We start from the raw sequence: 54278 nt of genomic DNA, 5'->3' as shown, positions 1-54278 counted from the left end.
AAGCGCGAAGTGTCCCTATCTATCAATAAACTAACTGGTCGAGCGAATACGCTAACCAGTGATCAGACTCGTCTAAAACAGGCGGTCGAAAAAGAGCGCGCATTGTTAATCTCTTTGCTGCAAGAGCAGTACCGTAAAGGTCGTCAGCCAAGACTGAAAATGATTTTGAGTGGTACAGAGCCACAGACGGTTGATCGCATGCTGCGCTACTACGATCACCTCAGCGATGTTTTAAAAACGCGAGTGACTAGCTACCAAAGGCTATTAAGTGACTTTGATCAGAATCGCGCAGACCTCAGTGCGACAGAGTCGCAACTAGTGTATGAAAAGCAGGCGCTAGTTGAGCAGGAAAATCGCTTAAAACAAGCCTACCAGCAGCGCTTAAAAACCTTGGATGAAATCAAGCGAGACATTGGCAGCGAGAAAAATCAGTTGGTCAAACTTGAGCAAGATCGCAAACAGCTTGAGTCTCTCCTCGTTGAGATAGAGCAGTCGCTGAAAGATAACTTCGTCGATATCGATACGCCGCAGATTGCCAAACGCAAAGGGAAGTTAGATTGGCCGGTGTCGGGTAAGTTGGCTCTTAAATATGGCAGTAAAAAGAGCACGCTATCGACCGATGGTATCTTCATCAGTTCCGATCCAGGTAAGGCTGTTAGAGTGATCCATCCAGGTCGTGTTGTCTTTTCTGAATGGTTAAGAGGCTATGGGCTTTTGATCATAGTGGACCATGGGGATGACTACCTCAGCCTCTATGGTCACAATCAGAGTCTGTTGCGTAACACAGGTGATTGGGTGCAAGCGGGCGAGACCATATCACTCACCGGTAGCAGTGGTGGCTATGATCAGACTGGCCTCTACTTCTCATTACGTCATAATGGTAAGAGTTTTAACCCGGTTCCCTGGCTAAATAAAAAGAGATAATTCGAATCAGTGATAGGTGGTTTTATGTTGTTCCGTTCCGTTAGCTTTCTGCTCCTTTCAAGCCTCTTATCATTGAACGTCTTTGCCTACCCGATAGAACAGACCAGTGAAGAGTCCTCCGAGAATCAGTTGCCACTCGATGAGCTGCGCCGTTTTGCGGAGGTATTTAGCAGTATCAAAAAGAGTTACGTCGAACCGGTTACTGATCAGCAGTTATTAGAAGATGCCATTGCCGGCATGGTACGTGGCTTAGATCCGCACTCGGACTACTTGATTAAAGAGGCGTTCGATAACCTGCAAGAACACACGAACGGCGAGTTCGGTGGATTGGGCATCGAAGTCGGTATGAAGGATGGCTTTGTACATGTCATTACGCCGCTGGACGATACCCCTGCTCAAGAGGCCGGTATCAAAGCGGGTGACCTCATCACTAAATTGGGTGATACGCCGGTTCAAGGTATGTCTCTCAGTGACGCAGTGAAATTGATGCGCGGCAAAATTGGTGAGTCGATTCGCATCACCATCATGCGTGAAGGCGTCGATGCCCCCTTTGAAGTTGAGTTGGTTCGTGCAGCAATCAAGATTCGAAGCGTCAGAAGTCGCCTGTTAGAGCCTGGCTTTGGGTATGTGCGTATCAGCGAGTTTCAAGCCAATACAGGTCAGGATCTGTTAGATGCTCTGGCTAAGCTGCAAAAAGATGAGGCGCTTAAAGGGCTTGTCTTGGATCTGCGAAATAACCCTGGTGGCGTGCTTCAGGCGGCTGTTGCGGTGTCGGATGCATTTTTGGATGAAGGTCTGATTGTCTATACAGAGGGGCGTATTGCTCGATCTGAGTTGGAGTTTAATGCCACGGATGATGTGGCGATCGGTAATGTGCCGTTAATCGTGCTGATTAATGGCGGGTCCGCTTCAGCATCAGAGATCGTCGCAGGGGCTCTACAGGATCAAAAACGCGCGGTAATTATGGGTACTCAGAGTTTTGGTAAAGGCTCTGTACAAACGGTTGTTCCGCTGTCAGAAGATCGTGCCGTTAAGATTACGACGGCACGCTACTTTACGCCCAATGGACGATCTATTCAGGCGCAAGGGATTAGCCCTGATGTGGTAGTCGAAGACCTTCGGCTGGATCGCAAAGCCCCTAATCTAGATCAGGTGCGCGAAGTGGATTTGGCTGGACACCTTGAGAACGAGTCAGAAGAGACGGTTAAATCCTCGGTGCAGTCCGATTTAGCGGGTGATGACTTCCAGCTCTATCAAGCGCTGACCATGCTCAAAGCGTTGAACATCCTTAATCGATGATTGATCAGCGATGAAGGTTCGAAACTTAGGTTGTTCAGGAGGCTTGGCAGAGGGGCTGTTCACCACCAGCTTTCTATTGGATGAGCGCACACTCTTAGATGGTGGCACTGGGGTTGGTCGGCTTAGCTTAGCGCAGATGAACCAGATCGAAACGGTGCTGCTGACCCATGCCCATATGGATCACATAGCGGGTGTCGCCATGATGCTCGCCTCTCTTTCCGAGCATCGAAAAAAGCCAGTTATCTTAGCGGCACCTAAAGAGGTGTTAGAGGCGGTTAAGGCGCACATATTGAACTGGGTGATCTGGCCAGACTTTTCAAAAATACCCAACGAGCAGACACCGGTTCTTGAATATCTAGAGCTAGAACCTTTTCAAACATTGGAGTTAAACGGCTATCAGGTGATGCCGATCCCGCTTTCGCATACGGTGCCGAGTTATGCCTACCGGATCAGCAGAGGGGAGGGTGCTTTCTGCTTTTTTGGTGATACCGGACCAACCGAGCTGGTGTGGCAAGCCCTGAATCAGCAGCCGGTCTCAGATATCTTCATAGAGCTCTCCTACCGAAATGACTCTGCCGAACTGGCTGGAATCAGTAAGCACTACACATCGGTTACTTTGGCAGAGGATTTGGCCAAGTTAGACGAGCCCAGCAAGGTGCATATCATGCACCTAAAACCGGGAGTGGAAGATCAAATCATTGCAGAGTTTTCTGAATGCTCTAAATCACTGCATCACTGCTTCGATCTCTGCCATGAGATCGAAGCCTTCAACATTTAACGCGTTTCATCGACCTTGCCGGTGCCACTGATGGGCCAACCTGCTACCGCTTGTGCAATGAGCAGCAAGACAAGCGTGAGCATCGGCAGAGTCCAAGCTTGTTGCCAGTCGTAAAGAGCGCCGATCAAACTCGGAGCAATGCTAGCGAGCAGATAACCGACCCCTTGGACCATGGCTGACAGAGCGGTTGCTTGGCGCATATCATGCGATTTCATCGCGATCAGAGCCAGCGCAAGTGAGAGCGAAGCCCCACCATAGGTACCTAAACAAGCGACCCACAAGTAGCGACCTTCAATGGGCGCTAGCCATATTCCAAAAACGCCCACCAATCCGATTAAGGTGATGATCGCGACAATGCTGCGTTGCGTCGGCAACTTAGCCGCTATCATAGGAGTTAACAGTGCAGCCGGTATACCGATCATGGTGAAGATGGCGGTCATCAATCCCGCTTCTGCATCACTTAACCCTGCATCCATAAAGATGCGTGGCAGCCAGGTAGCCAATACATAGAACTGAATAGACTGCAGTCCCATGAAAGAGGCCAAAGACCAAGCTCGTGGTAAACGCCAAACGCTGCTGCTGACGCTGGTCGGTGCAGCGGGTTTAAACTTAACCCGCAACATCGGCAGCCAGACCAATAGAGCAATAATCGGCAGAATAGCCCAAACGATCATAGGCACATGCCAGTCATCAAAGGCATCTCGCATCGGTATCGCGGAGTAGAAGCTAAACGCGGCCCCTGTGGTTAGCACCAGTGTATAGACACCGGTCAGTGAGCTCGCGTTCTCTGGGAAGAGTCCCTTAACCAGTGATGGAATCAGTACATTCAAAATGGCGATGCCGGCTCCTAGTGCTAGTGTGCCAGAGACCATCATCCCATAGTCGCCAAAGAGGCGCGCCGCTGCTCCTATGCCAAGAGTCAGCAGAGCAAGTGCCACGACTTTCATCGGTGCTAAACGGTTAGCAACCCAGGGCACGACCAGAGAGAATGAGGCAAAACAGAGCAGTGGCAGTGTCATCAAGAAGCCGAACGCAGCTGCTGAAATCCCCAGGTCCGACCGAATATCCTCGACCAGCGGGCCGATAACGACTAGGCCGCCGCGAAGGTTGGCTGCGGCCAGCATCAAGGCAAAGATCGCCGCAAAAAAACTGAGGCGATCTTTGAAGTAGTTATTACCCATCAGTTCGATGGGCTTCTGAACAGACCGATTGACATGCGGGACCACTGTTCTGGCCAGAACTCCGTGGGGCGTTTCTTGAAGTCCGTTCTAACGTACTGGCGAATGCGACCTTCAGCCGTTGCCAAAATCAAGTTGGCGGTAGAGCCGGCTGGCAGCTGGGTACGAATACCCTCTTTCAATTCGGCTTCGCGTAAGGTCTGCTTGATTTGCGTCTCGATACGCTCGAACAGTTGATTAATTTGACCGCGCAGACGCTCATTTTCGCCCGAAAGAGCATCACCACCAAGCAGTCGGCACATCCCTGGATTGCGCTCTGAAAAGGCGAGTAGCAGGGTAATGATCTGCTCAACCTGACGAACAGCGCTGACATCGGATTGTGTGATGGTCTTAATGCGTGTGAATAGGGCCTGTTCGATAAATTCGATTAGCCCTTCAAACATGCGCGCTTTACTTGGGAAGTGGCGGTAGAGTGCCGCTTCTGATACCCCAACATCTTTTGCAAGGGCCGCCGTGGTAATACGTTGTCCTGGATTGACCTCCAGCATCTGGGCGAGTGCTTGGAGAATTTGGTCGCGTCGTGAAATTTTGGTCTCGCTCATGCTTCCACCTTCAACGATTTGTTAGAGATCAGGGTGCCGACACCTTCGTCAGTGAAGATCTCCAGCATGCAGGAGTGCTCGACACGACCGTCGATGATGTGCGCTGAAGTCACGCCTGATTTTACCGCACTCAATGCACAGTCGATTTTAGGCAACATGCCGCCGTAGATCGTGCCGTCGGCAATCAGAGCATCGACCTGTTGGGTTGAGAGGCCTGTTAACACCTCGCCCTCTTTGTCCATCAATCCCGCAATGTTGGTCAGTAGGATCAGCTTCTCTGCCTGAAGAACTTCTGCAATTTTACCCGCGACTAGGTCCGCGTTGATGTTGTATGAGGCACCGTCTGTACCAACCCCAATAGGGGCGATGACTGGGATGATGTCCGAATCTACTAGCATCTCTAGAACGCTGACGTTAACACGCTCAACTTCACCGACGTGGCCGATATCGATGATCTCGGGTGCTTCCATCTCTGGCGTCTTGTGTTTTACTTTCAACTTGCGTGCACGAAGCAGGTCGCCATCTTTACCGGTCAGGCCGATCGCTTTACCGCCAGCGGAGTTGATGAGGCCGACAATCTCTTTGTTGACCATGCCGCCCAGCACCATCTCAACCACGTCCATGGTTGCCGTATCGGTGACACGCATACCATTAATGAAGTGAGATTCGATCTTCAATTTGTCGAGTAGATCACCAATCTGTGGGCCGCCCCCGTGCACAACAATGGGATTTAGTCCAATCAATTTCAGCATAACGATGTCGCGTGCAAAGCTGGCTTTTAGCTTCTCATCGGTCATGGCGTTGCCGCCGTATTTAACGACGATGGTTTTACCGACGAAGCGTTGAATATAGGGAAGCGCTTCAGAAAGGACGGTGGCGGTCGAGATCGCTTGTTGGCGTGTTAATGGCATGGTGAAAAAACCTCTAAATCAAATGTAAAAATTAGTGACGACCCGAAGAGCCAAAGCCGCCTTCGCCGCGATCCGTCTCAGTAAACTCTTCGACAAATTCAAAATCAGCTTGAACCACAGGAACCAAAACTAACTGTGCGATGCGCTCGCCTGGCTCAACTGTGAAAGTGGTTTGACCACGGTTCCAGCACGAGACAAATAGCTGGCCCTGGTAGTCAGAATCGATCAAGCCAACCAGGTTGCCAAGCACGATGCCATGCTTATGCCCCAGGCCAGAACGTGGAAGAATCATTGCGCAGAGGCTAGGGTCTTCAATAAAGATCGACATGCCGGTTGGAATCAGTTCGGTTTGGCCTGGCTCTAGAGTCAGCGGCGCTTCAACACAGGCACGAAGATCCAGACCCGCTGATCCAGTGGTGGCGTAAGTTGGCATGGGAATCGAGTCACCTAGGCGCTTATCTAGGATTTTTACTTGTAGCTTTTGCATATCAATCCATCAATTGTGAAATGTGTGAAATGAGTTGTTCGGCCAATTCGCTCTTACCGGCTTTGGGAAGAGGGAGTTCGCCGTTAGGTCCAACCAGAATGACTTCATTCTGATCAGCATTAAATCCAATATCGGCTTGCGAGACGTCGTTAGCAATCACCAGATCCAGCCCTTTGCGAACCAGTTTGCTGCGAGCGTACTCAACGAGATTTTCAGTCTCAGCAGCGAAACCGATCATTAGTGGGCGCTCAGGTTGCCCGGCAATGGTAGCGATGATGTCTGGATTCTTGGTTAATAGAATCTCCATCACCTCTTCGGCCCCTTTCTTGATCTTCTGCTCTGCGACCAGTTGCGGACGGTAATCGGCCACAGCAGCGGCGCCAATGAAGATGTCAGCTTGTTCTGAAGCAACCAAAGCGGCTTCAAGCATCTGCTCTGCTGACTCGACATCAACTCGTCGAACCCCTTTAGGCGTTGGCAGTGATACAGGCCCTGCGATCAAGGTGACATTGGCACCCGCTTTAGCGGCTGCTGAAGCCAGTTCGAATCCCATTTTGCCTGAGCTGTGATTCGAGATGAAACGAACAGGGTCGATCGCTTCACGGGTAGGACCAGCGGTAATCACAACGCTCTTCTCATTGAGCGGACCGTTCGCAATTAGATTGGCGCAACTGGCTAGGATATCAGTGGGCTCAATCATGCGACCAGGCCCAGTGTCACCACAGGCCTGTTCACCCGAACCAGGTCCAAAGATATTGACGCCTTGAGATAGCAACGTCTCTAAGTTCTGCTGGGTGCGAGGGTCACGCCACATAGCCTGGTTCATGGCTGGCGCTAACGCGATAGGCGCGTCCGTCGCTAGACAGAGGGTTGTCAGCAAGTCGTTTGCCATGCCGCCTGCAAATCGAGCCATAAAGTCAGCCGTCGCTGGCGCTACGATGATGAGATCCGCCCAACGGGCCAGCTCAATATGCCCCATGCCCTGTTCAGCTTCCGGATCGAGCAGAGACTGATGCACAGGGTTGCCCGATAGCGCTTGTAGGGTCAGCGGGGTGATGAACTCAGCACCTGCATCCGTTAAAACAACGCGTACCTCCGCGCCGACTCCTTTGAATAGACGCGTCAATTCAGCTGCTTTATACGCTGCAATACCGCCAGTGATACCGATCAAAATGTGGCGGTTAGTAAGTCTATGCATACCTCGAAAGCCTTATAAACAGTGACAATGTTTAAATTGAATTATCTTCTATACTGGGATCAGAGTATAGCGAAATATCGTTCATCACAGGGAGGTGATATGAAAATTTTGGATTGGCCAAGTTCAGAGAGGCCGCGTGAGAGACTATTGCAACAGGGCGCATCGGCGCTGAGTGATGCTGAACTCCTGGCCGTTTTTGTAGGGCAGGGGTTACCGGGCTGCAATGCCGTCGATCTTGGCCGTCAATGGTTGGATCAAGCGGGTAGCTTAAATGCACTGCTCAATAGAGAGTGTGAAAGCTTTATCGATTTGGCCGGCGCCGGCCTTGCTCGGTACGTTCTGCTTCAGGCAGCTCTGGAGCTGGGGAAACGCTACCTAGCCAGTGAAATAGCACAACGTTCGGTGATCGAGAGTCCGGAATCGGTTAAGGCCTATCTTAGCCATGAGCTGGCCGGCGCCAGCCGAGAGCACTTCGGCTGTCTGTTTCTGGATGCACAGCATCGAGTGATTAAATGGCAGGTGCTCTTTTCTGGTACGTTAAATGCGGCTGCGGTCTACCCCAGAGTTATTGTTGAAGCGGCGCTGTCGCTCAACGCCTCAGCCATTATCCTCGCCCATAACCACCCCTCAGGCGTCTGCGAGCCCTCGATGGCCGATCAAACCATTACCCAAAGAATCTCAGAAGCGCTAGCTCTGATCGACATCAAAGTGCTCGATCATCTGATCATAGCGGGCAGCCAATCGATGAGCTTTGCAGAGCGGGGGCTGCTATAGGTCACGGTTTGCCTACGGCAATTCGTTCCTACAGGGTGGGGGTTGCGATGATGCGTCGCGGTTTGCCTGTGGCAATTTGTTCCTACGGGGTGTGGGATGTGATGATGTGTCACGGTTTACCTGCGGCAATTCGTTCCTACAGGGTGGGGGTTGCGATGATGTGTCGCGGTTTGCTTGTGGCAATTTGTTCCTACGGGGTGGGGGTTGCGATGATGTGTCGCGGTTTGCCTGCGGCAATTCGTTCCTACAGGGTGGCGTTGTAGGAGCGAATTTGAGCGAAGCGAAAAACCGCGAAAATAAAAAACCGCGCATAAAATCGCAAAACACAAACAAATACCGCAAACATAAATTACATAACTCAAGGATGAGTCATGATTAAAAAACCAGGTTACAGTTCGTTAAGAAAAGGCCGTGTTTCGATTCCAGGGCAGATTTATCATCTAACCACGGTGACGCTGGGGCGCCAGTGCTTTTTTGAAGATTTTCATGTGGCTCGATCTCTAGTTAAATGCCTGCACAGTCAACAGATTGAGAGTCTGGCCTATGTCATAATGCCCGATCATTTCCATTGGCTAATTCAACTCAATGAACACTCAGGTTCAATTTCACATGTGATGAGAAAAGTTAAGCTGAGTTTGGTTAAAGGTCAGGGTATCAGCTGGGAAAAAGGCTTTTATGATCGAGCGATTAGGCGATCGGATGATATTGAGAGTATTGCTAGATACATTGTGATGAACCCAGTAAGAGCGGGTTTGGTAACAACAGTCAGAGAATATCCGCATTGGGATGCCATATGGCTTGATTAGACGTGTCACGGTTTGCCTACGGCAATTTGTTTCTTCGGGGTGTGGGTTACGATGATGTGTCACGGTTTGCCTGCGGCAATTCGTTCCTACAGGGTGGAGGTTTCGATTGGGTGTCACGGTTTACCTGCGGCAATTCGTTCCTACGGGGTGTGGGTTACGATGATGTGTCACGGTTTACCTGCGGTAATACGTTCCTACGGGGTGTGGGTTACGATCATTTGTCACGGTTTACCTGTGGCAATTCGTTCCTACGGGGTGTGGGTTACGATGATTTGTCACGGTTTACCTGCGGTAATTCGTTCTTGCGGGGTGGGGGTTGCGATCATGTGTCACGGTTTACCTGCGGTAATTCGTTCTTACGGGGTGGCGTTGTAGGAGCGAATTTGAGCGAAGCGAAAAACCGCGAAATCTAAAAACCGCGAACAAAACCGCAAAACCACGATCTCACATCACTCCTAAGATTGAACAAAAAACAGACAAAAAGGTGGCGTTTGGGGTGGTTCTTCTGTAATATCACGCGCCTCTGTCTCATTGGTACGGGATTTCTGTCTCGTTTTCGGACGCTCCGCCTGAGATTGCCAAGGTTTTCGTTATGAAAGTGGCATTCAATAAATATCTGACAGAGTAAAAGAAAACACTATTAACTGAGGTTTTAAAATGTCTCGAGTATGTATGGTTACTGGCAAATCCCCAGTAACAGGAAACAACGTTTCCCACTCACAACGTAAAACACGTCGTCGCTTCCTACCAAACCTGCACTGGCACCGTTTTTGGGTAGAGAGCGAAAACAAATTCGTTCGTCTACGCGTATCTTCTAAAGGTATGCGCATCATCGACAAGAAAGGCATCGACGCTGTTCTTGTTGACGTTCGTAAAAATGGCAACAAAGTCTAAGCATAAGGAGCTAAGTCATGGCTAAAGGCGCACGCGAAAAGATCCGACTAGTCTCTTCTGCAGGTACTGGTCACTTCTACACTACAGATAAGAACAAGCGTAACACTCCGGACAAATTCGAATTCAAGAAATACGATCCGGTTGTTCGTAAGCACGTTATCTACAAGGAAGCTAAGATCAAGTAATTGATACAGCATCCCAAAGATACCCGCATTCGGTTACACTGATGCGGGTATTTTTTTGCCCAGCGTTTACCCATTTAAGGATGTTCGCATGACTAAGTCATGGATGAGTGTTGTACCTTTTGCATTTGTTCTGCTTTGGAGCACCGGCTTTATCGGTGCTCGATACGGTTTGCCCTATATTGAACCGTTTAACTACCTATTTATCCGTATGCTGTTCACGTTGGCGGTCTTCTTTTTATTGATTCAGATCTTCCGTGGACGTTGGCCGAGCTGGGATGTCGCTAAACATCAGTTGGTTACGGGATCGTTGATTCATGCAGGCTATTTGGGTGGCGTATTTGCAGCCATCAAGTTGGATATGCCGGCCGGTGTAACGGCGATTATTGTCGGTCTGCAGCCGCTACTGACCGCCTTTATCTCACAGATATGGCTCAAGTCGAAGTTGAGCCCTATGGGTTGGGTTGGGTTGTGGCTTGGCTTGATCGGCGTCGTGACAGTGCTCTGGTCAGGTGTGGCGGATGAGGAGATTACCCTTACGGCGGGAGCGATCACGGCCGCCTTGGTGGCACTCTTTGCGATCTCTATTGGCACCCTCTATCAGAAACGTTTTGGTGGGGGGGCGGATCTTCTTACTGGATCGTTCATTCAATACGTGATGACGGCGATTATCATGGGCGCTTTAACCTTCGCTTTTGAGACTCAAGAGGTGGTTTGGCACATTGAGTTAATTGGCGCGTTGACCTGGTTGGTGCTTGGTCTGTCGCTCTCTGCTATTTTGCTATTGATGTTGATGATTCGTGAAGGTGAGTCAGCCAAAGTAGCCAGCTATTTCTATCTTGTTCCGCCCGCAACAGCGCTAGAAGCTTGGTATCTGTTTGATGAGCGTCTGTCGATGCTAACCTTGGTGGGTGTGGCTGTGACGGTGCTAGGTGTCTTTTTAACCCAACGTGCGGCTAAGGTGAGTTAAGTGCCAGAGTTACCCGAAGTAGAGACAACACGACGAGGCATAGAGCCGCACATTGATCAGCAGCGTGTGGCCGATTTTGTGGTGCGTGAGCCTCGTTTGCGTTGGTCTGTGCCTAGTGAAATTCCTAAAAACATCGTTGAAAAAAAGGTTAATAGCGTCGAACGTCGAGGAAAATATATCCTGATACGTTTTGATGAGGGCGATCTCATGGTGCACTTGGGTATGTCAGGTAGCTTGAGAGTTCTTCCCAAAGGAACAGAACCGGCCAAACATGATCATGTGGATCTCGTGATGGAAAATGGCTTGTTGGTGCGCCTAACCGATCCTCGCCGTTTCGGTTCTGTGCTCTGGCAACCCAAAGGTGAGACGCACAAGTTATTGGAGAAGCTAGGCCCAGAGCCTCTGTCCGATGCATTTAACGTGGATTATCTGTTTAAGGCGTCACGTAATCGCTCTCTAGCCATCAAGCAGTTCATCATGACCTCTGAAGTCGTCGTCGGTGTTGGCAACATTTATGCTAATGAGTCTCTCTTTAGAGCGGGTATCGATCCGCGTAAGCCGGCGGGTAAGGTGTCAAAACAGCGTTATGAGCGTTTGGTCGGCGAGATTAAGAGCGTGCTTGAGTACGCCATCACGCGCGGTGGTACTACCTTAAGGGATTTCCTCTCCAGTGACGGCAAGCCAGGTTATTTTGCGCAAGAGCTCTCGGTCTACGGTCGAGGCGGTGAGGCCTGTAAATCCTGTGGCTCGACGCTTAAAGAGATTCGTCAGGGTCAACGGGCGACGGTATTTTGTCCTAGGTGTCAGCGTTAATGAGCTTTAGGCAGGCGTTCCCCGTTGAGACGGTAGAGCAGAAGGCTCGTCGTCAGGGGTTGGGTATTTCGGATGCGCTGACACATCGTGAAGTGTGGCGATTGGATGCCAGCATTAATGTCGAGATCTACCCTGTCTCGCACAGCGCCCCCAATATTCTGTTTCTCGCAGGGATCGGCACCTATGTCGAGCTCTATGCTGAATTAGCTGTAGCCCTTAATCAGCAGGGTTTTAATGTGATTGCGGTCGATCCTCCGGGACACGGCTACTCTGCAGGTAATCGCGGTCGATATACTGTTGAACAGTTCCAGCATCACCTTTCCCATGTGCTGAATGCCCTTGAATCCCGCTTTACCGGTCCATGGTCCGTCTATGGTTACTCGATAGGGGCTGTCACGGCGGTTGCGTTGGCTGAGCTAGATCAGCGCATTCAATCGGTGCTCTGTACCACGCTGCTGTTAGGGCAAGAGCCTCCCGATATGATGTATGCCTTGGGTTGGAGCTGGACTCGCTTCAGCGCTCTGTGGTTTCCCAATATGCGCCTGCCACTTAAGAGCTTTATCGATTTTGAGTCGCTTCTGGGTGATCACCCCGCAGGGCCCTACATCAATGACGATCCATTGATTATCTTTGACTACCCTCTGGCAACGCTTGCTTCACTGTTTACCCATCAAGCTGGGATTGCTGATTCGGTGTTCCCATTTACATTGATCAATCTGCAAGGTGATCATGATGAGGTGTTATCCAAAGAGTATGCGCTACGTGTGGCTAATAGGATTAAGCAGCCGATGCATTTGGAGTTCATTGAAGGGGCTGGGCATATGATGCCCTGGGATGATCCCGAGGATCTGGCGCATCGCATCGCATTGCTGTTGGGCAAATAGCAGGCAAAAAAATAGGGCGGCCACTCCATGGCACGCCCTGTTGGAAGACTTTCCTTGCAACCTAGTCGCGTCCTGCGATGTCCCTGTGTTGCTTTACTTCCATTGAAACCAATCCTTGGTCTCACCGGGTCAATCCATGACCTCAGTTATTCCGTGGTGCGTACTTTAGGGATTGAGATAGGGTTTGTATATAGTCATAACAGCTAAAAAGAGGTTATTTAGATATTATTTAGTTATATGTAAATAACCAAAGCCATTTTTGTGTCGATTTGTTGGTCGGCGGGTTAGTCTTGCCGCCATCTTGAGCGTTATACTTGTTAAAAATCATCTACTAATGAGGTGTCTCGTGGCATTCGATCCTAGCCAACGCATTTTTCCACTCACTCGCATGCGTCGTATGCGTGCTAGCACTTTCTCTCGTGATTTGATGCGTGAGAACCAGCTGACAGCCCAAGATCTGATCTACCCAATGTTTGTGATTGAGGGCGAAGGTGAGCGTGAAACGGTCCCCTCTATGCCGGGTGTTGAGCGACTCAGCATTGATCTGCTTGTTGATGCCTGTCAGGAAGCTTATGAACTAGGTATTCCTGCCGTGGCTCTATTCCCAGTCACACCTGCATCCGCTAAGTCTGAAATGGCCGAAGAGGCATTCAATCCAGAGGGTTTGGCACAGCGTGCCGTGCGAGCGATCAAAGCAAAATTACCAGAACTGGGTGTGATTACTGACGTTGCGTTGGATCCATTTACTACCCATGGACAGGACGGCATCATCGATGAAGAGGGTTACGTACTCAATGACATCACTGTTGATGTATTGGTGAAGCAGGCGCTCTCACACGCTGAAGCGGGCGCTGATGTGGTGGCCCCGAGTGATATGATGGATGGCCGTATTCAGGCGATCCGTGAAGCGCTAGAGGCCGGTGGTCATGTCAATACTCGCATCCTTGCCTACTCTGCCAAGTATGCAAGTGCTTACTACGGTCCTTTCCGTGACGCAGTAGGCTCTGCCGGTAATCTTGGCAAAGGCAATAAATACAGCTACCAGATGGACCCTGCTAACAGCGATGAAGCCCTGCACGAGGTTGCTCTCGATCTAGCTGAGGGTGCTGATATGGTGATGGTAAAACCGGGTATGCCCTATCTTGATATCGTGCGCCGTGTGAAAACTGAGCTACGTGTGCCTACCTATGCTTACCAAGTGAGCGGCGAATATGCGATGCACATGGCGGCGTTTCAAAATGGCTGGTTGGATGAGGAGTCGGTGATGATGGAGTCACTGCTGGCATTCAAACGAGCAGGTGCCGATGGCATCTTGACCTACTTTGCCGTTAAAGCGGCACGCCTGCTTAAATCGAAGGCTTAACCGCTGTTAAGTGATCTGCCTCTGTTGCGATTTGAAATCATCCAGCAGAGGCGCAAATCCGGCTTTGTAGTCCTGGTATCGACAGACAAAGCCACTCTCCCTCATCGCTCTGTTAGCGATGCGTTTATTCCCGCCACGCTGTATCGGCTCCTGATGATGGGCTGCCACGCCCAGTTGCTCTGCAAGCCACTTGGTAATCTCATGAATCGGTGCTGGGTGACCGTCGCTGGCTAAATAGAGTTCTTTCAGTGGTTGTTGGTCGATCGCTTTGCCAATTAAGTGCACAACAAAATCGGCCAAGTCGTCACTGTGTATACGATTGCTAAAATGAGTCGGCGTCTCTAACGCAATGGTTCCACTGAGGATGCGTTTTAGAAGGTGGGTACGGCCAGGGCCGTATATGCCGCTGCTGCGGATCAGGGTGCAAGCTGATCGCTGTTTAAACTGTGATTCGCCTTCCAAAAGTAGAACGGAGTGCGCCGTGTTAGGTTCAGCAGCGCTGAATTCATCAATCCACTCACCACGGTTTTGAGCATAGACGCCGGTTGAGCTAACCACAAAAGAGCGTATCGGTGCAGTTGGCAGTGCTTTTAATATGGCAGCCGGGGCATCGACGTATATCTGTCGGTAGTGCTCAATATCGCGTGATTTTGCGGCGGCCGAGAAGATGACGTAATCGACTTCTGGAAGGGGCGGGAGATTTTCAATTTCATAAAAGTCGCACGCTATTGGTTGTACGCCTTCCGATAGCTGGTCTATATTACGTCTAAGACCATAGACCTTATGTTGTTGACTGATGAGCTTGGTTGCAATGGTATTGCCCAAGTCACCACAGCCAATGATTAGAAAACGTTTCGACACGGTAGTGTTCTCCCTTTAGTCGTTAAAGATTACCAGAGGATCGAAAATGACGCTTACAGAACTTCGCTACATCGTCACGCTAGCTCGTGAACAGCACTTCGGCCATGCCGCCGAAAAATGCTTTGTCAGTCAGCCGACGCTCTCTATCGCCGTTAAAAAGCTGGAAGATGAGCTCGGTGTCGCGTTGTTTGAACGCAGTAAAAACGCCGTACGCGTGACGCCCATAGGTGACAAAGTAGTGCGTCAAGCACAGCGCGTATTAGAGCAGGCTGAAGCGATTAAAGAGCTCTCCCGTGAAGGTAAAGATCAGCTGGCTACCCCGTTACGTGTGGGTGCGATTTACACCATCGGTCCCTACCTTTTCCCTCGTCTAATTCCCGAAGTTCAGCAGATTGCACCGCAAATGCCTCTCTACATCGAGGAGAATTTGACCGAAGTTCTTCGAAGCAAAATACGCACTGGTGAGTTGGATGCGATCATCATCGCGTTGCCTTTCCATGAGCCCGATGTGCTGACTCGGGCGGTTTATGATGAGACCTTCAGTTTAATTACTCCAAAAGGGCATGAGCTGAGCAAAGCGGGCTCAGTGGACTCTCAGAAGTTGAACGAGCTGGATATGCTGCTGCTAGGTGAGGGGCACTGTTTCAGGGATCAGGTACTAGAGGCATGCCCAAGCTTGAATCAGTCGTTCCATGATCAACACAGAGTCACTGAAGGCAGTTCACTAGAGACCATTCGTATGATGGTCGCCTCTGGCTTAGGAACCAGCGTGTTACCAGAGTCGGCTTTAGCGAACCACCCCTCCAATGCGTTGGTTGATATTGTGCCGTTCAATGATCCCAAACCGATGCGATCGGTTGCTGTTGCTTGGCGTGCCAGCTTCCCTCGTCCACAGGCGATTGATGTGTTGGTTGATGCCATCGCTAAGTGCCGAGCGTTGGATAGTTAACTGGCCGTGTCTTCTCAGGTAGCCCATCGAAAGGTCACTGAGCTAAAGGGTGTTGGCGCTGCGCTAGCGTCCAAACTTTGCAAGCTAGGTATTCATAACTTTCAGGATCTGCTGTTTCACTTGCCGTTGCGCTACCAAGATCGAACGCGCATCACTGCGATAGGAGCGATGCGCCCCGGTGATGAGGTGGTGGTTGAGGCGCGTGTAATCGCGTGTGACATCGTGATGGGGCGCCGCCGAAGCCTGGTCTGCCGTATTCAGGATGGCACTGGTACCCTAACTCTGCGTTTTTTCCACTTCAGCGCTGCGCAAAAGAGCGGCTTGATCAATGCGGATATTCGCTGTTTTGGCGAGGTGCGCCCTGGTGCAAATGGTTTAGAACTGATTCATCCCGAGTACAAGCTGATGAAGGGCGATGGCTTTGATCAGTTGGAAGAGACGCTGACCCCAATCTATCCATTGACTGAAGGTTTGACTCAACCGCGCCTTAGAAGCCTGGTAGGGCAGGCACTCTCCGCTTTGGGTTCTGAACCCTTAGATGAGTTGCTGCCGGACTCTGAGCTAGCGCGCAACCATTACCCCTCACTAACCGATGCCGTGCGCTTTCTTCACCAGCCTCCTGTTGGTGTGGATTTGGAGTCGCTACTTGAAGGGCAGCATCCAGCGCAGAGACGCTTAGCTTTCGAAGAGTTATTGGCACATAACCTATCGCTTCGCGTGGTACGTCATCAGATGCAGACGCAAGGTGCGCCAGCGCTGAAATCGACGGGTCGACTCACGCTGCCGTTTCTAGATCGGCTGCCTTTTTCACTTACAGAGGCTCAGCTTCGTGTGGCACGAGAGGTGGCCCGTGATATGGGGCGCCCTTTGCCGATGTTGCGGTTGGTGCAGGGTGATGTGGGCTCAGGTAAGACCATGATTGCTGTATTGGCCGCGTTACAAGCGGTTGAAAACGGCAAACAAGCGGCGGTTATGGCTCCGACAGAAATTCTGGCCGAACAGCATCTAATCAACTTTAAAAGTTGGCTGGAGCCGCTTGGGATTAAGGTCTCGTGGTTGGCGGGTAAGGTAAAAGGTAAAGCACGGGAAGCGGCATTAGCTGAGATCAGTGGTGGTGAGGCTCAGGTGGTTGTCGGAACCCACGCCCTGTTTCAAGATGAGGTCGCCTTCCATGATCTGGCGATGGTTGTGATTGATGAGCAGCATCGATTTGGCGTCGATCAGAGGCTAAGTTTGCGTGAAAAGGGGCGAAATGACGGTAAAATACCTCATCAGCTCATAATGACCGCTACCCCCATCCCTCGTACACTAGCAATGAGTGCTTACGCTGACCTGGACTGCTCCATCATCGATGAGCTACCACCGGGCCGAACGCCAGTGCAAACGGTCGTGATTGATGACAGTCGTCGCGATCGAGTGGTTGAGCGCGTTGAACAGAACTGCAAACAGGGCCTGCAGGCCTATTGGGTCTGTACGCTGGTAGAGGAGTCCGAAGCGCTGCAGTGTCAGGCAGCCGAAACGACTGCCGAAGAGCTGCGCGAGGCTCTGCCCGATCTTAGAATTGGTCTGGTGCATGGTCGTCTGAAACCGGCCGAAAAAGCGGATGTGATGGCGCAATTCAAAGCGCATGAGTTGGATCTTTTGGTGGCTACGACGGTGATTGAGGTCGGCGTAGACGTTCCGAATTCGAGTTTAATGATCATCGAGAACCCCGAACGACTGGGATTATCACAGTTGCATCAGTTACGCGGCCGTGTAGGTCGAGGGTCGCGAGAGAGTTTTTGTGTTTTGATGTATCATGCGCCTCTTTCGCAGCAGGGTCGCGACCGTTTGGCAATCATGCGTGAGACCAGTGACGGTTTCCGTATTGCAGAGCGTGATCTTGAGTTGCGAGGCCCGGGTGAGGTGTTAGGCACCCGCCAGACAGGCATGATGAGTTTCAGAATCGCCGATCTGCAACGTGACGCTGACATGCTCGACAGTGTCCAGCAGACAGCAGAGCGCATAGAGACATCAACAGAATTAACCCGTCAGCTGTGTGATCGATGGATCCTCAATGCTGATCAATACGCACAGGTTTAAGATGCAACCAACAGAGAGACAGCTTCAAATAGTACGCCAGCAGATCGGTCGCGAGCCTCGCGGTATCGAGGCGATAGCGGCACAAACCCCTAGTGGTGTGCCATTGGTGTTACAGATGCGAAGCCTGATCGATGATAAGCCTTTCCCAACCCTCTATTGGCTGAGCAGTAAGGATTTAAGTGTTGAGATCAGTCGTGTCGAGATGACGGGCTGGATTAAGCGTTTTGAGGAGGAGCTGCAAGAGGATGCAGAGCTTCGTGATACCTACATGGCGCAGCAGAAACACTACATGGAGCACCGCTGGGAACTGATGCGTCCGGAGGACAGACAGCGAATCGAAACTCTTGGGTTCACTAAGATGTTCAACGAGGTAGGCATTGGCGGTATTGCTAACTGGGACAAAGTTCGTTGTCTGCACATGAACTACGCCTACCACTTGGTGGAGCCCAATGTGGTTGGCCAGCGTCTTGATCAAGAGTTTCAGATGAACGAGCTGGCGCCGGAGTTTTAGGTTAATCAGGCACAAAAAAACGCGACCCAAGGTCGCGTTTTTTTGTCTTTGAGTTCGATTAGCCAACCAGCTTCTCGTACTTGATCATCAGTTGCTCTTCAGTTTCAACGTGATCAGGATCTTTTGGAATACAGTCAACCGGACAAACCTCAACACACTGTGGCGTGTCGTAGTGGCCTACACACTCAGTACATTTACTTGGCTCGATCTCGTAGATCTCATCCCCTGGGCTGATCGCCTCGTTAGGACATTCTGGTTCACACACATCACAGTTGATGCATTCGTCGGTAATCATTAGTGCCATCGTGTCTACCTCACTCTAGGCTCAAATCTAAACTAGTTAGAAAAATGTCGTTTCAATGCCGCATCGACAGCCGGATGAACAAACTCTGTCACGTCTCCACCTAATGACGCGATTTCGCGAATCAGCGTCGATGAGATGTACGACAAGTGTTCAGCCGGTGTTAAAAACAGGCTCTCAGCTTGTGGAGCCAACTTTCGGTTCATATTGGCAAGCTGAAACTCATATTCAAAATCTGAAACCGCTCGCAAACCTCGTAAAATGACGTCGCATTGATGATCTTTCAAAAGATCGATCAGTAGGCTGTTAAAGCCAACCACTTCTACGTTGTCGAGGTGTGCCAAGGATTCGCGTGCAAGTTCTACTCGAACATCCAAATCCAGCAGGGGACGTTTTTTTGGGCTCTCTGCCACAGCTACTACAATCTGACCAAACAGTTTGGAGGCTCTCTCCACCAAATCTACATGGCCGTTCGTAATAGGATCAAACGTTCCTGGGTAAGCTACCCTTTTCATCCCAGCTACTCCTAATAGCGGTAATATTCTCGCGGATGGTAACGGAATTGCGTCAAGGCGACAAATTATAGGAGAAACTTTTAATAATTAATAGATATATTAAATTATTTATCTATAACTAAAATTAATTTCTTTTATACAAGCGGTAGCTGACGTCACCTGCCTGTTTGTCGCGATACAGTTGCCAGTTATCTGGAACTAATAGGGTACTTAGCGATCTCTCAGTCTCTATATATATCATCGATCCATCTGCAAGAACTTGATTTTCCTCAAGTAGCTGACAGATGCCTGAAACTAAGTCTTTGTTGAAGGGGGGGTCTAAGAAGACCAGGTCGTATCGAAATTCACGGCTCGCTTGCTGCAGGAGCCATTGAGTAGCGTCTGTTTCGAGCACTTCAGCGTTTTGTGCCTTCAGCTCTTGCAGATTGTGTTTAAGTGAATTGCAGACCAAGCGCGATGCATCAATCAGTGTGGCGTGAGCTGCACCGCGCGACAGCGCTTCAAACGCCAGCGCACCGCTGCCGCTAAACAGATCCAGGCATTTGGCTGCTGGTGTGTAAGCTTGTAACCAGTTGAATAGCGTTTCTCGAACCCGATCCGGTGTTGGGCGAAGTCCTTCACTCTCTGGAAAGCTCAGTTTTCGTGAGCGCCAATCTCCGCCGATGATGCGAACGAACGAGTCATTTGCTCGATTATGAGGGGCGGGTTTGCTGTTTCTGTTGCGTCTAGGGCTCATTGAAAAAGGTCTCTGCCAAAGCAGTTTTAGGTAAACAGAAATTTTAACCTCAGCTTAGGCTAATAGATAGGCTTTCACAGCGTCTGATGTGGTAGAATTCTGGACTTATATTTTGACTGTTTAGTTCCCTCTGATTAGGACTGTTTAGACTATGGAATCTCTCTACAACTGGATGCTTGATAACGGCTATGATCCAGCCATTATCCCTTACGTTGCGGCCGCTTTTGCCGTCGTCATTTTGATTGTGATGATGCGTTATCTGAAAGGGGATAAAACTGAGGCTATTCAGGATTCTGCTTCAGAAAAAAGCGTTGAAGAGAGCGTTACAGAGGCCCCAGTTGAAACACCATCGGTTGACGAAGCGCCCGTTGAAGAGCCGCCTGTTGCTGAAGACGCAGTCGAAGAGGTAGTTGAGCCAGCAGCTGCAGAAGAGACGGTTGAGCCAGAAGCTGTTGAGACCGAAGTGGAGGTTGAACAGACTCCTGCAGAGCCAGAGCCAGAGCCAGAGCCAGAGCCAGAGCCAGAGCCAGAGCCAGAGCCAGAGCCAGAGCCAGAGCCAGAGCCAGAGCCAGAGCCAGAGCCAGAGCCAACAAAAAGCTTCTTCGATCGTGTTAAATCCGGTCTAAGTCGCACGAAAGCCGGCCTGACTGAGCAGATTACAACCCTCTTCGCCGGTAACCCTGAGATCGATGAAGATCTTATGGAAGAGATCGAGACCTTGTTGCTGATGGCCGATATTGGCGTTGAGGCAACGACAGAGATTATCGAACGTTTAACCGATCGTGTAGAGCGTAAACAGCTCTCGGATGGCGACGCTCTGCAGGCGGCTCTGAAACAGGAGCTGGCCGAGCTATTAGAACCCGTTGATCAACCGCTTGAATTACAGAGTGACAAATCCCCAATGGTGATTCTGATGGTGGGTGTTAACGGTGTCGGTAAAACAACGACCATCGGTAAACTGGCCAAGAAGTATCAGGGTGAAGGTAAGTCGGTGATGTTAGCGGCGGGTGATACCTTCCGTGCCGCGGCGGTTGAACAGCTTCAGGTTTGGGGTGAGCGAAATAACGTCCCAGTGGTTGCTCAACATACCGGTGCAGACTCAGCCTCTGTTCTATTTGATGCGCTTGAGTCAGCTAAAGCGAAAAACGTTGATGTATTGATTGCAGATACAGCGGGTCGTTTGCAGAACAAAGATAACCTGATGCAAGAGTTACAGAAGGTTGTTCGTGTGATGCAGAAGTTAGATCCTTCGGCGCCACATGAAGTGATGTTGGTACTCGACGCGGGTACGGGTCAGAACGCCATCAGCCAGGCTAAAGAGTTCAAAGAGGCGGTGGGCGTGACGGGCATTACCCTAACGAAACTCGATGGCACAGCGAAGGGCGGTATTATCTTTGCCATCGCCAAACAGTTTGGTCTGCCTATTCGATTCATCGGTGTCGGTGAGCAAGCTGATGACCTACGTCCTTTTGAAGCGAAAGCTTTTGTTGAGGCGTTGTTCGACTAACTCCTATGGCGGCTATTCAATTCACTAACGTCAGTAAGCGCTATGACTCTGGTCAAGAGGCCCTAAGGTCTGTCGACTTTACATTGGAGTCGGGCGAGATGGCCTTTTTGACAGGCCACTCGGGAGCAGGGAAGAGTACCCTGTTAAAACTGCTGACGCGCGTTGAGCAACCTAGCCGTGGTGATGTGTGGGTCGGTGATCAAAATCTATCTGAATTGTCTCGCAGCGAGATTCCGCAATATCGCCGAACCCTGGGTGTGGTCTACCAGAATCATCGTCTGTTAGAAGATCGCACTGTTTACCAGAACATTGCACTTCCACTGCGTATCGCAGGCTATAACGAAGAGGATATTGGTCGTCGCGTACGCGCGGCACTCGATCGAGTAGGACTGTTGGAGTCAGAGCAGAAGCTCCCACAGGCGTTATCGAGTGGCGAGCAGCAGCGTATCGGTATTGCGCGTGCCATTGTTCATAAGCCTAGGGTGCTGATTGCCGACGAGCCGACCGGTAACCTCGACCCTAGACTCTCTCTCGACATCATGAGTCTATTCGAGCAGTTCAACCGCATTGGAACGACCGTCTTGATCGCGACCCATGATGTGGCGTTGATCAAGCGAATGCGTCATAGAGTGCTGATTTTAGATAAGGGGCGACTGCGTCATGTCCAGTAGTGAGACTCGATCACGCGGCGCCTCTGATATCAGCGTCAGCCGTTGGCAACGCGTTAAACACTGGGCGGTACAGCACCGTCTAGAGAGTGCCGATGCCGTTAAGCGTCTTCTACATAATCGACTGTCGACGCTGGTGACACTGCTGCTATTGGCGGTTGTACTCGCTGTGCCAACCTTTATGTATTCGCTGTTGGGTAATTTGAAACAGCTGACACCGGGTACTGACTTTGAGCCTCAGCTTGCACTCTATTTAAGCCCAGAACTCAAAGCCGACGAGTTAGATCGATTCAGCCGTTCACTCCTGCTGCGTGATGATCTACTTTCGGTTGAATTGATCAGTAGCGATGTAGGTGCCAGCGAGTTTAAAAGCCACTCTGAACTGGGTGAGCTGATCAACCTATTGGATGAGAATCCACTCCCAGCGGTTGTGCTCGCGACGCCGCGTGATCAAGATCCTGCGACCATGAAAGCACTGCGTGAAAGCATGGCAGCCTTGCCAGAGGTGGATGTCGCCGAGTTAGACGTAGAGTGGTTAGAGCGTCTCGAAGTGATTTTAGGCTCATTCTCCAGCATCAGTTTTGTGCTGGCGCTGTTATTGGGTATGACCGTGCTTCTGGTGATCGCTAACACCATTCGTACCATGATCAGCAGTCGCCAAGAGGAGATTGAGGTCAGTTTGTTGATAGGCGCTACCGCTGCTTGGGTGAGACGCCCATTCCTCTATGCAGGACTGCTGTACGGACACTTTGGTGCACTGTTGAGCCTAGTATTGGTTTACTTCTCACTGGCACTTGTCGAAGCGCCATTGGCTGAGTTAACAGAGCTCTATATTGGTCGTTTTGATCTTCAGGGACCTGATTTGTCATTAATCATGGCGCTGTTAGTGGGCGGGACTATACTAGGATGGATAGGGGCATTCATTGCTGTATCCAGACAGATGGGGCAGTTAAATCAAGGCTCTGATTGATCGGATTTAGCCGGATTTGCGTTTATCTGTCACTCTGGTATCTTTTTGGGTCCAGTGTTGGTAAATATTAGTAATTCCTAATGAACTTTTTTGTCAAAACTGGGTCTAACTAGACAGTTAAAACGATTTAAAACAGTGTAAAAAACGAAAGTTTTTGAGGTTTAAAGAGAAATGGGCACTAGCTTGCAATTAGTTGAACATCTGACTCCGGGGCGCGATCTTGACGCTTACGTTCAGAATGTCAGCACTATCCCTATCCTCACTCCAGAGGAAGAACGGGAGCTTGCCGAGCGTCTGCATTTTGAGCAAGACCTTGATGCGGCTCGCCAGTTGGTTATGTCACATCTGCGCTTTGTTGTGCACATTGCGCGCAGCTACAAAGGCTACGGCCTTCCTCTCGGTGATTTGATCCAAGAGGGTAACGTTGGTTTGATGAAAGCGGTTAAACGTTTTGATCCAACCGTCGGTGTTCGTCTGGTGAGCTTTGCTGTTCACTGGATCAAAGCCGAAATGCATGAATTCATTCTTCGCAATTGGCGTATTGTTAAAGTTGCGACGACCAAAGCTCAGCGTAAGCTGTTCTTTAACCTACGCTCACAGAAGAAGAGCCTAGGTTGGATGAACAACGATGAAGTTGAAGCGATCGCAGAAGATCTAGGCGTTGATGCTGCAGTAGTGCGTCAGATGGAGGGTCGCATGGCCGCCACTGACATGGCCTTTGATGCGCCTGCTGCTGATGATTCTGAAGAGAGTGCGCCTGTTGCACCGGCACTGTTCTTGGAAGACAAGTCTGCCGATCCAGCCGAGCTACTTGAAGAGCAGGATTGGGAAGATAATTCTAACCGCCAGTTAGCCGCAGCGATGGGCCAGTTGGACGAGCGCAGTCGAGATATCTTGGCACAGCGTTGGTTGCTTGATGAAAAAGCAACGCTGCACGAGTTGGCCGCTAAGTATGAGGTCTCTGCAGAGCGTATCCGTCAGCTTGAAAAGAACGCGATGAAGAAAATTAAAAACGCTTTAGTCGTTATCTAACGGATGAAAGTGTTGTGAAAAAGCCGCATTAGCGGCTTTTTTTGTGTATGCTTGCGGCCCAAATGAGGTGATGATGCACGCGAAACGTTTTTTGATGATTGGTGCGCTTTTAGCGATGTTTTCGGTGATTTTTGGCGCTTTTGGTGCCCATTTACTGAAAAGCACCCTGTCAGCTGCTCGCTTTGAAACCTTCAGCACCGCTGTGGATTACCAGTTTTGGCAGGCTCTAGGTTTGATGGTGGTCGGTATTACCGGTTTTAAACTCAATAGTAAAAGCTGGCGCCTTGCTGGGTATTCGCTGTTGGCAGGGACGTTGATCTTCAGTGGCAGCCTCTATCTGCTAATCGCAACTGATACTGGTTGGTTAGGAGCGATCACCCCCATCGGTGGTATATTAATGATTATTGGCTGGGCACTGTTTGCCTGGTCGTTACGAACCTTACGGATAGAACAATGAGTGACACAGAACAGCAGCGCCCACACCGTACGATTAGAAGTTTTGTCGTACGCGCTGGACGCATGACAGAAGGGCAAGAGCGTGCAATGAAAGAGAACTGGCCTCTGTATGGGCTAGAACTTGAAGATGGCATGGTCGACTTTAAAACTCTGTTTGGCGATGATCGCCCCGTCACTCTAGAGATCGGTTTTGGTATGGGCGCGTCGCTGGTAGAGATGGCGAGCCGCTCACCTGAGAAGGGCTTTATTGGAATCGAAGTGCATCCTCCCGGTGTTGGTCGTTTGTTAGCTGATGCACGTGCCGAAGGGGTCGACAATATTCGCGTCTATTGTGAAGATGCGATCGAGGTACTGGCACAGTGCATACCGGATGGCTCTTTGGCGGGTGTGCAGCTCTTCTTCCCAGACCCTTGGCATAAGAAGAAACACAACAAACGCCGCATCGTACAGCCTGAATTTGCTCAAACCATTCGTCAAAAGCTGGCGATTGGCGGTGTCTTCCATATGGCGACTGACTGGGAGCCCTACTCAGAGCATATGATGGAAGTGATGAGTGCGGCAGAGGGTTATCAAAACCAGATGGGCGAAGGTCAGTATTCGCCACAGCCAGACTTCCGCCCTGTGACTAAGTTCCAAAAACGGGGTGAAAAGTTAGGCCACGGTGTTTGGGATCTGATGTTCGAGCGCGTCAATTAAGATGGACAATCAACCGAATAATCCACTGCACGGCGTTAAGTTAGCTGATGTTGTCGAGCGTCTTGTGGATCATTACGGCTGGGATGAGTTGGGCGAGCGGATCGATATTAACTGTTTTCAGATCGATCCATCCGTTAAGTCATCCCTAAAATTTTTACGCAAACAGCAGTGGGCTCGCGATAAAGTAGAGCAACTCTACATCGATACCTTCTGCTGAATAGAGAGAGTTAATTATGAAATTGTTAGTCCGTAATTTGGATCGTTCGACCACAGAAGCTGAGCTTAAAGAGCTGTTTGAAGGTTTTGGTAGCGTTCAGTACTGCACCTTGGTGATGGACGAGAAAACGGGCACATCGAAGGGCTTTGGGTTTGTTGAAATGCCTAAACCAGGTGAAGCGAAGGCGGCGGTTAAAAACCTAAACCACACACTGGTTGGCCGTAATATGATTCGTGTAAAAAAAGCGGAAGAGAGAGCGGACTGATCGCTCGAGTCACTTCTCAACTTAATTAAGGAGCCGATATGACAGCAATACTACTCTCAATACTCTCTTCGTTGATCGGTGTGTGGGTGTTGGTATGGTTAATCGGCAATCTGCTGTTTAAGAAAAAGAGCTCGCCGCAAAAAGAGCTCTTCTCGCTACCATTAGCTTGGATGCTGGCCTCAATTGCTGGGGGTTACGCCATTGCTAACGGCGGTCCGCCACGCTTTGATGTGTCTCTACTTCAGTACGGTATTGGCGCCTTTCTGTTGCTGATCTACTACGTCTCTGCCAGCTTTGCGAAAAAGCGCAGTAAAGATTCCGAGTAGTCATTGGGTGATCCAATGGGTTAAAGCTCACTTATAGATGTTAACTCTTTAAGCTGAGATCGCCCATGTTACCCAGTCAAAATGTACAGTGTCCCTATTGTTGGGAGATGATCGAGATTGTCTACGAGCCCGATGAGGCAGAGATGTTTGTCTGTGACTGTACGGTCTGTTGCCACCCCATCCACTTTTCTGTCTCAGTGGATGGGTATGGCGATTATTACATTACACCGCACTCAGAAGATGATTTCTGATCAGTCTTATTCGCGGCCTTTGTAAGACCGCTCCAACAGTGCGCCGACAGAGCTCCAACACTGGGTTGGAGCCTTATCGAGGATGAGGCGATAGATCAGTACTGGTTGATATCCTGATCACTCTTTTTATTGAACAGTGCGCGCAGAGCAATCAGCGTGATCACTGAGATAATACCGACGATCAGTAGCTCATCGATTACGCCAGAATCCAATAGGGTCGGGATCAGATTCAACTTAATCAATAGGCCCGTTAGGATTGACCCGATACCGAAGCTGATAGAGATGTAAGCGAGGTTCAACACCATCTCAATGATGATGAGCCCCAATCCAAGAATCAGCCAGCCGTTTCCGTTTGTAAAAAAATCCATCATTTACTCTTTAATCCGTCGCCAACGGTCTGTGCTAATAGCTCTAATGAGCCAATTGCTTTAGTGATGTCTGTCGGCATGATCACTGTTTTGCTGTTATCAGCTGCTGCAACCTCAGACAGTGCTGCAACCTGTTTCTGTAGAATATCGAAGTTGATCGCCGATTGCCCGCCGTTATTAATAGCATCGGCTATCATGCGCGTCTGCTCGGCGGTCGCTTCGGCTTTCACTTTTATCGCATAGGCATCTGCATCGGCCGCGACTCTTACCGCTTCAGCTTGCTTTTGTGCTTCGTAGAGTTGTGCCTCTGCATTCAGCTCCACAGAGCGTTTTTGGCCTTCTGCCTGCGCAACCTGTGCCCGACGCTGACGTTCTGCATTGAGTTGCTGACGTTGCGCCTCTTTGGTCTGCTCATCCACTTGAACATCGGTGATCTCAGTACGAGTAATCTCAATTCCCCAGACTTCAGCTGCTTTTTGCAGATTGGTCAGGATCTCTTCGTTCATCTGAGCGCGTGATGATTGCAGCTCATCAAGGTCCAGCTTGCCCGCTGCAGAGCGAACAATCGACTCGGCTGTCGTCTGAATGGCTTGATCGATGTTCTGAATACGGTAGACCGAGCGGGCCGCATCGGTAATACGGTAGAAGTTGGTCGCCTCTAGGATCACTTCAACGTTATCTTTGGTAATGACGCTGATCTCAAAGGCCGGTAGCTGGCGTTCAAGTATAGAGATGCGGTGACGCACTTGGTCGATCATAGGGACAATAAAGTTGATCCCTGCGTTCAGGGTTTTGGAGAACTTACCAAAACGTTCAACGACAAATACCTGTGACTGTGGAACAACCTTAACGGCAGACCAGGCGAGTACGAGGAAGAAGATTGCAAAAGCTAAGGTGACGATCATGCCGCCACTAAGGAATTCACCGTTCATTGATCACTCCAAATTGATACTGTTTTACTTAGCATAGTACATAGATTCAGATTAATCTTTGATGGAAAGCTTTAAGATTCGTTTTGGTGCCTGAGTGCATTTATCGCGGCCTTTTTAAGACCGCTCCAACAGAGCGCCAATAGTTCTCCAGCACTGGATTGGAGCCTTATCGAAGATGAGGCGATTGCTCTCTATTGTTGCTGTAGAGACCACATACCAGCATAAACGCCCTGTTGGGCAAGGAGTTCTGTGTGAGTACCCTGTTCCACCACTTCGCCTTTGCGCATCACTAGGATGTTATCGGCATCGATAATCGTCGACAGACGGTGCGCGATCACCAAACTCGTATGGTTTTTCGAGAGTGATGTAAAGGCGTTAAGGATCGCCTGCTCATTGTCGCTATCCAACGCTGAGGTCGCTTCATCAAAGAGCAAAATGGGTGGGCGTTTCAGAATCACGCGGGCAATCGCAATGCGTTGTTTTTCACCGCCAGAGACTTTTAGGCCACGTTCGCCAACCAGGGTATCCACCCCCTCAGGGAGTGCTGCAATGAAGTCATTGAGGTTGGCCAGCTCAATCGCTTTGAGCACCTCTTCTCGGCTTGAACCTGGGCGTCCATAAGCCACGTTGTTATAGATCGTATCGTTAAACAGGACGGTATCCTGCGGAACCACGCCAATCGCTTGTCGTAATGAATGCTGTGTCACTTGGTCGATCGGCTGGCCATCAATGCAGATCTGCCCCGACTGAACATCATAAAATCGAAACAGCAGTCGCGCTAAGGTCGATTTTCCCGACCCACTTGGCCCGACGATGGCGACCTTTTTGCCCGCTTCTACTTTGAAGCTGACACCCTTTAATATTTGACGGTCGGGGTGGTAAGCAAAGTTGACGGAGTCAAAGCAAATGGCGCCCCCCTGAGCTTTTAAATCGCTTGCTTCGGGTCGGTCGACAATCTTAGGCTGCTTCTTCAATAACCCAAACATATTCTCTATGTCGGTCAGAGCTTTACGCACCTCACGGTAGACCATGCCAAGGAAGTTAAGTGGCATGAATAGCTGCAAGATGTAGGCATTAATCATGACTAACGAACCCAAGGTCATGGCTCCGCTCGCAACATCCTCTGCAGCCAACCAGAGCATTAAAATGATCCCAAGTGAGATGATGAATGCCTGACCGCTGTTCAGAATCATCAACGTCATACGAGTCTTCAAACGAGCCGTTTCCCAGCTGGCTAGGTTTTTATCGTACTGGCTGGCCTCATACTCCTCATTGCCAAAGTATTTCACGGTCTCATAGTTGAGCAGGCTATCAATGGCTCGGGTATTGGCTTGAGAGTCGAGTTGATTGGTTTCGCGCACGTAGCGGTTGCGCCATTCGGTAGTGAGTATGGTGAAGTAGATGTAGATGCCGACGCAGACCACAACCACCAATGCGTACCAGACACTGAAGTTGAACAACAAAATGGCCGCAACGAGGCTGATCTCAATCAGCGTTGGTACGATGTTAAAGACCATCATCCGCATTAAAAAGCTGAAGCCATTACTGCCACGGTCAATGTCCCTAGAGATACCACCTGTTTGCCGAGAGAGATGGAAGTCCAGTTCTAATGAGTGGAGGTGGCGAAAGACTTTGAGCACCATCCGGCGCATCGCTCGCTCTGTGACTCGGCTAAACACCGCATCGCGAGCTTCCGCAAAGAAGACCGAGCCAAAACGGAGCATCCCATAGGCTACGACCATCGCAACAGGTACTGTAATCAATGGATTCAGCGAGGCATCTAGACCATCAACGATCTGCTTCAAAGCCAGCGGCATAGCAACCACTGCAAGCTTGGCGGAGATCAACATCAGAAACGCGACCGCCATGCGACGGCGATACTCCCACAAGTAAGGCCAGATCATTTTAATAACCGACCAAGCCTCGCCCATGCCGACAGTGTTACTGCTATTGGAGTCGCTCTTGTAGTGCCGGCCGCCGCCGTGTCGTGACATATAGGGTCTCTGATCAGTAGTTGATGCTAACTTTGCCAGCAGCAGTGATCGCCCTCTCGATGGCCGTTTCTACACTGTCAGCCTGACAGAGAGCCACGCCTAATCGGCGACCTCCTGCGATTTCGGGTTTTCCGAATAGACGCAGTTGAGTGTCGTGATCACTGAGAGCCTCTTTAACCCCATCAAATTGAATGTTCGTAGAGTGCCCATCACCCAATATGACCGCCGATGCCGACGCGCCAAGTTGGCGAATGTTACCGATAGGGAAGCCGAGAATCGCACGGGCATGCAACGCAAATTCAGAGAGGTTTTGAGAAATCAGTGTGACCAATCCTGTATCGTGTGGTCGCGGTGAGACTTCGCTGAAGTAGACCTCATCGCCTTTAATAAACAGCTCGACACCGTAAATGCCAAAACCCGCTAGGTTCTCGACCACTTTGCGAGCGGTCTCTTGTGAGCGTTGTAGAGCAAGCTCCGACATCACCTGTGGCTGCCAAGATTCACGGTAGTCACCTCCCTCTTGGCGGTGACCAATTGGTGCACAGAAGTGGATGCCATCGACGGCATTGACCGTCAGAAGAGTGATTTCGTAATCAAAATCGACAAACCCTTCAACGATGACACGGCCTTTACCAGCACGGCCACCCTCTTGAGCGTATTGCCATGCAGGTGCAACATCCGCTTCAGAACGAACCAGCGACTGCCCTTTACCGGATGAACTCATGATCGGTTTCACGACACAGGGAATGCCAATCTCTTTGATAGCGTCTTGATAGTCGGCCTCAGTATCTGCGAAGCGATAAGCTGAAGTCGGTACCCCCAGTGTTTCAGCCGCTAGGCGACGAATTCCTTCACGATCCATTGTCAGACGCGCGGCACGTGCGGTAGGGACTACCTTGAATCCTTCGCTTTCAAGCTCAAGCAGTGTCTCGGTTGCTAAGGCTTCGATCTCGGGCACGATGTAGTCCGGTTTTTCGCTCTCAACGACGGCACGCAGTGCATCACCATCCAGCATATTGATGACATGACTTCGGTGAGCGACATGCATAGCAGGTGCGTTGGCGTAACGATCGACGGCAATTACCTCTAAACCCATTCGCTGAAGTTCGATGACAACCTCTTTACCGAGTTCGCCAGAACCCAGCATCATGACACGTGTTGCGCTGTTACAAAGGGCGGTACCAAGCATTGTTGACTCCTAAAATTATTACTTCATATTACCATGCTAACTGTTTTAACGTTTAAGCCTCATTTCGCCTCATTTCGCCTCATTGTGCATAAATGCTGGCTCAAGCATGATTTCAGCGTTTTGTTGTTGTGATAAGGCATAGTCTAAAAAGGTTTGTGCCACTACAGACAGTTCACGCCCTTTAAAATAGCCTAAGTACCAATCTGCCTCTACGGGAAGGTGCTCTACTTGTATTTCGCGTAATCCTAGTGCTCCGCCCAGAATTAAGCTATGCCTTGGCAATATGGATACTCCCAATCCTGACATAATAAAGTGCTTAATCGCCTCGTTGCTCGCAACGGTCATACGAATGTTTGGCTTTATGCCAAGTTGTTTAAAATGCTCATCAATCGCTAGCTGTGTCCCTGAGCCTAGTTCTCTTGCGATAAAAGGCTCTTTCGCGAACTCATCAATAGTCATTTTTTTATGACTAGGGAAAGAATGGTGCTGATCAACGACTGGCACAAGATAGTTTGGGGCAAAGCGGTGGAGTATTAAGTCTGGTTCATCCGGCTGATGACTGAAAATAAAGAAATCACTTTCACCCTCAGACAGTGTCTGAATCATCTGTCCTCTATTACCGATTTTAAAATCCACACTAATCCCAGGATACTCTTTTACAAAATCACCAATTAAGTGCGGTGCTAAATATTTAGCTGTTGTTACAGCAGCCAAGCGCAGTGTGCCCGTTTTCATATCTTGAAGGTTGGAGATGCGCATATCTAGACGTTCAAGACTATCAATGATCTCTCTCGCTGACTTTATGGTTTCATGCCCAGCTTCGGTAAATACAATTCGCTTCCCTACAACAGAATATAATGCAGTTCCGACGGAGTCTGATAGCTTATTGAGCTGCATCGAAAGAGTTGGTTGCGATAGATGTAGGACATTTGCAGCGGCCGTTATAGAGCCATGTTTGTAGACTGATAAAAGAATCTCCAGTTGTCGTATGGTTCCAATATGAGAGTGCGGACGTTTCATGTTTAAAGCTCAAAGAATAGATATTAATCTATGCATTTAATAGAAAACATTTAATTTTATCTATCTAATTTTTCAAGCAATCTACCTCTATCTGTTAAATAAGGAGGTGCATATGTGGAAATATGACGAAAGCGATCAAAATGATCAGGTTGCTGCGGATTGGCCAAAAGAGCCAATTCCTCTTCCACCACAACCACAGGTTAGAGATCAATCATAGAAGCAAAAAATAGCTCTGCTCATGCAGAGCTATTTTTCTACTGGAAACAGTCGGTTGGCATTTCCATAAGCTAGCTTTCTGCTGAGTGAAACCAATTCGCCTTATCAGCCTCGGCTGTATAAATCGATGCGAAAGGAATTATGCGGCCGGGTATACGCTTTGCCAGTTTTAGCGTCTCGTTATTGTTGCGGCTGGTAATTAGGATGCGATCAATCTTGTTTCTATTGAGTCGCTCGATAATGTCTTCTATGGTCAATTGCTCTAGGTAGGTTGAATCTAGGTGCGAATGAGCATCAATCATGGGACGCTCGTCAGCTTGGGCGCCACAACTTAACATTGCAATGATTATTAGATATCTCAGAGACACGTTTAAACACTCTGGAGCATTTGGTGAAGCAAGTCGTTGGGATCTTTATTAACAATGATCTGATTGCGTGCTTGAAGATCCACAAATCCCTCATCTTTCGCATGATCTAAGAATTGAAGCATGTGGTCGAAATAGTGATCTGTATTAAGTAGCGCTACTGGTTTTTGATGAAAGCCCAATCTTGCCCAGGTATAGACTTCGAAGAATTCTTCGAGCGTTCCTATTCCGCCTGCCATTGAGATAAAACCATCTGCTAGCTTAGCCATTTTCGATTTTCGTTCATGCATATTGGCCGTAATGTGAAGCTCTGTGAGTTGATCATGTGGTGCTTCATGGTGGGCTAGTGCATCAACAGATACCCCAATTACTTTCCCATTTGCATTAAGAACTGCGTCAGCGAGTGTACGCATTAATCCTGTATTGGACCCTCCATAGACCAGAGTGATCTCTTTGCTTGCTAATGCCTCGCCCAGCTCAACTGCAGCGTCTTTATAAGCAAGATTCTTAACGTCTTTTGCTCCAAGGAAAACGGCTACTGATCTCATGATGCCTCTCTCTAATGCAATGACTTCCAATAATATCATGTGCTTTAGCATTGATTGGTCTTCGAAGGGTTCACTATTACCTTTTAATATGTGAATCTTTTACGACAATTCAGGCAGGGAAAGAGCAATGGCAGTCACGATTAACGAAACATCATGGCCACAACTTCAGCGCTTAAGGTTCATTGAACGTCAGCTGTTGTGGGAGCGTGAGGTCACCGCGCCTATGTTGGTTGGGGCCTTTGGTATTGCTCGTCCAGAGGCGCAAGAGGCAATTAATACCTACTGTGAGTTCGCGCCTGAAAATGTTCGCCCTTATTCGCCTTCTGATCGCAGTTACAAACCCACACAAGGGTTTAAGCCTAAGCTGATACCAGATTCAGCTGACTCCTTGATCACCATCTCCCGCCTATCGACTCCGGCGAACCCTGACTTCTTCTCTGTACCCGTATTGAATCGATCGACTGCGCCCGGGGCGTTAGCCACGATCTTGGCAGGCATTGAGAATCGCAGCCGGATAGACGCGGTCTATGTATCGATGCAGAATCCAGAGGGATCGTATCGATCGATTACACCCTGTGCGATCATCAGTGCCAGTAATCGTTTGCATGTTCGTGCCTATTGTTGGGAGCGTAATGCTTATCGTGACTTTGTGTTAAGTCGTTTCCGCGGTGCTCTGACGCTTAAAGAGAGTGGGGATGAGCTGCCGGTCGATCATGCTTGGGATGAATCACTCTCCGTTCGGTTAGTCGTTAATGACGCACTGACAGCGGCTCAACAGCGACTGGTCACCGATGATTTTGACCTGGAGCAGCTTGAAGCCTTTGAGATTCGTAAAGCTCTGATCGGTTACTTTTTGCAGGCAAATCTACTGCCCACCAGTGAGTCAGAGCTTAATGAGGCCAAAACTCACCCCGAGCGCTTCCCCGTGTTAGCGGTCAGTAACTCAGGTGATTCGGTCATTAGTTACGCGTTTTAAGCATCGATGCAGAGCTGGGCTTGCTCTCCTAGCCCTTCGATGCCAATTCGCACCCTATCGCCAGCCTTAAGATACTTCTGCGGTGATTGCCCCATACCGACACCAGGGGGAGTCCCCGTCATAATGACGTCGCCAGCTTCCAAGGTCATAAATTGACTCAAATAGGCGACGATCGTTTTGACATCAAACACCATGGTGTTGGTATTTCCATCTTGGAAACGCTCACCGTTAATCTCTGTAAACATCCTTAGATTTTGCGGATCAACGATTTCATCTTTGGTCACTAAGTAGGGCCCGATAGGGGCAAAGCTGTCATGGGATTTCCCTTTGTCCCAGCTGCCTAAACGCTCAAGTTGGAAAGCTCGTTCGGATAGGTCGTTTGCAAGACAAAAGCCAGCAATATGATCCATCGATTGATCTTTTGAAATGTATTTTGTTTTTTTGCCAATGACGATGGCCAGCTCGACTTCCCAGTCTGTTTTGTCGGCACCACGTGGAATTTGTATGGGGTCATTTGGGCCTGAAATCGCGCTGGTGGCTTTCATAAAGAGAACGGGTTCTGTGGGAAGATCCATACCCGCTTCTGCGGCATGATCTGAGTAGTTCAAGCCGATACAGACCACTTTGCCAACCTCACCAATACAGGGGCCGATTCTTTCTGATGAATCGACAATTGGAAGTGAATCGAGATCTATCGCTCTTAATCTCTCGAGCGCTTGATCCGATAATAGAACGCCGTTGATATCTTGAACAACAGAAGAGAGGTCTCGAATCTGTTGATCCTTATCCAGAATGGCAGGTCTCTCTTGCCCTATGGCACCGACTCGTAACAATTTCATTAGGGGCTCCTTATAGTTTAGGTCTAATTAACTATGTGGACTTAGTCAGGTCAAGAGAAACAAAAAAGGGAGCCGAAGCTCCCCACACTGCAACAGGTTCTAACCTATTGTCGGTTTCAAAAACTCATTCAGAGCCTGCAGTGGTGTCTCTTAGTGTTTGCCGCCTTTACCACCTTTGCCGTGGCCGTCTTTACCAGAGTGCATGTTTTCGAACTGAGCGATTTGATCTTCTGTCAGCAGCGATTTTATATCTTTGTGCATCTGGTCACGCATGCCATCACGCGCATTGGCTTTCATGTTTTCACGCTGCTCTGGCGTTAGGGTCGCTTGCATCTGTTCACGATCCGCATCACGTTTTGTGAACATAGCTAAAAGCTGTGATTGTTGGTCAACGGTTAGATCCAACCTCTGAGTCAGTTTCTCAACACGATCTTCAGCGCTTTTTGGGCCACCTTTACCGTCTGCGTGGGCGATACCGGCTAGCGCACCAAAAGTCATTGTGACAGCTGTCATTGAAGCGATGATTGTCTTTTTCATGTGAACTCTCCGTTCGTTGTTCGTTTCGATCTGTCTATTATTGTTGAAGGCAATGCTAAGTTGGGTTTCGAGTTCGTAAAGTTGCGTAAAGTTTTGGGAGTTTGAACCTGTCACGCGTAAACTGGGCTTAAATAGGAGTGAACATGAGCACACAAATACTGTTAGTTGATGACGATCTGGATCTGACGGATATGTTGGGTGAATACCTTGAGAATGAAGGCTTCTCAGTAACCCAAGCAGGATCAGCAGAGCAGGCTATCGAGTTGTTTGATGCCGGTCGTCAGTTTGATCTCTGTGTGTTCGATATCATGATGCCTGGCCTATCTGGACTTGAGTTGCTGCAGCAGGTTCGTCCTAAGGTCTCTACTCCCGTCATCATGTTGACCGGTAAAGGGGATGATATTGATCGCATCCTGGGTTTAGAGATGGGAGCCGATGATTACCTGTCTAAACCGGCCAACCCACGTGAGCTGCTGGCGCGTATTCGTGCCGTGTTACGCAGGTCTGTTCCCGTTAAAGAGGAGACTAACAAACAGACGCTTTCGGTTGGGGCCGTGAATCTTACCCCTGCTCGTCGAGTGGCTTGTGTTGATGAGACAGAGTTACAGCTAACCGCTGCTGAGTTTAACGTGCTTGCTTTATTGATGGAGCGTGCCGGGCAGGTTGCGTCAAAAGAGTGGCTGACCGAACAGGTACTGCACCGCAAATTAACGGCTTACGATCGATCGATCGATGTCCACGTCAGCCGTGTTAGACAGAAGCTTGAGCAGGCAAAGCCTGGCTTAGCCGAGATGATTAAAACAGTCCGTGGTGAAGGCTACCAGATGGTCGTTGGGTTGGAGAGTTAATGCGCTGGTATCAACATCTATTCTGGCGCATCTTCGGCGCTGTTTGGCTGGTTAGCACACTCGGTATTCTTATCAGCTTGACCCTGTTCATCTCCGTTACCGATACCCCCGATCGCACCGAGAGTCAAAAGCAGAAAGCCACCATCATCGCAGAGCAGTTAATCTCCGATTATCAGTATGGATTACAACGTAAAGAGCAGCGCCGTCGTTTACCGCTTTGGATCTATGAGAAGCGATCTAATCAACTGATCTACTCATCGGGTCGACGGGCACAACCCAAGGATGCAATGGTGACCGAGATCATCGCTGCAGATGGCACCCCCTATGTCGTCTACTTCCCACCTGAACGGAATGAAGAGCTGTTTGAGCGGATGTGGGGATTTTTACTCTCTTTCCAGGTGTTGTGGGTGATAGCGGTATCTTTTGGCAGCAGCCTTCTGGTCACTTGGTTGGTCGTTAGACCGATTAACGACTTGAAGGGCTTTGTTCGCCGCTTGCATCAACAGGGTAATTTAAGCAGTCGCGCGGAGGGTAAACTCGTCAAACGAGGCGATGAGCTAGGCCAGCTAGCCCGTGAGTTTAACCAGATGGTTGATTTCGTTGAGCAGACGCTTGATAGCCAACGGCACCTTCTGCAGGATGTCTCGCATGAGTTGCGAGCACCTTTAGCCCGTCTTCAGGCGGCCGCAGGTTTGGCGGAGCAGAAGTGGGGTGAGGATGATCGTACCCTGCAACGCATCAATAAAGAGTGCGTTAAATTAGATGGTTTGATCTCTGAAATACTCACACTGGCCCGAGCTCGAGATGCCGAAGCAACCGCGCCGATTTTGGATCTGGCGCTGCTGTGTCGAGATCTGGTGCAGGACGCTCGTGTCAGCGGCCCACAGCATCAATTCGATCTATCACTTGATGTCACTGATGGAGCAACCATTCGCAGTGAGCCACTGAGTCGAGTCGTCAGCAATCTGTTGAATAACGCCATCAATCACACGCCACAGGGTACGTTGATTAAGGTATCTGTCGCTACTGATAACGGCAGGCTAACGATTCGAGTGGTTGATAATGGACCCGGATTACCAGAATCGATTCTAGATTCGATTGGGCAGCCATTTAGACGTGGGGCCAACTCAGGCGGTTACGGTTTGGGTTTGAGTATCGTGACTCGAGCGACTGAACGCGTCGGTGGGGAGGTTCAGTTCCAAAACCTCGCGCCAACGGGGCTTCAAGTAGATATAAAAATGCCGCTAGCGAACTGATCGGTAGCGGCATTTTTGAAATGGATCGAAGCTTAAAGCGCTTCTGAACCCGTCTCGCCAGTACGAATACGTACCACTTGCTCAACTGGCATAACGAAGATTTTACCATCACCGATCTTGCCAGTATTGGCCGTAGAGCTGATCGCTTCAATGACTTGATCTAGCATGTCGTCGTCGATCGCGACTTCAATTTTTACCTTAGGAAGGAAGTCCACTACGTACTCGGCACCACGGTAAAGTTCTGTGTGACCTTTCTGACGACCGAAGCCTTTAACTTCAGTCACTGTAACACCTTGGATACCAATGTCAGACAGCGCTTCGCGCACATCATCCAGTTTGAACGGTTTGATAACTGCCGATACCAGTTTCATAGTTTCTCCTTGTTGAACTGGGCAGGCAAAACTGTCCCAATTCGCTGTAAATTTTCATCCATTATGTACATGGATGGTTTAACCTTCAAGTTTCCTGATCAACCTGTTTGTCCAGAAACAAAAAAAACCCTACCTGGGGGTAGGGCTGAGAAGAGGGGTGTATCGCTACACCCCGGGTTTCAACAGAAACTGAGTTTCATTTTACTTACGTGAAGTGACGAACTCTGGGTACGCTTCCATACCACATTCAGAGATATCGACACCTTCGTACTCTTCCTCTTCAGTCACTCGGATGCCCATCACAGCTTTGATGATGCCCCAAACCACTAGGCTGACAACGAATACCCATACGAAGATTGTTAGGGCGCCGATGATCTGGCCAGAGAAAGTAGAACCGTCGTTTGTTACTGGTACTAGTAGTAGACCAAGAAGACCTACAACACCGTGTACAGAGATCGCACCGACAGGATCGTCAATTTTTAGTTTATCCAGCGTTAGGATAGAGAAGACAACCAGAACACCACCGATCGCACCGAAGATGTGAGCTTGTAGTGCAGAAGGGGTTGAAGGCTCTGCTGTGATCGCTACTAGACCTGCTAGTGCACCGTTAAGTGCCATTGTAAGGTCCGCTTTGCCGAACAGTAGACGCGCTGTGATTAGTGCTGCTACTACACCGCCAGCCGCAGCTGCGTTAGTGTTCATGAAGACAACGGCAACTGCGTTTGAGTTCTCAACGTCAGACGTTGCTAGAACCGAACCACCGTTGAAGCCGAACCAACCCATCCAAAGGATGAATGTGCCCAGTGTTGCCATTGGTAGGTTAGCACCAGGGATCGCATTGATCTCACCGTTCTTACCGTATTTGCCTTTACGTGCGCCAAGCATTAGGACACCTGCTAGTGCTGCTGCAGCACCTGCCATGTGGACGATACCTGAACCCGCGAAGTCAGAGAAACCAAGATCACCTAGAGTGTACATGCCGAATACAGCGTTGCCGCCCCAAGTCCAAGAACCTTCCATTGGGTAGATGAAGCCTGTCATCACAACCGCGAACGCTAGGAACGCCCATAGTTTCATACGTTCAGCCACTGCACCCGATACGATAGACATTGCTGTTGCAACGAATACCACCTGGAAGAAGAAGTCAGCTGATGGCGCGTAGGTCCACTCATCGGCAACACCGTCACCCGTGATGCTAGATAGGAAGTAGTCACCGCCGTACATGATCGCGTAACCGCAAACGAAGTACATGATGCAAGAGATCGCGAATAGCGCGATGTTCTTAGTTAGAATTTCAGTGGTGTTCTTAGAACGAACAAGACCTGCTTCTAGCATTGAGAAGCCTGCCGCCATCCACATAACCAGCGCACCACACACCAAGAAGTAGAAGGTATCGAGTGCGTACTTCAGCTGGGTAACATCACCAGCTGTTGTATTCAAAAGTTCTTCCATTGTTATGCCCTCCAATAAGGCCAAAAATCAAAACGTTATAGAGCTTCGTCGCCGGTCTCACCGGTACGGATGCGAACCACTTGTTCAAGCGCTGAAACAAAAATCTTACCGTCGCCAATTTTGCCGGTTTGCGCAGCATTGGTGATCGCTTCGATAACCTGATCTACGATCTCATCAGAGACAGCAGCGTCTAGGCGAACTTTAGGTAGGAAGTCCACAACATACTCTGCACCACGGTAGAGTTCGGTGTGGCCTTTTTGACGGCCAAAGCCTTTAACTTCAGTCACGGTGATACCTTGTACACCGATCTCTGATAGCGCTTCGCGCACGTCGTCAAGCTTGAATGGCTTAATTACGGCTGACACTAGTTTCATCAGATTTCTCCTTAATGTGAAAAGGGAGGATTAATTTTTTCCTGTGAACTCTATTTGCGAAACTTGTGCCAACTTTTAAAAATAACTTATAAAACATTGACTTATAAATTTTTCATGGGTCTCTTTACCGTTTTATCAACCTTTATAGTGCACGCCAGTATGCACCACAAAAGTGCATGCACTACTTTGGTGCGCCATATTGAGGCTAAAATAGTGATCATAGACGCTTGTCTTAAAAGGGTTCTGGTATAGTGCATCTATTGAGACGCATATCGATGTTAAAGGGGGCTGAGATGCTTGATCCTAAGATGTTTGAAAACCTAAGTCAGACGATGACCCAATTCCTTCAGGGTAACTCATCACTTCCAGGTCAGGAGGCGATGCAGCAGCAAATTAAAACTGTACTTCAATCAAGTTTTGCTAAACTGGATTTAGTCACTCGGGAGGAGTTTGACGCTCAGGCCGCTGTACTTCAGCGAACTCGAGAAAAATTAGAGCAGTTGGAAGCGATGGTTGCTGAGTTGGAGTCAAAAGAGTCCTAAAGCAACGCTAGGCCAACTGCAGGACCCAAGGATGGCGTCATGGCATTGGCAACTCTTTATAGCCGAGCTCAGCTCGGTATCGAGGCACCTCGCGTTCGCGTTGAAGTGCACCTTTCAGGAGGCTTACCCTCCTTTGCAATTGTGGGTATGGCAGAGACCGCGGTGCGTGAAAGCCGCGAGCGTGTGCGCAGTGCACTGTTAAACGCCGGCTTTGAATACCCGCAACGACGAATCACCGTTAACTTATCACCGGCCGATCTCCCCAAAGAGGGCGGACGCTATGACCTAGCCATTGCGCTTGGCATTCTGTTGGCATCCAATCAGCTTAAAACAACTCACCTGCAGCAGGCAGAGCTCTACTCAGAATTGGGCTTGGACGGCAAACTGCACCCTATTAGAGGCCTATTTCCGGCCGCCTATGCCTGTGCTGAAGCGGATTCACTGATTGTTATTGCCCCCGATAATAGCCAAGAAGCCTCTCTCGCGGGTGCTAAGCAACAACTTTCAGCTAAGACGCTGTACGATCTATGTCAGGCGTTGAGTGCTGAAAAGCTAGCTGAAATAGACCCTCAACCCCCAGTTCATTATCCGCCGAGTTACCCCGTAGATCTTTCAGAAGTTCGGGGACAACCGATGGCCCGTCGTGCCTTGGAAGTGGCCGCCAGTGGAATGCATAACCTGCTTTTGAGCGGTCCTCCGGGCAGTGGTAAAAGTATGTTGGCCCAAGCACTGCCATCGATCCTACCGCCACTTTCGCAATCCAGTTGTATCGAAACGGCCAGTATCTATTCGGTCTCGGGTTTGCCGGTCGAGCGATTGTTTCGGGGTGAACGACCCTACAGAGCACCGCACCACAGTGCCTCATCACGGGCGATGGTGGGGGGTGGATCTTCCCCTAGGCCGGGTGAGATCTCACTGGCGCATCAAGGGGTTCTATTTCTGGATGAGCTGCCAGAATTTCCCCGTTCTGTTCTGGAAGTTCTGCGAGAGCCGCTTGAAACCGGTGAGGTCAGTATTTCTAGAGTGGCGGGCACGCTGACCTACCCTGCGCGTTTCTCTTTGATGGCGGCGATGAATCCTTGCCCCTGCGGTTACTACGCTGATGGGACCGAGCGATGTCAGTGTTCTCAGGCTCTAATCGATCGATATCAGGGTCGAGTCTCTGGCCCATTGTTGGATCGATTTGATATGCGTCTGGCTTTGAGTGCGGTGCCCACAGAGGAGCTATTACTGGGCGAATCGCATGAGGAGTGCTCTGACGCAGTTCGTAAGCGAGTTAGTCAGTGTCAGCAGCGACAGTATGATCGGCAGGGCAAGCTCAACTCTGAGCTAACAGGCAGTGAAGTCCAAAAAGAGCTGAATGCTTCAGAGTCATTATCAAAAGAGTTTATGGTGATAGCGACACGCTTACAGCTCTCCGCTAGGGCTTGCCATAGAGCACTTCGCGTGGCTCGCACACTGGCGGATATGAATGCAGATCAGGCGATCGAAAACAGCCACATTATGGAGGCGCTCAGCTATCGACAGCTTTAACTGATGAGCAGATCTTGGGCTTGCTGATGTCAGGGTGTACACTGTGCGCCCTAATATCGAGTCTGCTCATCAAACATGTCACGCCTTAACCCCCGTCAGAAAGAAGCCGTCGAATACATCAGTGGTCCACTGCTGGTATTGGCTGGCGCTGGCTCAGGGAAAACCAGTGTCATCACGCGAAAAATCGCTTATCTCATTGAAGAGTGCGGCATTGAGGCGCGCCACATTGCGGCGGTTACCTTTACCAACAAAGCCTCGCGTGAGATGAAAGAGCGAGTCATGTCGCTGGTGGAGGGTAAAGCGGCACGCGGTTTGATTGTCTCAACCTTCCACAATCTTGGTCTAACCATCTTGCGCCGTGAGCATAAAGCGCTCGGAATGAAGCCAGGCTTTTCGTTGTTTGATGACCAAGACAGTCGCATCTTAATTCGAGATCTTCTAGTCCATCACGATGAGGACACGGATAAGATCAATGTCGTTCAGAGCCAAATCTCCTCTTGGAAGAATGAGATGATCACGCCTCAACAGGCTCTGGAGACTGTCTCAGAGCCGATCGACATTCTCTGCGCCAGAGCCTATGAGGCATATGAGCGCCACCTTCGTGCCTATAACGCGGTCGATTTTGATGATCTTATTTTGGTGCCTGTGCGGCTGTTTGATCAAAAGCCAGAGGTGTTAGAGCGTTGGCAAAACCGCATTCGCTACTTGTTAGTCGATGAGTACCAAGACACCAACTTGTCACAGTACCGTCTAGTTCGACAGCTGGTGGGGCATCGTACAGGTTTAACCGTCGTAGGTGATGATGATCAGTCGATCTACGCATGGCGTGGTGCTCGTCCAGAGAATCTGGCCCAACTGCAGCACGACTTTCCAAGTTTAAAACTAGTAAAGCTAGAGCAGAACTATCGCTCTACAAGCCGCATACTCAAGGCGGCTAACACCTTGATTGCGAACAACCCCCACGTGTTTGATAAGACGCTGTGGAGCGAAATGGGCATGGGTGATCCGCTGCGTCTGATACACCTACCCAGTGAAGATGCGGAGTGTGAGCGCATCGCGACCGAGATTCTGGAACGACACCTGCGAGAGCGCGCACCCTTTAAAGATTTTGCTGTGCTCTATCGTGGCAATCACCAAGCCAGGTTGCTCGAGATTAAAATGCAGAACTTTAAGGTGCCTTATAAGCTCAGCGGCGGCACCTCGTTCTTTGCTCGCGCCGAGATCAAAGATTTGATGGCTTACTTCAAAGTGTTGATCAATCGCGACGACGATAACGCCTTCCTTCGTATCATCAACTTGCCGCGTCGAGAGATCGGACCTACCACACTGCAGCAGCTCGGGGAGTATGCAACCGAGCGACATATCAGCATGTTTGCAGCGGTCGATGAGTTGGGTATCGAGCAGGTTATGAAGCCCAACGCGCTGGCTCGGCTGCGTGCCTTTACTGAGATGATAGAGCGTTTGCACTCACTCTGTTTGGGGTCGGATCCCATTGGGGCGATTCGTGAACTGATCGCCGAAATTGGCTACGAAGAGTGGATTACCGCTAACGCCTCAAGCGATATTATCGCGGAAAAGCGTATTCAGAATGTCTGGTTCCTAGTCGACTCCCTTCGTGCCTCCTTGGAGCGTATCCAAGAAGATGATCCAGATGCGGGCATTGAAGAGGCGATTGCGCGACTTGTGCTGCTCGACTTGCTAGAACGCCAAGAGGAGGAGGATGACTCCGATCGTGTTCAGTTAATGACGCTACACGCCTCGAAAGGATTGGAGTTCCCCCATGTCTATCTAATGGGCATGGAAGAGGATCTGCTACCGCACCGAAATAGCATCGAATCGGACACCATTGAAGAGGAGCGTCGTCTCGCTTATGTGGGTATCACACGAGCGCAGCGTACCTTAGCGATGACGTTAGCGAAGAAGCGTAAACAGTTTGGAGAGTGGCAGAGTTGTGAACCGAGTCGATTCTTAGACGAACTGCCCGACGAGGATATTGAGCGTGAAGGGCATGGCGAAGTCGATCCAGAACGAAACCGAGTCAGAGGCAAACAGACCTTGGCTGGATTAAAAAATCTATTGGATGATTTCTGATAGTACACACAAAAACAGCGCCTATAGGCGCTGTTTTTTATCGAGTATCGCTTATTGAGCGATCATGTACTCAATTGATGCTTTGATCTCATCATCAGTACAGTCAGAACATGTACCGCGGGGAGGCATTGCACCGATGCCATTAATTGCATTGCTAACCAAGGTGTCTAGACCTTTAGCATCTAGGCGTGCAGCCCATTCACCAGAGCCGATCTTAGGAGCGCCTAATACACCTGCACCATGACAAGAGTTACATGAAACCGCGACGATATCCGCTGCAGTTCGGGCACCACCCGCTGGTGCTGCAGAAGCTGAACCACAGCTTTCATCACCTTGTAGACACACTTTGCCTACTGGCATTAGACGTTCTGCGATGACATCTTCAGAAGTAACGGCTTGCGCTGATAGAGCTACAAACGTTAGACCTAGAGTACATAGTGCTGTTGAAGCCTTAGAAATGATTGCTTTCATTGGCTGCTCCTCTCTGTATTGAAGTCGGCTCTACTTGCTACCTTGTGGGTAACCTAGACCGAAGGCTAAAAATTCTGCGCGCATTATAACGATTATTAGTTTTATTCGAAATAACGCTATCTTTGGTTCTTATCGTTTTAAGATGTAAGGGGTTGGTATAACTAGCATATAGGGGCAACTTGTGACTGTTTTAGTGCTTTATCGAGGATCAGAGATGATCGGTGGGATTGGCTTTAGACTAAAAGATGAGAAGATTAAAGGTGAAAGGATAAGAGAGCCGAAGCTCTCTTATCCTTATCCTTAGGGACGCACGACTTAGGGTTTAACGGTTGTGAAACCGAGTGTTTCCCAATCCTGCATACCACCACGGTACCACTTGATCTTGTCAGCTGGGTAACCGAAATCAAGCAGCGCTTTGATGTTGGTTGGCGATTGGCCACACCACATACCGTTACAGTACATCACTAGAGTTTTAGCTTTACCGTACTTCCATAAGCCATCAAACTCTTCACCACCGAAATCTTCCACGATGATCTCGCCGATAGAGATAGGGTCTGCCCCCTTACGTGTCGATAGCTTAGTCCATGGAATGTTTACAGCTCCAGGAATCATACCGCGAGCAGCCCAATCTGGGGTGCGTGAGTCAATGATAAGGATTGAGTCATCACCTGATGAGACCGCTTCCATATAGCCGACCATCTCAACTTCACCAATGGTCTCAACACCGGGTGCCAGTACGATTGGCTGAATACAGAATGGCGGACAAGGGCGTGATGTCATGGCGAAAGAAGGGTTTACGGTGTTTTTAGTATCTTGGTTACGCATGACAGTGACTTTTTGACCGTTATGCATGACCTCAGTCGACATTAGGCTGCCAGTGATACCCACAGGTTTGATTGCTGCAGCCGACTCTGTTTTAGTTGCAGCAGAGTTACAGCCAGCCAGTGTGAGAGCGGCCAGTGATGCGATTAGAATTTTTTTCATTGGATCTTCCTTATTTTTGGGCAAAAAAAAGCGCAGTCATTAACAACTACGCTTTTTTGTTCAACTAGGTATAAAACCCCAATTAAGGCTTAACAGTAGTTAGGCCAAGGTTTTCCCAGTTCTGCATACCGCCACGGTACCACTTGATTTTGTGTGCTGGGTAGCCGAAGTCTAGAAGTGCTTTGATGTTAGTTGGCGACTGGCCACACCACATACCGTTACAGTACATTACTAGAGTTTTAGCGTTACCGAACTTCCAAAGACCGTCGAACTCTTCAGCACCGAATGTGTCAGTGAAGATCTCACCAATAGAGATTGGGTCAGCACCTTTACGAGTTGATAGCGCTGTCCATGGTAGGTTGATCGCACCAGGGATCATGCCACGCGCAGCCCAGTCTGGAGTACGTGAGTCGATGATTAGGATAGAGTCGTCACCTGCAGACGCTTTCTCCATGTAGCCAATCATCTCTACTTCACCAATGGTTTCAACACCAGGTGCTAGTTTCATTGGCTGAATACAGAAAGGAGGACAAGGACGTGAAGTCAATGCGAATGATGGGTTAACAGTGTTCTGGTTGTCAGCGTTACGCTCAACCGTCACTTTGCTGCCATTGTGCATGACTTCGATCGACATTAGGTCGCCAGTGATGCCGACTGGTTTGTCGTCCGAGTGAGAGCCAGCCATTGAAAGACTCGCCATACCTGTAGCAACTACGCCAACTAGGCCCATTACAAGAGATTTACGGATCATGTTTGATTCCTCAGTGATGTTTCTTTTTTAATAATTATTGAGTGTTGAAATTAATCACACTCTGGTTCTGGCTCACCCTCTGGTACACAAAGTGAACCGTCATCGCAGTAGATAGACTTTGCTTCGCCCTCATCAGCTGCATGAGCTGGTGATACAAATGCGAAAGCCATCATCAACGATGTAAGGATTGCGGCTAGAAATTTAAGATTCATGATGTTCTCCATTTTTAGAAGTATCAGAATTAACTTTGCAGTCAATTTCTGACTTCTCCCATAACAATAGATTGATATTTATCAATTTTCAAAGTTTACGGCCTGAAAACGTATATTGATTAGTAATTAACGTAAATTGTTAAGAGATATCAGTTATTTTCGACGTTGGTCGCACAAGGGAAGTTGTTTAGCATCATCTGAGTGATTGCCTCAGTTCCACTGTCGGGAATTTGGCGGTTCTGCCAATAGTCTAAATAGGTTGAATAGATAACGGCATCCGCATCGGGACGCATAGGAATCACAAAACAGCTACTGGAATCTGTGCTGTGCTTCAGTGCATCGGTCACGCCTAACACATACCCCTGAACGACCATCGACTCCTGTGATAAAGCTTCGTAAATATCACTTCCCGATATAAAGGTGTAGTTATCTGTATCGGCTAATACCGGTGCTGTTACAGACAGGGCCAAGAGCAAAGCGGTTATGTTTGTCATTTTTTCACTTATGAATCTGCGGTCTAAGTTGGTGAAGCCTGGTTCGATCGATACAATAGACGATCAATTAATCAGGATTACTCTAAGCCATGTTCAACGGTTCAGCAAAGCGACTCAATAAATTTATCAGTGAGAGTGGTATCTGCTCTCGACGAGAAGCCGATCGCTTTATTGAACAGGGTAATGTCTTTATTAACGGTAAACGGGCTCAGATTGGAGACCAAGTACACCCTGGAGATCAGGTTCGCGTCAATGGTCAGATGATCGACCCACCAGAGCCCGATGACTTCGTCTTTATAGCCCTGAATAAACCTGTAGGGATTGAATCGACTACAGAGAGCTCACGTCCCAACAATATCGTTGATTTCGTTAATCACGGTGTGCGTATCTTCCCAATCGGCCGTCTAGATAAAGACTCTCAGGGTCTGATTTTTATGACCAATAATGGCGATTTGGTTAACAAAGTCCTGCGCGCGGGTAATAACCACGAGAAAGAGTATGTGGTCACGGTTAATAAACCGATCACTCCGGCGTTCATAGAAGGGATGGCGGGCGGAGTCCCCATTCTTGGCACAATGACCAAAAAGTGCCCCGTGAAAAAGTTAGATACTCGTGTGTTCAACATAACGCTTGTTCAAGGGCTTAACCGACAGATTCGCCGTATGTGTGAACATTTTGGCTATGAGGTCGTAAAGCTAGAGCGTACCCGCATTATGAACGTCGACCTGAAGGGCCTAGCGCTTGGCGATTGGCGAGATCTGACACAAAAAGAGTTAACAACACTGTTAAAATCAGTAGAGCACTCCTCGTCAGAGGCGAAGCCCGGAACACGTAAGTCACGCAGCCCGAACAGATCAAAGCCCTCTCAATCCACACACAAGAAAGGGCATGCAAATCGTAATAGCCACGGAGAGGGTAAAAAACCCAATTCCAACGGACCAAAACGAAATGCTGCAGGCAAACCGATCGTGCGTAAACCAACAACCAAGCATCCTGATCGAGGAGCAAAACGCGGTGGCGCGGCTAAAAGCGGAAAGTCTTCCAGTGGGTCTGGCGGTCGTGCCAGAAAGCGATAACCGATTAGACGGATATCTCCAATAAGCTATTCTAAATTCGCACTGCATAAAGAAGCACTATTAGCTGCTTCTCCTCAATTTTTTGTAACTCCAATCTCATAATAAATTTTTAAGCTTGGTTTTATCTTGCTCAAGGCAAGATCTCATTCAAGTTGAGAAATTTGAATAAACCTTTGGAGTATTCAATGAAAAAAGAGATCAGGGTTTGGGATCCATTAGTCCGTGTTTTTCACTGGGCGCTCGTGTTGAGCTTTGCGATCGCTTGGATAAGTGCAGACGAATTTGACACTCTACATTTCTGGGCCGGTTATACCATTGCCGCTTTAGTAGCTTTCCGTATTGTGTGGGGTTTTATTGGCACCCGCCACGCACGCTTCAGCGATTTTGTTTACCGTATAAATACGATTAAAAGCTATCTGATTGATCTGGCTGCTTTGCGTCCTAAACACTATGTGGGGCATAACCCGGCAGGTGGATTAATGGTGATTGTCCTGCTTCTCTCTCTTGGATTACTCACTTTTACAGGCATGGCTTCTGTAGCGCCAGATGGCATAGGACCGCTTGCTGGCACTTGGGTAGAGTCGATTTCAGGGTACTGGATGGAAGACGTTCATGAGGCCGTTGCTAATCTAGTTCTAGCCTTCGTGTTGTTCCATATATCAGGTGTCTTAATCAGCAGTTTAGTCCATGGGGAAAACCTAGTTCGAGCGATGATCAACGGGAAAAAAGAGATCGAGGAGAAGGGCGATGAGAATTAATAAATTTGCTATCGCACTGATAGGTTCACTCTTTGTAGTGGCTGCAAATGCAACGCCAGTGAGTGATCGCATGGTGGCAGCCTTCGAGGCGGCTAGTGGTAAAAGTGCTAATGCAGACGCAGGTAAAGCGTTGTGGAACCGAGACTTTAACGGTAAGAGCTGTACAACCTGTCATGGGTCTGATGTGAAACAGGTAGGCCAGCATGCAAAAACCAAAAAGGCGATTGAGCCTCTAGCGCCAAGCGTAAATCCGGAGCGACTTACGCAGGATCATAAGATTAATAAGTGGTTCCTAAGGAACTGTAAATGGACGCTTGGCCGCGAGTGCACCCCAGCAGAGAAAGGAGACATCCTACTCTGGTTATCTAATCAATAAGAGCGAGATAGAAATATGAAACTTGGCATTAAAACGGTCCGTTGGATTGCGGGTACGACACTGCTTACCAGTGCTCTAGGGGTTGGAATGGTTGGTGTTGTTAATGTCGCCTCCGCTGATGAGGGCTGGAAAATCTTCGGTCATGATGACGACGATGAGTACGGTGAGCGTCGAAATGGCGCTTTAAAACAGACAGATAACTCGCCAGCACGCCAGCTCTATATTGATGAGTGTGCAGCCTGTCATATGGCCTATCCCACAGGATTTCTACCTGAGCGAAGTTGGCAGAAGATGATGGGTAATTTAGACAATCACTTTGGTGAAAATGCCGAGTTGGACCCTACATCACAACAAGCGATTACTCAGTATCTGGTTGATAATGCGGCTGAAAACAGTTCAAATCGAAGGGCACGTAAGTTTTTACGCAGCGTATCAGATAACGCTACACCACTGCGTATTACTGAGTTACGTTACTTTAAAAAGAAGCATGATGAGGTACCGGATCGTATGGTAACCGGTAATCCAGATGTTGGTAGTTTTAGCCAGTGTCAGGCTTGTCATGGGGATAGAGCAGAGCAGGGCTACTTTGATGACGACTCGGTTAATATTCCGAATCACGGCCGCTGGGATCATTAATCTCCTAGCACTTTCGTTGCCTTCTAATGCGGGAGATAACCTCTCACAGCGGGAGGCGAGGGAGTTGTTGGAGTCGGGTCATATCCTCTCACTTTCGGAACTACAGGACAGACACGCACAGACATTTATCGGCAAAATCTTAGATCTTGAGCTAGAACGCAAAGATGGCAAATTGATCTATGAATTTGAAGTTCTTGGTGGTGACGGGGAGGTGCGTGAGTACTATATCGACGCAGCTAGTGGTGAGCTTCTTGAAGAGAAGTTAGAGGATTAAGCATGCGCCTTCTGCTTATCGAAGATGACATCGAACTCATTAACCAGTTGAGACCCCAACTGCAAAAGTCGGGTTTTGCCGTTGAAGTAGCTCAAGATGGGGTGGATGGCGAATTTCTTGCGCTAGAGGAGTCATTCGACGGCATTATTCTCGACCTGGGGTTGCCTAAACGCCCAGGAATTGAGGTGCTATCTAACCTGAGAGGTGCGGGTATTGATACCCCCATTGTGATTCTTACGGCTCGCGACTCCTGGCAAGAGAAGGTGGATGGTCTAAAGCACGGAGCCGATGACTACTTAACCAAACCTTTCTACTTTGAAGAGCTTCAAGCACGAATAGAAGCTGTGATGCGTCGCAAACAAGGGCGTGCGGACAATACATTGGTTTGTCAGGGCGTCACCTTAAACATAGATACCCAGCAAGCGAGGGATGCTTTAGGTCATAATATTGCATTAACTGGTAAAGAGTTTCGATTACTGCGATATCTGATAACTCATGCCGGTAAAATCATATCCAAGTCGGAACTGAGTGAGCATGTCTATGAAGAGGAGATGCTCAAAGATAGCAACGTGATCGAGGTCTACATCAACCGTCTTCGCCAATACTTTGGTAAAGATTTTATTGAGACTAAACGAGGCCAGGGCTACATCGTTCAGCGGGATAAGAGCAACTAATATGTCAAAGCAGGGATACTCTATAGAGTTTCAGCTCCAATCTCGCTTAACTAAACTTCTGCTGCTTCTTGCTGTTCTGCTGTTAGTGCCCTTACATCTAACTGTTCGCTCGTTTGTTGATGACATTATCGAACAACGCCTTGGTCATGATGCTGAGACAATTATCACAGCGTTGAGTGTCGATCAAAACAATCAGTGGCAATTGCAACAGGATCGAATTTCATCGATCTATCAGCGCGTCGAATCGGGCCATTACTTCAAGCTTCAGTCAGATCAGTTTCAGTCACTTTCCCGCTCTCTTTGGGATCGCGAGCTTAATGTCTCAATAGTGGCTCCTGGCATTGTTGATATTGCGGTGGTTATTAATGATGACCAGCGCTGGATGATTTTGACCCAAGGATTCAAAAAATCAGATGTCACTTTTACGCTTGCGGTTGCTGAGGATGTAACGGAGCTATATAACAATCAATGGCTATTAGAGCTGTTGCTCATTCTAATCATGGTGGTTGTTTTTGGGGTGGTCGTTTGGCTACAAAGGCGAATGGTTAAAGCAGCTTTTGCTAGTCTAGAGCCAGTTCGGCAAGCGATTGAGGCTGGTGACATCAGTTCATCGATTCAATTCCCGGATCAACTTCCTCGAGAGATAGCGCCTTTAGCCTCTGCGCTCAATCGATTATTGGCTCGCTCAGCAGCGCAAATAGAGAGATCACGCACAGGTTTAGGCAATCTAGCTCATGAGCTGAAGCGGCCTATTCAGAAGTTGCGCTGGCTCTCCTCTGAACTAGATTCAAATGGAAACTCTGCCAAGGCATTAGCCCTTAGTGAAGAGTTTCAGCATTTGATGGACCGCGAACTTCGACGAGCTCGTATTTCAGGAACACCAACGCCCGGCAAATTGTTTGCCCCTGACGCTGACTTGACCCCTATGGTTGAGCTCTTTAAACGAATTTACCCCAGTAAGGAGTTACACCTAAAACAACTGCCCAGATCTGAACTTCCCTATGATCGAGATGATATGCTCGAGCTTATCGGCAATTTGCTTGATAACGCTCTAAGGTATGCGACTACAAAAGCTGAGTTATCGATAACCTACTCACGTGAAAATCACCGTTGGATTCTTTTAATAGAGGATGATGGAACAGGGGTGTCGCAAGAGAATATGATTCGACTAACTCAACGAGGCGTTCGTTTAGACGAAGATTCTGCAGTGTCAGGTTCAGGCCTTGGTATCGCCATCAGTAAAGCGGTAGTAGAGAGCTATTCGGGTAATTTAAGCTTTAGTGACGGATTGCTTGGTGGGCTTGGCGTTAAAGTCGAATTACCCATTTAAACGGATTGGTTTTGCTTGGTGAAGGTAGAGATGGCGCGCCCGGGATTACTCGGTCAATCCTGACCTCGGCCTTTCAGGTAAAGATGGCGCGCCCGGAGGGATTCGAACCCCCGACCAACAGGATCGGAACCTGCTACTCTATCCAGCTGAGCTACGGGCGCGTTGAGTTGTTGAATTGTATAGTGCTATCCATCATCGGGATAGACTCGTTGAATCGCTTAAGCGATTCAACGCCCCTTCGGGCGCTTACAGCGGTCCAAATTCTTGCCACAATTTGTCGAACCCCCGACCAACAGGATCTGAAGCTGTTACTTTATCTAGCCGGCCGGCGCTCCGGTGAGCTACGGGCGCTTTATCTTGAGGCGTGAATCTTACTGATACCGCCTCGCTTTGCAAGTGAGTTCTAGCTTTTCAGCTTCCACTGAACCTCACTTCCGGCCATGAATGGGATGATGGGGCGGCCATTCGGTAGAGTGATGCTCTCTGGTAGTGTCCAGGACTCTTTTAACAGTGTGATGGTGCCGCTGTTTTCCGGTAGGCCGTAAAATTTAGGGCCGTGTAGGCTCGCAAAACCCTCTAGTTTGTTCAGTGCCCCTAACTCATCAAACACTTGGGTGTATAGCTCAATGGCTGCCCAAGCGCTGTAACAGCCTGCACAGCCACAGGCGGTCTCTTTTTTAGCCTGTTCATGAGGTGCTGAGTCAGTGCCTAAGAAGAACTTATCTGACCCTGATGCAACGACATCACGTAGCGCTTGCTGGTGAATGTTGCGCTTTAAGACAGGTAAACAGTAGTTGTGTGGGCGAATACCACCCACTAACAAGTCATTTCGGTTCAACATCAAATGTTGCGGTGTAATGGTGGCACCAATGTTACCGCCCGCTGCAAGCACAAACTCAGCTGCGTCTTTGGTGGTGATGTGCTCAAAGACAACTTTAAGCGTTGGGTACTTCTGAGTGATAGGGCCCATGCGTTGATCGATGAACTCTTTTTCGCGATCAAAAATATCAATATGCGAATCGGTGACCTCACCATGGACCAGTAAAAGCATGTTGTTCGCTTCCAGCGCAGCGAACACATCGGCTAAGCCATCGATGTTTGTTACCGCTGCATCCGAGTTGGTCGTAGCACCGGCAGGGTAAAGCTTAACGGCTTTAATACCCGCTTTTGCCGCTTCATTGATATCTTCAGCGGTGGTTCTGTCGGTAAGGTACAACGTCATTAAAGGCTCAAAGTTCGAACCCGCTGGTCGTGCAGCAAGGATGCGCTGTTTGTAGGCCTCTGCGTCAGCAGCGTTACGAACCGGTGGTGCAAGATTAGGCATGACAATCGCACGATCAAAACAGCGAGCGGTAGCTGCTACTGTCTCAGCAAGGATATCGCCATCACGAAAGTGAAGGTGCCAATCATCGGGTGTTTTGATGGTGATTTCGTTCATGGGATCGCCCACTCCTTAAAAATTTTCGATCTGAATATTTTACACGGTTTGGTTAGAGGTCGCTGTGCATTTTATAAATTAGTTGCTTGTTTAATTAGTAAAAACTAATATATCGATATTGGTTCTAGTTGAACCACTTAATTTCAACTTTGAGAGGGACGGAACATGTCTGTAGAACGTATGGTATTTGCCTTTGCTGGCTTTATGGTTTTGTTGAGCTTGGCACTCGGCGTAACGGCTAGCCCACTGTTTGTCAGTGAGTACTGGTTGTGGTTCACAGCCTTTGTTGGTGCGAACCTTTTCCAAACAGCCTTTACTGGGTTCTGCCCACTGGCCATTATCCTGAAGAAGCTAGGCGGTAAAGCGGGTACAGCGTTTTAAGTTCCGCTAAGTGATTGAAGAGCCGCTCTATTGAGCGGCTTTTTTGTTGCGTTCAAAACCTGCAATCAGTGACCCACCGACAATAGCCAGACAGGCCCAGGCAAGAGTCCAACTCGGTTCTGCTAATCCAAACAGAACCAACAGTACGACCGAGATCAACGGTGCTGAATAGGCTAGTACCCCCAGCAGTTGGATGTTGCCGTGCTTTACCCCGTAATCCCAAGTGAAAAAGGCGATGCCGACTGGCCCCAGGCCAAGGCCTATCACTCCTATCCATTGAATCAGGTTGGCCGGCATGACGGTCGTCTCCCAGGCAAGATGACAGATAAAGGCCAATACCGCTGTGGCACCACAGAACCAGCCGGCTGCATCGGTCGGTACATTAGCGGCCAAACGGCTGGTGACAGAAAAGCTAGACCAGATTAGAGCGCAGGCTAGGGCGATTAAATAGCCTGACGTGTATTGCGGTTCGAAGGCGTCACTGCCACCCCCAATCAATAACCAACAGCCCACTAGAGCTGATAGAGCGCCGACTAGATGCGCCCATCTAAAACGGTGGCCTGGAA

The 54278-nt window shown here is 49.2% G+C and carries 66 protein-coding genes and 1 tRNA gene (2 of these 67 cut by a window edge); 38 read left to right on the top strand and 29 right to left on the bottom strand.

Going from position 1 to position 54278, the window contains the following annotated elements:
- The 3 genes in view from XMG59_RS05515 to XMG59_RS05505 are tightly spaced (at most 24 nt apart) and all read left to right on the top strand, a layout consistent with a single transcriptional unit that may run on beyond the window.
- Positions 1-924: the 3' portion of a peptidoglycan DD-metalloendopeptidase family protein gene (locus tag XMG59_RS05515; protein ID WP_173498333.1), read on the top strand. It extends 207 nt beyond the left edge of the window; 924 of the gene's 1131 nt are visible here — the last part of the coding sequence; the start codon falls outside the window, past its left edge; it ends in the stop codon at positions 922-924.
- A gap of 24 nt (positions 925-948) precedes the next feature.
- Complete coding sequence (locus XMG59_RS05510) at positions 949-2223, top strand: S41 family peptidase (protein WP_173482630.1); 1275 nt, start codon at positions 949-951, stop codon at positions 2221-2223.
- Positions 2224-2233: 10 nt separating this feature from the next.
- The gene (locus tag XMG59_RS05505) at positions 2234-3001 is read left to right on the top strand and encodes an MBL fold metallo-hydrolase (protein ID WP_173481868.1); all 768 of its coding nucleotides are present in this window, start codon (positions 2234-2236) and stop codon (positions 2999-3001) included.
- On the opposite strand, the gene XMG59_RS05500 is transcribed toward XMG59_RS05505, so the two are convergent.
- The 5 genes from XMG59_RS05500 to coaBC are packed head-to-tail and all read right to left on the bottom strand — an operon-like array spanning position 2998 to position 7377.
- A complete protein-coding gene (locus tag XMG59_RS05500; RefSeq protein ID WP_173498332.1) occupies positions 2998-4227 on the bottom strand; it encodes an MFS transporter in 1230 nt (409 codons plus the stop codon). The two genes, XMG59_RS05505 and XMG59_RS05500, sit on opposite strands and share 4 nt — an antisense overlap.
- Positions 4182-4781: a nucleoid occlusion factor SlmA gene (gene slmA, locus XMG59_RS05495; RefSeq protein ID WP_173495357.1), complete on the bottom strand. Its 600-nt coding sequence runs from the start codon at positions 4779-4781 to the stop codon at positions 4182-4184. The genes XMG59_RS05500 and slmA overlap by 46 nt, the downstream gene beginning before the upstream one ends.
- Positions 4778-5692 (bottom strand): acetylglutamate kinase, encoded by a 915-nt coding sequence (gene argB, locus XMG59_RS05490; protein ID WP_173484169.1) that lies wholly within the window; start codon positions 5690-5692, stop codon positions 4778-4780. The genes slmA and argB overlap by 4 nt, the downstream gene beginning before the upstream one ends.
- Before the next feature lie 31 nt (positions 5693-5723).
- The gene (gene dut, locus XMG59_RS05485; protein WP_173481872.1) at positions 5724-6179 is read right to left on the bottom strand and encodes a dUTP diphosphatase; all 456 of its coding nucleotides are present in this window, start codon (positions 6177-6179) and stop codon (positions 5724-5726) included.
- Between the two features lies 1 nt (position 6180).
- Positions 6181-7377 (bottom strand): bifunctional phosphopantothenoylcysteine decarboxylase/phosphopantothenate--cysteine ligase CoaBC, encoded by a 1197-nt coding sequence (gene coaBC / locus XMG59_RS05480; RefSeq protein ID WP_173495356.1) that lies wholly within the window; start codon positions 7375-7377, stop codon positions 6181-6183.
- 99 nt (positions 7378-7476) lie between these two features.
- Between coaBC and radC the strand changes: the two genes are divergently transcribed.
- The 8 genes from radC (at position 7477) to hemB (ending at position 14063) form a co-directional block, all read left to right on the top strand.
- The gene (gene radC / locus XMG59_RS05475; protein WP_173481874.1) at positions 7477-8151 is read left to right on the top strand and encodes a DNA repair protein RadC; all 675 of its coding nucleotides are present in this window, start codon (positions 7477-7479) and stop codon (positions 8149-8151) included.
- A 371-nt stretch (positions 8152-8522) separates the two neighbouring features.
- Positions 8523-8957: a transposase gene (locus XMG59_RS05470; protein WP_173481875.1), complete on the top strand. Its 435-nt coding sequence runs from the start codon at positions 8523-8525 to the stop codon at positions 8955-8957.
- Between the two features lie 657 nt (positions 8958-9614).
- Positions 9615-9851, top strand: coding sequence for a 50S ribosomal protein L28 (rpmB, locus tag XMG59_RS05465; RefSeq protein WP_173481876.1), 237 nt, complete (start codon positions 9615-9617; stop codon positions 9849-9851).
- Between the two features lie 17 nt (positions 9852-9868).
- Positions 9869-10036, top strand: a complete 168-nt coding sequence (gene rpmG / locus XMG59_RS05460; protein WP_027854336.1) for a 50S ribosomal protein L33 — start codon at positions 9869-9871, stop codon at positions 10034-10036.
- Between the two features lie 88 nt (positions 10037-10124).
- On the top strand, positions 10125-11003 hold the full coding sequence (locus tag XMG59_RS05455) for a DMT family transporter (RefSeq protein ID WP_173481877.1): 879 nt from the start codon (positions 10125-10127) through the stop codon (positions 11001-11003).
- Entirely contained in the window at positions 11004-11816 is an 813-nt protein-coding gene (mutM, locus tag XMG59_RS05450) for a bifunctional DNA-formamidopyrimidine glycosylase/DNA-(apurinic or apyrimidinic site) lyase (RefSeq protein ID WP_173481878.1), read from the top strand.
- Positions 11816-12700 carry an alpha/beta hydrolase gene (locus tag XMG59_RS05445; protein WP_173481879.1) on the top strand — a complete coding sequence of 295 codons (885 nt, stop codon included), beginning with the start codon at positions 11816-11818 and terminating at the stop codon, positions 12698-12700. Before mutM ends, XMG59_RS05445 begins: the two co-directional genes overlap by 1 nt.
- Positions 12701-13046: 346 nt before the next feature.
- Positions 13047-14063 carry a porphobilinogen synthase gene (hemB, locus tag XMG59_RS05440; RefSeq protein ID WP_371731467.1) on the top strand — a complete coding sequence of 339 codons (1017 nt, stop codon included), beginning with the start codon at positions 13047-13049 and terminating at the stop codon, positions 14061-14063.
- A gap of 6 nt (positions 14064-14069) precedes the next feature.
- Here hemB and XMG59_RS05435 read toward each other — a convergent pair whose 3' ends face one another.
- The gene (locus tag XMG59_RS05435) at positions 14070-14924 is read right to left on the bottom strand and encodes an NAD-dependent epimerase/dehydratase family protein (protein ID WP_173482625.1); all 855 of its coding nucleotides are present in this window, start codon (positions 14922-14924) and stop codon (positions 14070-14072) included.
- A 46-nt stretch (positions 14925-14970) separates the two neighbouring features.
- On the opposite strand from XMG59_RS05435, the gene XMG59_RS05430 reads away from it, so the two are divergent.
- The 3 genes from XMG59_RS05430 to XMG59_RS05420 are packed head-to-tail and all read left to right on the top strand — an operon-like array spanning position 14971 to position 18466.
- On the top strand, positions 14971-15873 hold the full coding sequence (locus XMG59_RS05430; RefSeq protein WP_173482624.1) for a hydrogen peroxide-inducible genes activator: 903 nt from the start codon (positions 14971-14973) through the stop codon (positions 15871-15873).
- 6 nt (positions 15874-15879) lie between these two features.
- Positions 15880-17955, top strand: coding sequence for an ATP-dependent DNA helicase RecG (gene recG, locus XMG59_RS05425; protein WP_173482623.1), 2076 nt, complete (start codon positions 15880-15882; stop codon positions 17953-17955).
- On the top strand, positions 17930-18466 hold the full coding sequence (locus XMG59_RS05420; protein WP_254443898.1) for a DUF501 domain-containing protein: 537 nt from the start codon (positions 17930-17932) through the stop codon (positions 18464-18466). Before recG ends, XMG59_RS05420 begins: the two co-directional genes overlap by 26 nt.
- A 58-nt stretch (positions 18467-18524) precedes the next feature.
- On the opposite strand, the gene XMG59_RS05415 is transcribed toward XMG59_RS05420, so the two are convergent.
- The 3 genes from XMG59_RS05415 to rsmD all read right to left on the bottom strand — a co-directional run bounded on the left by XMG59_RS05415 (position 18525) and on the right by rsmD (position 20018).
- Entirely contained in the window at positions 18525-18770 is a 246-nt protein-coding gene (locus XMG59_RS05415; protein ID WP_173481884.1) for a YfhL family 4Fe-4S dicluster ferredoxin, read from the bottom strand.
- A gap of 32 nt (positions 18771-18802) precedes the next feature.
- Positions 18803-19282 carry a pantetheine-phosphate adenylyltransferase gene (gene coaD / locus XMG59_RS05410; RefSeq protein ID WP_173481885.1) on the bottom strand — a complete coding sequence of 160 codons (480 nt, stop codon included), beginning with the start codon at positions 19280-19282 and terminating at the stop codon, positions 18803-18805.
- Between the two features lie 124 nt (positions 19283-19406).
- Positions 19407-20018: a 16S rRNA (guanine(966)-N(2))-methyltransferase RsmD gene (gene rsmD / locus XMG59_RS05405; RefSeq protein WP_173481886.1), complete on the bottom strand. Its 612-nt coding sequence runs from the start codon at positions 20016-20018 to the stop codon at positions 19407-19409.
- Between the two features lie 247 nt (positions 20019-20265).
- On the opposite strand from rsmD, the gene ftsY reads away from it, so the two are divergent.
- From ftsY to XMG59_RS05355, 10 genes are all read left to right on the top strand, one after another.
- A complete protein-coding gene (gene ftsY, locus XMG59_RS05400) occupies positions 20266-21525 on the top strand; it encodes a signal recognition particle-docking protein FtsY (RefSeq protein WP_371731743.1) in 1260 nt (419 codons plus the stop codon).
- 5 nt (positions 21526-21530) lie between these two features.
- Complete coding sequence (gene ftsE, locus XMG59_RS05395; protein WP_173481887.1) at positions 21531-22196, top strand: cell division ATP-binding protein FtsE; 666 nt, start codon at positions 21531-21533, stop codon at positions 22194-22196.
- Positions 22186-23163 (top strand): permease-like cell division protein FtsX, encoded by a 978-nt coding sequence (gene ftsX / locus XMG59_RS05390; RefSeq protein ID WP_173482622.1) that lies wholly within the window; start codon positions 22186-22188, stop codon positions 23161-23163. Before ftsE ends, ftsX begins: the two co-directional genes overlap by 11 nt.
- Positions 23164-23334: 171 nt before the next feature.
- Positions 23335-24195 carry an RNA polymerase sigma factor RpoH gene (gene rpoH, locus XMG59_RS05385; RefSeq protein WP_173482621.1) on the top strand — a complete coding sequence of 287 codons (861 nt, stop codon included), beginning with the start codon at positions 23335-23337 and terminating at the stop codon, positions 24193-24195.
- Between the two features lie 73 nt (positions 24196-24268).
- A complete protein-coding gene (locus XMG59_RS05380; protein ID WP_173482620.1) occupies positions 24269-24652 on the top strand; it encodes a DUF423 domain-containing protein in 384 nt (127 codons plus the stop codon).
- On the top strand, positions 24649-25347 hold the full coding sequence (gene trmB, locus XMG59_RS05375; RefSeq protein ID WP_173495355.1) for a tRNA (guanosine(46)-N7)-methyltransferase TrmB: 699 nt from the start codon (positions 24649-24651) through the stop codon (positions 25345-25347). Before XMG59_RS05380 ends, trmB begins: the two co-directional genes overlap by 4 nt.
- A gap of 1 nt (position 25348) precedes the next feature.
- On the top strand, positions 25349-25564 hold the full coding sequence (locus XMG59_RS05370) for a VF530 family DNA-binding protein (RefSeq protein ID WP_173481892.1): 216 nt from the start codon (positions 25349-25351) through the stop codon (positions 25562-25564).
- Positions 25565-25580: 16 nt separating this feature from the next.
- Positions 25581-25829: an RNA-binding protein gene (locus XMG59_RS05365; RefSeq protein ID WP_173495354.1), complete on the top strand. Its 249-nt coding sequence runs from the start codon at positions 25581-25583 to the stop codon at positions 25827-25829.
- Positions 25830-25867: 38 nt separating this feature from the next.
- Positions 25868-26155, top strand: a complete 288-nt coding sequence (locus XMG59_RS05360) for a hypothetical protein (RefSeq protein WP_173482618.1) — start codon at positions 25868-25870, stop codon at positions 26153-26155.
- A gap of 65 nt (positions 26156-26220) precedes the next feature.
- A complete protein-coding gene (locus XMG59_RS05355) occupies positions 26221-26406 on the top strand; it encodes a CPXCG motif-containing cysteine-rich protein (protein ID WP_173481895.1) in 186 nt (61 codons plus the stop codon).
- 95 nt (positions 26407-26501) lie between these two features.
- On the opposite strand, the gene XMG59_RS05350 is transcribed toward XMG59_RS05355, so the two are convergent.
- The 7 genes from XMG59_RS05350 to XMG59_RS05320 all read right to left on the bottom strand — a co-directional run bounded on the left by XMG59_RS05350 (position 26502) and on the right by XMG59_RS05320 (position 33089).
- Positions 26502-26774, bottom strand: coding sequence for a hypothetical protein (locus tag XMG59_RS05350; RefSeq protein ID WP_173481896.1), 273 nt, complete (start codon positions 26772-26774; stop codon positions 26502-26504).
- Positions 26774-27706, bottom strand: a complete 933-nt coding sequence (locus tag XMG59_RS05345) for an SPFH domain-containing protein (RefSeq protein ID WP_173481897.1) — start codon at positions 27704-27706, stop codon at positions 26774-26776. Before XMG59_RS05345 ends, XMG59_RS05350 begins: the two co-directional genes overlap by 1 nt.
- A gap of 191 nt (positions 27707-27897) precedes the next feature.
- The gene (locus tag XMG59_RS05340) at positions 27898-29700 is read right to left on the bottom strand and encodes an ABC transporter ATP-binding protein/permease (protein ID WP_254447060.1); all 1803 of its coding nucleotides are present in this window, start codon (positions 29698-29700) and stop codon (positions 27898-27900) included.
- A 13-nt stretch (positions 29701-29713) separates the two neighbouring features.
- Positions 29714-30889: a formate-dependent phosphoribosylglycinamide formyltransferase gene (gene purT, locus XMG59_RS05335; protein ID WP_173498331.1), complete on the bottom strand. Its 1176-nt coding sequence runs from the start codon at positions 30887-30889 to the stop codon at positions 29714-29716.
- Positions 30890-30958: 69 nt separating this feature from the next.
- Positions 30959-31909 (bottom strand): LysR family transcriptional regulator, encoded by a 951-nt coding sequence (locus XMG59_RS05330; RefSeq protein ID WP_173495352.1) that lies wholly within the window; start codon positions 31907-31909, stop codon positions 30959-30961.
- 287 nt (positions 31910-32196) lie between these two features.
- Positions 32197-32427, bottom strand: a complete 231-nt coding sequence (locus tag XMG59_RS05325; RefSeq protein ID WP_173495351.1) for a TatD family hydrolase — start codon at positions 32425-32427, stop codon at positions 32197-32199.
- A 68-nt stretch (positions 32428-32495) separates the two neighbouring features.
- Entirely contained in the window at positions 32496-33089 is a 594-nt protein-coding gene (locus tag XMG59_RS05320; RefSeq protein ID WP_217363695.1) for a TIGR00730 family Rossman fold protein, read from the bottom strand.
- 76 nt (positions 33090-33165) lie between these two features.
- Here XMG59_RS05320 and XMG59_RS05315 point away from each other — a divergent pair, with 76 nt between their 5' ends.
- Positions 33166-34014 (top strand): WYL domain-containing protein, encoded by an 849-nt coding sequence (locus XMG59_RS05315; protein WP_173498330.1) that lies wholly within the window; start codon positions 33166-33168, stop codon positions 34012-34014.
- Here XMG59_RS05315 and XMG59_RS05310 read toward each other — a convergent pair.
- Positions 34011-34853: a fumarylacetoacetate hydrolase family protein gene (locus tag XMG59_RS05310; protein WP_173498329.1), complete on the bottom strand. Its 843-nt coding sequence runs from the start codon at positions 34851-34853 to the stop codon at positions 34011-34013. The two genes, XMG59_RS05315 and XMG59_RS05310, sit on opposite strands and share 4 nt — an antisense overlap.
- A 150-nt stretch (positions 34854-35003) precedes the next feature.
- On the bottom strand, positions 35004-35390 hold the full coding sequence (locus XMG59_RS05305) for a hypothetical protein (RefSeq protein WP_173498328.1): 387 nt from the start codon (positions 35388-35390) through the stop codon (positions 35004-35006).
- A 143-nt stretch (positions 35391-35533) separates the two neighbouring features.
- On the opposite strand from XMG59_RS05305, the gene XMG59_RS05300 reads away from it, so the two are divergent.
- Together XMG59_RS05300 and XMG59_RS05295 are read left to right on the top strand one after the other, a co-directional pair.
- A complete protein-coding gene (locus tag XMG59_RS05300) occupies positions 35534-36238 on the top strand; it encodes a response regulator transcription factor (protein WP_173498327.1) in 705 nt (234 codons plus the stop codon).
- Positions 36238-37494, top strand: a complete 1257-nt coding sequence (locus tag XMG59_RS05295) for a HAMP domain-containing sensor histidine kinase (protein ID WP_173498326.1) — start codon at positions 36238-36240, stop codon at positions 37492-37494. The genes XMG59_RS05300 and XMG59_RS05295 overlap by 1 nt, the downstream gene beginning before the upstream one ends.
- A 32-nt stretch (positions 37495-37526) precedes the next feature.
- On the opposite strand, the gene glnK (XMG59_RS05290) is transcribed toward XMG59_RS05295, so the two are convergent.
- The 3 genes from glnK (XMG59_RS05290) to glnK (XMG59_RS05280) form a co-directional block, all read right to left on the bottom strand.
- Positions 37527-37865, bottom strand: coding sequence for a P-II family nitrogen regulator (glnK, locus tag XMG59_RS05290; protein ID WP_173481903.1), 339 nt, complete (start codon positions 37863-37865; stop codon positions 37527-37529).
- A 201-nt stretch (positions 37866-38066) separates the two neighbouring features.
- Positions 38067-39317 carry an ammonium transporter gene (locus tag XMG59_RS05285; RefSeq protein ID WP_173481904.1) on the bottom strand — a complete coding sequence of 417 codons (1251 nt, stop codon included), beginning with the start codon at positions 39315-39317 and terminating at the stop codon, positions 38067-38069.
- Positions 39318-39352: 35 nt separating this feature from the next.
- Positions 39353-39691: a P-II family nitrogen regulator gene (gene glnK, locus XMG59_RS05280; protein ID WP_173481905.1), complete on the bottom strand. Its 339-nt coding sequence runs from the start codon at positions 39689-39691 to the stop codon at positions 39353-39355.
- Between the two features lie 293 nt (positions 39692-39984).
- Here glnK (XMG59_RS05280) and XMG59_RS05275 point away from each other — a divergent pair, with 293 nt between their 5' ends.
- The 3 genes from XMG59_RS05275 to rep all read left to right on the top strand — a co-directional run bounded on the left by XMG59_RS05275 (position 39985) and on the right by rep (position 43857).
- Positions 39985-40233: an accessory factor UbiK family protein gene (locus XMG59_RS05275; RefSeq protein ID WP_173481906.1), complete on the top strand. Its 249-nt coding sequence runs from the start codon at positions 39985-39987 to the stop codon at positions 40231-40233.
- A gap of 39 nt (positions 40234-40272) precedes the next feature.
- On the top strand, positions 40273-41766 hold the full coding sequence (locus XMG59_RS05270; RefSeq protein ID WP_173498325.1) for a YifB family Mg chelatase-like AAA ATPase: 1494 nt from the start codon (positions 40273-40275) through the stop codon (positions 41764-41766).
- Between the two features lie 75 nt (positions 41767-41841).
- The gene (gene rep / locus XMG59_RS05265; RefSeq protein WP_173481908.1) at positions 41842-43857 is read left to right on the top strand and encodes a DNA helicase Rep; all 2016 of its coding nucleotides are present in this window, start codon (positions 41842-41844) and stop codon (positions 43855-43857) included.
- Between the two features lie 51 nt (positions 43858-43908).
- Here the strand turns inward: rep and XMG59_RS05260 are convergent, their stop codons facing one another.
- From XMG59_RS05260 to XMG59_RS05240, 5 genes are all read right to left on the bottom strand, one after another.
- Positions 43909-44328, bottom strand: a complete 420-nt coding sequence (locus XMG59_RS05260) for a cytochrome c5 family protein (RefSeq protein WP_173481909.1) — start codon at positions 44326-44328, stop codon at positions 43909-43911.
- Positions 44329-44643: 315 nt separating this feature from the next.
- Positions 44644-45312 (bottom strand): rhodanese-like domain-containing protein, encoded by a 669-nt coding sequence (locus XMG59_RS05255; RefSeq protein ID WP_173498324.1) that lies wholly within the window; start codon positions 45310-45312, stop codon positions 44644-44646.
- A gap of 82 nt (positions 45313-45394) precedes the next feature.
- Positions 45395-46063: a rhodanese-like domain-containing protein gene (locus tag XMG59_RS05250; protein ID WP_217363694.1), complete on the bottom strand. Its 669-nt coding sequence runs from the start codon at positions 46061-46063 to the stop codon at positions 45395-45397.
- A 50-nt stretch (positions 46064-46113) separates the two neighbouring features.
- Positions 46114-46275 (bottom strand): hypothetical protein, encoded by a 162-nt coding sequence (locus XMG59_RS05245; protein ID WP_173481911.1) that lies wholly within the window; start codon positions 46273-46275, stop codon positions 46114-46116.
- Positions 46276-46424: 149 nt separating this feature from the next.
- Positions 46425-46769, bottom strand: coding sequence for a hypothetical protein (locus XMG59_RS05240; protein WP_173481912.1), 345 nt, complete (start codon positions 46767-46769; stop codon positions 46425-46427).
- A gap of 89 nt (positions 46770-46858) precedes the next feature.
- Between XMG59_RS05240 and rluF the strand changes: the two genes are divergently transcribed.
- The 7 genes from rluF (at position 46859) to XMG59_RS05205 (ending at position 51893) form a co-directional block, all read left to right on the top strand.
- Positions 46859-47845 (top strand): 23S rRNA pseudouridine(2604) synthase RluF, encoded by a 987-nt coding sequence (rluF, locus tag XMG59_RS05235; RefSeq protein ID WP_173482615.1) that lies wholly within the window; start codon positions 46859-46861, stop codon positions 47843-47845.
- A gap of 185 nt (positions 47846-48030) precedes the next feature.
- A complete protein-coding gene (locus XMG59_RS05230; RefSeq protein ID WP_173481914.1) occupies positions 48031-48603 on the top strand; it encodes a cytochrome b/b6 domain-containing protein in 573 nt (190 codons plus the stop codon).
- Positions 48593-48979 carry a DUF1924 domain-containing protein gene (locus XMG59_RS05225; RefSeq protein ID WP_173498323.1) on the top strand — a complete coding sequence of 129 codons (387 nt, stop codon included), beginning with the start codon at positions 48593-48595 and terminating at the stop codon, positions 48977-48979. The genes XMG59_RS05230 and XMG59_RS05225 overlap by 11 nt, the downstream gene beginning before the upstream one ends.
- A 15-nt stretch (positions 48980-48994) precedes the next feature.
- Positions 48995-49615, top strand: a complete 621-nt coding sequence (locus XMG59_RS05220; RefSeq protein ID WP_173498322.1) for a diheme cytochrome c — start codon at positions 48995-48997, stop codon at positions 49613-49615.
- A 64-nt stretch (positions 49616-49679) separates the two neighbouring features.
- A complete protein-coding gene (locus XMG59_RS05215; RefSeq protein WP_173498321.1) occupies positions 49680-49889 on the top strand; it encodes a PepSY domain-containing protein in 210 nt (69 codons plus the stop codon).
- 2 nt (positions 49890-49891) lie between these two features.
- Positions 49892-50563 carry a response regulator transcription factor gene (locus XMG59_RS05210; protein WP_173498320.1) on the top strand — a complete coding sequence of 224 codons (672 nt, stop codon included), beginning with the start codon at positions 49892-49894 and terminating at the stop codon, positions 50561-50563.
- 1 nt (position 50564) lies between these two features.
- Entirely contained in the window at positions 50565-51893 is a 1329-nt protein-coding gene (locus XMG59_RS05205) for a sensor histidine kinase (protein ID WP_173498319.1), read from the top strand.
- Between the two features lie 84 nt (positions 51894-51977).
- On the opposite strand, the gene XMG59_RS05200 is transcribed toward XMG59_RS05205, so the two are convergent.
- Both XMG59_RS05200 and pyrC read right to left on the bottom strand, forming a co-directional pair.
- Positions 51978-52054: transfer RNA gene (locus XMG59_RS05200), tRNA-Arg, on the bottom strand.
- A 242-nt stretch (positions 52055-52296) separates the two neighbouring features.
- Entirely contained in the window at positions 52297-53331 is a 1035-nt protein-coding gene (pyrC, locus tag XMG59_RS05195; RefSeq protein WP_173498318.1) for a dihydroorotase, read from the bottom strand.
- A gap of 165 nt (positions 53332-53496) precedes the next feature.
- Between pyrC and XMG59_RS05190 the strand changes: the two genes are divergently transcribed.
- Positions 53497-53712, top strand: a complete 216-nt coding sequence (locus XMG59_RS05190; RefSeq protein ID WP_173495343.1) for a DUF2892 domain-containing protein — start codon at positions 53497-53499, stop codon at positions 53710-53712.
- A gap of 27 nt (positions 53713-53739) precedes the next feature.
- Here the strand turns inward: XMG59_RS05190 and XMG59_RS05185 are convergent, their stop codons facing one another.
- A protein-coding gene (locus XMG59_RS05185) for a DMT family transporter (protein ID WP_173498317.1) crosses the window boundary here: on the bottom strand, positions 53740-54278 show its 3' portion. The gene runs 340 nt beyond the window's last position; only the last 539 of its 879 coding nucleotides appear in the window; its start codon lies off the right edge, out of view; the stop codon is at positions 53740-53742.

The sequence above is a fragment of the Marinobacterium sp. xm-g-59 genome (assembly GCF_013283315.1).
Taxonomy (GTDB): domain Bacteria; phylum Pseudomonadota; class Gammaproteobacteria; order Pseudomonadales; family Balneatricaceae; genus Marinobacterium_E.
This window is presented reverse-complemented; position numbering and strand designations above follow the sequence as displayed.

Excerpts from the sequence above, each read along its gene's own strand:
- XMG59_RS05315 (WP_173498330.1), top strand. The coding sequence starts at position 33,166 with ATGGCAGTCACGATTAACGAAACATCATGGCCACAACTTCAGCGCTTA.
- coaD (WP_173481885.1), bottom strand. The coding sequence starts at position 19,282 with ATGAAAAGGGTAGCTTACCCAGGAACGTTTGATCCTATTACGAACGGC.
- XMG59_RS05295 (WP_173498326.1), top strand. The coding sequence starts at position 36,238 with ATGCGCTGGTATCAACATCTATTCTGGCGCATCTTCGGCGCTGTTTGG.
- rsmD (WP_173481886.1), bottom strand. The coding sequence starts at position 20,018 with ATGAGCCCTAGACGCAACAGAAACAGCAAACCCGCCCCTCATAATCGA.
- rep (WP_173481908.1), top strand. The coding sequence starts at position 41,842 with ATGTCACGCCTTAACCCCCGTCAGAAAGAAGCCGTCGAATACATCAGT.
- XMG59_RS05320 (WP_217363695.1), bottom strand. The coding sequence starts at position 33,089 with ATGCTAAAGCACATGATATTATTGGAAGTCATTGCATTAGAGAGAGGC.
- XMG59_RS05285 (WP_173481904.1), bottom strand. The coding sequence starts at position 39,317 with ATGGAAGAACTTTTGAATACAACAGCTGGTGATGTTACCCAGCTGAAG.
- XMG59_RS05245 (WP_173481911.1), bottom strand. The coding sequence starts at position 46,275 with ATGAATCTTAAATTTCTAGCCGCAATCCTTACATCGTTGATGATGGCT.
- ftsE (WP_173481887.1), top strand. The coding sequence starts at position 21,531 with ATGGCGGCTATTCAATTCACTAACGTCAGTAAGCGCTATGACTCTGGT.
- XMG59_RS05360 (WP_173482618.1), top strand. The coding sequence starts at position 25,868 with ATGACAGCAATACTACTCTCAATACTCTCTTCGTTGATCGGTGTGTGG.
- XMG59_RS05415 (WP_173481884.1), bottom strand. The coding sequence starts at position 18,770 with ATGGCACTAATGATTACCGACGAATGCATCAACTGTGATGTGTGTGAA.
- rluF (WP_173482615.1), top strand. The coding sequence starts at position 46,859 with ATGTTCAACGGTTCAGCAAAGCGACTCAATAAATTTATCAGTGAGAGT.
- XMG59_RS05350 (WP_173481896.1), bottom strand. The coding sequence starts at position 26,774 with ATGGATTTTTTTACAAACGGAAACGGCTGGCTGATTCTTGGATTGGGG.
- XMG59_RS05310 (WP_173498329.1), bottom strand. The coding sequence starts at position 34,853 with ATGAAATTGTTACGAGTCGGTGCCATAGGGCAAGAGAGACCTGCCATT.
- XMG59_RS05455 (WP_173481877.1), top strand. The coding sequence starts at position 10,125 with ATGACTAAGTCATGGATGAGTGTTGTACCTTTTGCATTTGTTCTGCTT.
- glnK (WP_173481903.1), bottom strand. The coding sequence starts at position 37,865 with ATGAAACTGGTATCGGCAGTTATCAAACCGTTCAAACTGGATGATGTG.
- XMG59_RS05325 (WP_173495351.1), bottom strand. The coding sequence starts at position 32,427 with ATGATTGATGCTCATTCGCACCTAGATTCAACCTACCTAGAGCAATTG.
- trmB (WP_173495355.1), top strand. The coding sequence starts at position 24,649 with ATGAGTGACACAGAACAGCAGCGCCCACACCGTACGATTAGAAGTTTT.
- XMG59_RS05340 (WP_254447060.1), bottom strand. The coding sequence starts at position 29,700 with ATGTCACGACACGGCGGCGGCCGGCACTACAAGAGCGACTCCAATAGC.
- glnK (WP_173481905.1), bottom strand. The coding sequence starts at position 39,691 with ATGAAACTAGTGTCAGCCGTAATTAAGCCATTCAAGCTTGACGACGTG.
- XMG59_RS05230 (WP_173481914.1), top strand. The coding sequence starts at position 48,031 with ATGAAAAAAGAGATCAGGGTTTGGGATCCATTAGTCCGTGTTTTTCAC.
- slmA (WP_173495357.1), bottom strand. The coding sequence starts at position 4,781 with ATGAGCGAGACCAAAATTTCACGACGCGACCAAATTCTCCAAGCACTC.
- XMG59_RS05370 (WP_173481892.1), top strand. The coding sequence starts at position 25,349 with ATGGACAATCAACCGAATAATCCACTGCACGGCGTTAAGTTAGCTGAT.
- XMG59_RS05380 (WP_173482620.1), top strand. The coding sequence starts at position 24,269 with ATGCACGCGAAACGTTTTTTGATGATTGGTGCGCTTTTAGCGATGTTT.
- XMG59_RS05205 (WP_173498319.1), top strand. The coding sequence starts at position 50,565 with ATGTCAAAGCAGGGATACTCTATAGAGTTTCAGCTCCAATCTCGCTTA.
- XMG59_RS05190 (WP_173495343.1), top strand. The coding sequence starts at position 53,497 with ATGTCTGTAGAACGTATGGTATTTGCCTTTGCTGGCTTTATGGTTTTG.
- XMG59_RS05255 (WP_173498324.1), bottom strand. The coding sequence starts at position 45,312 with ATGAAAAAAATTCTAATCGCATCACTGGCCGCTCTCACACTGGCTGGC.
- XMG59_RS05260 (WP_173481909.1), bottom strand. The coding sequence starts at position 44,328 with ATGAAAGCAATCATTTCTAAGGCTTCAACAGCACTATGTACTCTAGGT.
- rpoH (WP_173482621.1), top strand. The coding sequence starts at position 23,335 with ATGGGCACTAGCTTGCAATTAGTTGAACATCTGACTCCGGGGCGCGAT.
- XMG59_RS05345 (WP_173481897.1), bottom strand. The coding sequence starts at position 27,706 with ATGAACGGTGAATTCCTTAGTGGCGGCATGATCGTCACCTTAGCTTTT.
- XMG59_RS05275 (WP_173481906.1), top strand. The coding sequence starts at position 39,985 with ATGCTTGATCCTAAGATGTTTGAAAACCTAAGTCAGACGATGACCCAA.
- XMG59_RS05240 (WP_173481912.1), bottom strand. The coding sequence starts at position 46,769 with ATGACAAACATAACCGCTTTGCTCTTGGCCCTGTCTGTAACAGCACCG.
- XMG59_RS05505 (WP_173481868.1), top strand. The coding sequence starts at position 2,234 with ATGAAGGTTCGAAACTTAGGTTGTTCAGGAGGCTTGGCAGAGGGGCTG.
- XMG59_RS05220 (WP_173498322.1), top strand. The coding sequence starts at position 48,995 with ATGAAACTTGGCATTAAAACGGTCCGTTGGATTGCGGGTACGACACTG.
- XMG59_RS05470 (WP_173481875.1), top strand. The coding sequence starts at position 8,523 with ATGATTAAAAAACCAGGTTACAGTTCGTTAAGAAAAGGCCGTGTTTCG.
- coaBC (WP_173495356.1), bottom strand. The coding sequence starts at position 7,377 with ATGCATAGACTTACTAACCGCCACATTTTGATCGGTATCACTGGCGGT.
- XMG59_RS05270 (WP_173498325.1), top strand. The coding sequence starts at position 40,273 with ATGGCATTGGCAACTCTTTATAGCCGAGCTCAGCTCGGTATCGAGGCA.
- XMG59_RS05300 (WP_173498327.1), top strand. The coding sequence starts at position 35,534 with ATGAGCACACAAATACTGTTAGTTGATGACGATCTGGATCTGACGGAT.
- argB (WP_173484169.1), bottom strand. The coding sequence starts at position 5,692 with ATGCCATTAACACGCCAACAAGCGATCTCGACCGCCACCGTCCTTTCT.
- ftsY (WP_371731743.1), top strand. The coding sequence starts at position 20,266 with ATGATGCGTTATCTGAAAGGGGATAAAACTGAGGCTATTCAGGATTCT.
- XMG59_RS05445 (WP_173481879.1), top strand. The coding sequence starts at position 11,816 with ATGAGCTTTAGGCAGGCGTTCCCCGTTGAGACGGTAGAGCAGAAGGCT.
- XMG59_RS05510 (WP_173482630.1), top strand. The coding sequence starts at position 949 with ATGTTGTTCCGTTCCGTTAGCTTTCTGCTCCTTTCAAGCCTCTTATCA.
- ftsX (WP_173482622.1), top strand. The coding sequence starts at position 22,186 with ATGTCCAGTAGTGAGACTCGATCACGCGGCGCCTCTGATATCAGCGTC.
- XMG59_RS05250 (WP_217363694.1), bottom strand. The coding sequence starts at position 46,063 with ATGATCCGTAAATCTCTTGTAATGGGCCTAGTTGGCGTAGTTGCTACA.
- rpmB (WP_173481876.1), top strand. The coding sequence starts at position 9,615 with ATGTCTCGAGTATGTATGGTTACTGGCAAATCCCCAGTAACAGGAAAC.
- dut (WP_173481872.1), bottom strand. The coding sequence starts at position 6,179 with ATGCAAAAGCTACAAGTAAAAATCCTAGATAAGCGCCTAGGTGACTCG.
- XMG59_RS05365 (WP_173495354.1), top strand. The coding sequence starts at position 25,581 with ATGAAATTGTTAGTCCGTAATTTGGATCGTTCGACCACAGAAGCTGAG.
- XMG59_RS05355 (WP_173481895.1), top strand. The coding sequence starts at position 26,221 with ATGTTACCCAGTCAAAATGTACAGTGTCCCTATTGTTGGGAGATGATC.
- XMG59_RS05225 (WP_173498323.1), top strand. The coding sequence starts at position 48,593 with ATGAGAATTAATAAATTTGCTATCGCACTGATAGGTTCACTCTTTGTA.
- XMG59_RS05430 (WP_173482624.1), top strand. The coding sequence starts at position 14,971 with ATGACGCTTACAGAACTTCGCTACATCGTCACGCTAGCTCGTGAACAG.
- XMG59_RS05210 (WP_173498320.1), top strand. The coding sequence starts at position 49,892 with ATGCGCCTTCTGCTTATCGAAGATGACATCGAACTCATTAACCAGTTG.
- XMG59_RS05305 (WP_173498328.1), bottom strand. The coding sequence starts at position 35,390 with ATGAAAAAGACAATCATCGCTTCAATGACAGCTGTCACAATGACTTTT.
- rpmG (WP_027854336.1), top strand. The coding sequence starts at position 9,869 with ATGGCTAAAGGCGCACGCGAAAAGATCCGACTAGTCTCTTCTGCAGGT.
- XMG59_RS05420 (WP_254443898.1), top strand. The coding sequence starts at position 17,930 with ATGCTGATCAATACGCACAGGTTTAAGATGCAACCAACAGAGAGACAG.
- purT (WP_173498331.1), bottom strand. The coding sequence starts at position 30,889 with ATGCTTGGTACCGCCCTTTGTAACAGCGCAACACGTGTCATGATGCTG.
- radC (WP_173481874.1), top strand. The coding sequence starts at position 7,477 with ATGAAAATTTTGGATTGGCCAAGTTCAGAGAGGCCGCGTGAGAGACTA.
- XMG59_RS05330 (WP_173495352.1), bottom strand. The coding sequence starts at position 31,909 with ATGAAACGTCCGCACTCTCATATTGGAACCATACGACAACTGGAGATT.
- pyrC (WP_173498318.1), bottom strand. The coding sequence starts at position 53,331 with ATGAACGAAATCACCATCAAAACACCCGATGATTGGCACCTTCACTTT.